Raw genomic sequence first — 56849 nt, 5'->3', positions numbered from 1 at the left:
CGGCGGGGTCACTCCCATGATGGCGCGGCCGGTCTGCGATTTGCCCGATCCGCTCTCTCCGACGATGCCGAGCCGCTCGCGGCCGAGCGAGAAGGAAACGCCGCGCACCGCCTCGATCAGGCCGGTGCGCGTCGGGAAGGTAACGCGCAGGTCGTCGACTTCGAGAAGCGTGCTCATTGGTCACCGCTTCGGGGATCGAGCGCGTCGCGCAGGCCGTCGCCGAGCAGGTTGAAGCCGAGGCTGACGATGAGGATGGCAAAGCCCGGCGCGCCCGCCACCCACCACTGGTCGAGCACGAAGCGGCGGCCCGACGCAATCATCGCGCCCCATTCCGGCAGCGGCGGCTGCGCGCCGAGGCCGAGGAAGCCGAGGCCGGCGGCGGTCAGGATGATGCCGGCCATGTCGAGCGTCACCCTGATGATCAGCGAGGAGATGCAGAGCGGCATGATGTGGCGGAGCACGATGCGGAACGGCGAGGCGCCCATCAGCTGCACCGCCTTGATGTAGTCCGAATTGCGCACCGTGAGCGTTTCGGCGCGCGCAATGCGGGCATAGGGCGGCCACGAGGTGATGGCGATGGCGAGCACGGCGTTTTCGATGCCGGGGCCGAGCGCGGCGACGAAGGCCAGCGCCAGGATCAGCTTCGGAAAGGCGAGAAAGATGTCGGTGATGCGCATCAGGATCGCATCGGTCCAGCCGCCGGCATAGCCGGCGACGGTGCCGACCAGCAAGCCGATGGGCGCGGCGATGATGGCAACCAGAATGACGACGTACAGTGTCCAGCGCGAGCCGAAGATGATGCGCGAATAGATGTCGCGGCCGAGATCGTCGGTGCCGAACCAGTGCGCGGCACTCGGCGCCAGCAGCCGCGAGCCCTTGAGGTCGCCGAATGTCGGCGAATAGGGCGCCAGCACATCGGCGAAGGCCGCGACCACCAGTAGGGCGATGATGATGAGCAGGCCGGCAAACGCCAGCCGGTTGGCGGAGAAGCGCCGCCAGGCCACGTAGGCGCGGCCGAGCCTTGCCTGCACGCGCGACGCCGGCCGCTCGCTGAGCAGCCAGTCGCGGCGGGTTTGAATCGCTTCCGTGCTCATCCTGCCTTCGTCCTCATCCTGCCTTGGTCCTGGGATCGAGCACCCGGTAGAGCAGGTCGGAGAATAGATTGATGGCGATGAAGACCGAGCCAATGATGATGGTGCCGCCGAGCACGGCATTCATGTCGGCGTTCTGCAGCGAGTTGGTGATGTAGAGGCCGATGCCCGGCCACGAAAACACCGTCTCGGTCAGCACCGAGCCTTCGAGCAGCCCGGCATACGACAGAGCGATCACCGTAACCATCGGCACCGCGGCGTTGCGCAGCGCGTGACCCCAGATGATGCGCGTTTCGGACAGGCCCTTGGCTCGTGCCGCGACGATATATTCCTGGGTGAGTTCGTTCAGCATGAAGGAGCGCGTCATGCGGCTGATATAGGCGAGCGAGAAATAACCGAGCAGCGAGGCCGGCAGGATGATGTGGCGGAAGGCATCGGCAAATACGTCCCACCGCCGCTGCCAGAGTGCATCCAGCAGGTAAAAGCCGGTAATCGGCGTGAAGGTGTATTCGTAGACGACATCGAGGCGGCCGGGAAAGGCGACCCATTGCAGCTTGGCGTAGAACAGAACCAGCGCCAGCAGCCCCAGCCAGAAGATCGGCACGGAATAGCCGACAAGGCCGATGATCCGCACGACCTGGTCGATGACGCTGCCGCGCCGCACCGCGGCCAGCACGCCAAGCGGCACGCCGATCACCGAACCGATCAATGTTCCCAGCGTCGCCAGTTCGAGCGTCGCGGGAAAGGCGCGGCGGATATCGGTCATCACCGGATTGGTGGTCAGCACCGAGGTGCCGAAATCACCGTTCAGGGCATGTTTGACATAGATGTAGAACTGCTCGACCAGCGGCAGGTCGAGGCCCATCTCGCGGCGCGTTCGTTCGACGACATTGGCCGGCGCCCGGTCGCCGAGCACCGCCAGCACCGGGTCGATCGGGATGACACGGCCGATGAAGAAGGTCACCGCGAGCAGACCGAGATAGGTCGTTATCGCGATGACCAGGAACCGGGCGATCGATGAGGCCACGGCAACGGCGCGGGCGCCGCCGCGCCCTGCCGTCACTTCGCTTTCAGCCACACTCATACGGCGCGTCCGCCGGCGTCACTCCTTCGAGACGGGGCCGACGAAGTTGGTGTCGAAGCTCGGGCCGAGCGCAAAGCCCTTGAGGTTCTTGCGCAGGCCGGCCACTTCCAGCTGCTGGTGGATGATGACGAAAGGACTGGTGTCGAGGATCTTCTTCTCGAGATCCTGGTACATTGTGGCGCGCTTGGCCGCGTCCTTCTCGAGCAGGGCGGCCTCCGTTTGCTTGGTCAGGTCCGGAATGTCCCAGGCGTTGCGCCAGGCCAGCGTCTTGGTCTTGCCTTCATCCGAATTGTCCGGGTTGCTGGCAAAGGTCTGCGCATTGGAATTCGGGTCGAAATAGTCCTGGCCCCACTGGCCGATATAGATGTCGTGGTTGCGGGCGCGGTATTTGGTCAGCGTCTGCTTGCCGTCGCCGGGGATGATCTCCAGCTTGATGCCGGCCTGTCCCAACGTCTGCTGGATCGATTCCGCCATGCCCGTCGTCGGCTGGCCGGTGCGCACGTCCATGGTGACGCTGAAGCCGTCGGCGAGACCCGCCTTGGCGAGCAGTTCCTTGGCCTTGGCGACGTCGAACTTGAACGGATTTTCGTCCAGCTCGCCGAGTACGCCCTTGGGCAGGAAGGTCTGATGGATCTCGCCGATGCCCTTGAGGATGGTCGTGCTCAAGGCATCGTAGTCGACCAGATATTTGAACGCCTGGCGAACCTCGGGCTTGGCGAGGTTCGCGTTCTTCTGATTGAGGCTGATGTAAAAGACCGTGCCCTTGGGGGCTGAGGTGGTGGTGAGGTCGGCATTCTTGGCAATCGCGTCGAGGTCGTTCGGCTCGAGATTGCGGGCGACGTCGATATCGCCGGCTTCCAGCGCCAGGCGCTGGCCCGAGCTTTCCTTCATGTTGCGATAGATGACACGGGCAAGCTTGGCCTTCTCGCCGTAGTAATTGTCGTTGCGCTCCATAACAACGGCCTCGTTGGCCCGCCATTCGCGCAACTTGAAGGCGCCGGAGCCGGCATAGCCGGTCTTCAGCCAGGCATTGCCGAAGTCATTGTCCCATTTGTAGTCGGCGCTGGGCGTGACCGCGGCGACATGCTCCTTGACCAGCTTGGCGTCGACCACCGAGGCGACCGTCGCCGACAGGCAGTTCAGCACGAAGCTCGGCGCATAGGCCTTGTCGACGGTGAACTGGAACGTCGTATCATCAACGGCCTTCGCCTTCTCGGTGACATTGCCGCCATCGATGCCGAACTGGCCGATGATGAAGGCCGGGCTCTTGTCGAGCTTGATGGCGCGCTCGAACGAATAGGCGACGTCCGCCGCCGTGATCGGATTGCCGGAGGCGAATTTGAGGCCGGGCTTGAGCTTGAACGTGTAGGTCAGGCCGTCGTCGGAGACGCTCCAGCTTTCCGCGAGATCGCCCTTGACCTTGGAGGTGTCGCTGAGGTCGAGGCGCACCAGAAGATCGTAGGTGTTGCCGGTGATTTCGGCGGTCGACAATTCGAATGCCTCGCCCGGATCCATGGAGATGATGTCGTCGATGGCGAAACCTTCGACCAGCGTGTCGGCGGGCGTGACCGCGAAGGCAGGCGCAGCGGCCAGAAGCAGCGCGGACATGGCCGCGCCCGCGAGCAAGAAGCGGGAGCGTAGAGCAAACTTTTCCATCATCATTTTAACTGTTCCCTGTTTTTGTTGACCTGAGTTCCCGGCTCAGGGTTGTGGCATTTTCTTGCCGCGTCGAACGGTGATCCCCGGACCATTGTCTTGGCAATTTTTGTGCAGTTCCGGCTCACCATATCCGGCGGTTTCGAGCGCGGCAACGAGCATTTGCAGAACGGTCGATTGGGCCAGACCGGCGGTGCGAAAACCCGGCTATTTCAGCGCGGTAACCAGGTCGGCGTCGGGAAAGCAGGTAGCGGAACGGCCGTTTCTGGCCTGCCATTTGCCGATCGAGCGGCGCGTCTTGAAGCCGGGCAGGCCGTCGGCGCTGCCGACATCATAACCCTTTGCCTCCAGCGCCCGCTGCAGGGCGGCGATGTCGGAGCGGTAGAGCCCGCCGACCGCGCCCCAATTGCCCGAGAAATTGCTGTCGCCATGGGCGATGCGATCGGCGCCATGGCCGATGAACAGGGCATAGAGATCGCTGGTGTTGTACTGCTTCAGCACGTAGAAATTGGGGGTCACGATGAAGGCCGGGCCGCTGCGCCCGGCCGGCATCAAAAGAAAACCTTCTGCCTTCAGTTCACTCGCCGGGAATGGTTTACCCGACACACGCCTGATACCCATATCAGCCCATTGCGAAATCTTCTTGCCCTGGTCGGGACCTTCGAGCGAGCACGAGACGCTGTCCGGTATCGTCACCTCGAAGCCCCAGCCGCGGCCCCTGACCCAGCCATAATGCACGAGATAATTGGCGATCGACGCCAGTATGTCGGGCCTCGAATTCCAGATGTCGGTGCGGCCGTCGCCATCGAAATCGACGGCATGCTTCAGAAACGACGTCGGCATGAACTGCGGCTGACCGAGCGCACCGGCCCAGGACGATTTTATCGCGCCGACCGGGGCAAGCCCGCGCTCGACGATCTCGAGCGCCGCCAGCAGCTCGGTGCGGAAGAATTCTTTCTTCGTCGACATGAACGCCTTGGTGCCCAGCACCTCGAAGGCGTCGTAGGGCAGCTTTGCCGCACCGAAGCCGCTCTCACGGCCCCAGATCGCCAGCAGCACTTCGCCGGGCACGCCATAGCGCTTCTCGATCGCCGCAAGGGTCCTAGCGTTGGCCGCCTCGCGGGTGCGGCCGCCGGCGGTGACCGCGCGAACTATCTTTTCGGCGAAATAGGCGCCCGGCGAACCGAACTCGGCCTGATGCTGCTTCCGCGGCGTCGTCGCCTTCTCGCCCGGCAGCACCAGGTCGGGCAGCTTGAGGTTCGGCTTGACGCCGTCGAAGGCGGCATCGAAGGTTTTCCTGGAGATGCCTTTGGCATTGGCTTCGGGCCAGAGGTCGTTGCCAAGCCAGGCGCGGAACTGGTCGTCGATTTTTGCCGCGGAGACGGGGGTGGCGAGGAGGAAGGCGGCAAGTGCGGCGAGAAGAAACGCGACGGCTATTTTGTGAAAGCAGCGATCCGTCCCACCCCCCTCTGTCCTGCCGGACATCTCCCCCGCAAGGGGGGAGATTGGCTGTCGCCTCTGCTTCCGCCAATTTTCGACGTTGAAAGATTGGCGGCGAGATTGACGCTGCCGATCTCCCCCCTTGCGGGGGAGATGTCCGGCAGGACAGAGGGGGGTGTGACAGAGTGCCCGCCTTAAAAAATGCGCAGCAGCCATCATCCGCACTCTCCCCGCCACTCGCCTCAAAACGCCGTCCGCGAGCGCAGTGCGGCGGCCAGCGTGCCTTCGTCGAGATAATCGAGCTCGCCGCCGACCGGAACGCCATGCGCCAGCCGCGTCACCTTGATGTCGAAGCCGGAAAGCTGGTCGGTGAGGTAGTGCGCGGTGGTTTGGCCCTCGACCGTGGCGTTGACGGCGAGGATCACTTCCTTGACTTCGCCGCCGGCGACGCGATCGACCAGCGAACGGATGTTGAGCTCATCAGGACCAATGCCGTCGAGCGGCGACAGCGTACCGCCGAGCACATGGTAGCGCACGTTCATGGCGGTCGCCCGCTCCAGCGCCCAAAGGTCGGCCACGTCCTCGACGACGATGAGCGTGGTGGGGTCGCGGCGCGGGTCGGTGCAGATCATGCAGGGATCGGAGGTGTCGACATTGCCGCAGGTCGAGCAGATGCGCACCTTGTCGACCGCCTCGCCCATGGCGGCGGCGAGCGGCGCCAGCAGCTGCTCCTTCTTCTTGATGAGGTGGAGCGCGGCGCGCCGTGCCGAACGCGGGCCGAGCCCCGGCACCTTGGCCAGCAGCTGGATCAGGCGTTCGATCTCGGGACCGGCGATTCGCTTCGACATCGCACCGGTTTAGACCATGATCCCGAAAAGTGGAAACCGGTTTTCGGAAAAGATCATGGTCAAACAAGACGATAGAGTCCCATTCCGATCTATCGGAATGGATCAGGCTCTAGGATTTTTCAACGGGTTTTGGAACACTGCTGAGGCGCGGGATGTTCGATGCGCAAAGAGGCAATCGCTTTAGGTTTGTGCCGCCCCTCATTGCCCTGCCGGGCATTTCTCCCCGTATAGTGACGGGGAGAAAGGGCCGACCGTGACCCTCGGCACCCTTTTTTGCGACGCCGGAAATTGGCGAAATCCTTGGCCACAGCGTCCTTCTCCCGTCACTATACGGGGAGAAGATGGCGGCAGCCAGATGAGCGGCGGCGCCGACGTTGACCGTCTCAGTTTTCTTCCAGCGGCCGGGTCTGGCCGGCGATCATCGCGCCGATGGCGTCGGTGTTCTCGGGCGTCGCCTCGAACGACATTGTCGGCTCTGCCGGCGCTGCCTCGAAGGAGGTGACAGGCCGTGCGCTCGCGGTCCCACCGAAACGGGCCGCATCGGGCTCCTGCATTGGTTCTTGCAGCGCCACCAGCACCGGCTTCTCCTGGGTGGGCTTCTCTGGGGCCGCCCTCTCCGGGGTCGCCATCCCGGCAGTCGCCCTTGTCTGCTTTGCCGGCTGCGATGCGGCGGCGGTCACATAGGTCGCCTTGGCGAATGTCGGCTTGGCGTCGCGTGCCGGCTCGGCCGAGGCGACAAGTATGGCCTGAGCGGCAGGCGCTTGCGACTTGGCCTGGGCCACGGCGACCACCGGCTCGTCCGGCAGCGGCTGCCAGTTGCGACCGCGCTTTTCGTAAAAGGCGTTGCCGCCGGCAACCATGGTGTAGTGCATGTTCTTGTAGGGGAAGCGCAGGCCGGCGGTGTGGAAGAACATCGTGTTCTTCAGCTTGGCTTTGCGCTCGCCCTTGAGCACCGCCGCGGCGGCTTCCTCGACATCGGGCATCGCCTTCGAATTCATCGGCCGCGTCATGACGCCCGGCGCGAATTGGCCGCGCTCGCCAACGACCTGGCAGATGGTGTTGCCATGCTTGCCGGACCGCAGCCGGTTCATCACCACCGTGCCGACCGCAATCATGCCGTCACGGCTCGACCGGTTGGACTCGAAGAACATTGCCCGCTCCAGGCACTCCTTTTCCTTCGGCGTGGAATTGTAGGAGCGCGAGCTCAGGAAACCCGGCGTAATGGCATCGGTCAGGCTGGACATGCCGTGCGAGGCGGTCTGACTGCAAGCGGCCAAAAACAGCGGCGAGATAACGACGCCGAGCCGCAACGGCGTCTTCCATCGGGTAGAGATCAACAGGCGTCCCCTCATTCTGCTGCCAGCCCGCCCCTGGTTGCGGCAAGAATGAGACACTTTCAGGCAAAAAGATGGCTAAAGCGTTATTAAGTGTGGGGAGTTGCCTAATAGACACAGCTGGCGGAAGAGCAAGCACTGGCTGCTGCACTCTTCGGCCACTGTAACGGCATACCGATTGACTAAAAGCGCGTCGCGTTCGACCGGCTTCAGGCGACGCGCTTTGCGTTCTTGTTTCGATGCATGTCGTTACCGCAAAACCGCTGCACACTTTTGCGCGACATGCATTAGCCTTAGAAGGGCAGTTTCATTCCCGGCGGGATCGGCAGTCCCGCGGTCAGCGCCTTGGTCTTTTCCTGCATGGTTTGCTCGACCTTGGTCCTGGCGTCGTTGTGGGCAGCGAGAAGCAGATCCTCGAGAATCTCGACCTCGTCCTCCTTGAACAGCGACGGGTCGATCTTCAGCGACTTCATCTCGAATTTGCCGGTCAGCGTCACGCTGACCAGGCCGCCGCCGGCCTGTCCGGTGGCTTCCAGCGTGGCGATCTCATCCTGCATGGCCTGGAACTTGGCCTGCATTTCCTTTGCCTTGCCCATCAGGCCGAGAAGATCTTTCATCGCACGGTCCTTTGCAGTTGGTGCCGGTTGTTTCAGGTTTCGTCGTCGTCTGCCGGCGGCTCGACCGGCACTTCGCCCTCGGCCGCATCGGCCTCCGGCGCGTCGGGAATGCGCACGTCGATGATCTTGGCGCCGGGAAAGCGCGCCAGGATGGCGGCGACCGTCGGATCGCTCTTGGCATCGAGGAAGGCATTTTCGCGCTTTGTCGATTCCATCTCGGCCAAGGTCTGGCCGCCCTCTTCCTTCGACAGCGACACCAGCCAGTTGCGGCCGGTCCAGGCGCGCAATTTGGCGGTCAAATCGTTGAGCAGCATCTTCGGCGCATCGTCGGTCAGGCTGACGTCGATACGGCCGGGCTCGATGCGCACCAGGCGCACGCAACGCTTGACCAGCACCTTGAAGGCCATGTCGCGCTGGACGTCGGCAAGGGCAACAATGTCGGCCAGCGATTTCACCGCCACCGGCGGCGCCTCGACCACCGGCTCCGGCGGAGCAACGAAATTGGTCGGCACCGGCTCGGGCTCGACCAGGCGCATCGACTGCGCGCCGCCATTGGCCGTCGGCATCCGCGTCTGCGCCACGGCACCGGCACCACCGCTTGCAGGCCCATGGCTTGCGGGGCCGGGGCTTGCGGGGCCGGGGCTTGCCGGCGCGCCATTCGCGCGCGGCGCGGAGCCGGGCAGCGAAACGCCGCTCTCCAGCGATCTCAGCGCCTCGTCCAGCGTCGGCAGGTCGGCGGCATGCGCCAACCGGATCAGCACCATCTCGGCGGCGCTGACTGGACGGTTGGAAGTCTGCACCTCGGGAATGCCTTTCAAAAGCATCTGCCATGTCCGCGACAGCACCTTGACCGACAGCGTCCTGGCGAAATCGGCGCCGCGCCGGCGCTCGTCCTCGGACAGCGAGGCGTCGTCGACAGCAGCCGGCACGAAGCGCAGACGGGTGACCAGATGGTTGAACTCGGCAAGGTCGGTCAGCACCGCGGCAGGATCGGCGCCGGTATCGTACTGGGCACGGAATTCGACAAGCGCGGCGGCGACGTCGCCCTTCATGACATGTTCGAACAGGTCGACGATGCGGGCACGGTCGGCCAGGCCCAGCATGGCGCGGACCGCTTCGGCGCTGACCGCGCCGCCGCCATGGGCGATCGCCTGGTCGAGGATGGACTGCGCGTCACGCATCGAGCCTTCGGCCGCGCGGGCGATCATCGCCAGTGCATCGTCTTCGACTTCGATGCCCTCCAGACCCGCTATCCTCGCAAGGTCGGCCTTGATCATTGCCGCATCGATGCGCCTGAGGTCGAAACGCTGGCAGCGCGACAGGACGGTGATCGGCACCTTGCGGATTTCGGTGGTGGCGAAGATGAACTTGACGTGCGGCGGCGGCTCTTCCAGCGTCTTCAGCAGGCCGTTGAAGGCCTGGTTGGAAAGCATGTGCACTTCGTCGATGATGTAGACCTTGTAGCGCGCCGATACCGGGGCGTAGCGCACGCGTTCGATGATGTCCCTGATGTCGTCGATGCCGGTATGCGAGGCGGCGTCCATCTCGATGACGTCGACATGGCGGCCTTCCATGATCGCCTGGCAATGCTCGCCGAGCACGGCAAGGTCGACTGAAGGCTGGTCGACGGTCGCTGTTTTATAGTTCAGGGCCCGCGCCAGTATGCGCGCGGTCGTCGTCTTGCCGACGCCGCGCACGCCGGTCAGCATCCAGGCCTGGGCGATGCGGCCGGTGGCAAAGGCATTGGTCAAGGTGCGGACCATCGGCTCCTGGCCGATCAGTTCGGAGAAATTCGACGGTCGGTATTTGCGCGCCAGCACGCGATAGGCGGCAGGCTTGTCCGATTTCCCGGCGTCGTTTCCGGCTTCGCTCATTCGCCCGTTAAGCTCCAAGGGCTGCCACTGGAGGCGGCCGATTCCTGCGCATAGTTTCGCCCGCACGGCTTGGCGCCGTCAATGTCGGGGCAAAAGGCGAAGAGGCGGGAGGCTGGAACAATGACCCGTTCCGGGCTCGTTAGGGCTGCTTCCTTCCGGACCTGACCCGGTTGGCGAGTGGACCGTCCACCACCAACCTCCCGGCCTCCATATCGGCAATCCGGCGATGAAATGCAAGTGCGGATGATAGGGCTCGTGCGCGACGGCGAAAGCTGAAACCAAAAACCCGCCTCGGCGGGCGGGTCGTTGGTGCGAATAATCACCATAGCGACATTAGTAGCATAGCTGCCGGCACAAAGCAAGAACAAAATGTGGCTGCGGTCAAAATTGTCGACCTCGGCGGGGCAGCGCCAACCGTATGCAATGCCCTGGTCCTCGGTTCTTCGCGCACAATCAGCGCCACGACGGCCAATGTTGCTTGCTGCCCCTTGCGGCCCCCCGGTAGCCGCTCTAGCGTCGATAAAGTTCAAAAAACGTCAAAATGCGAGGGAAACGCCGATGCTGCCGGGCCTCAAGGCAGGATTCACGCTTGACGCTCAGCTGGAAGCCGACAGCGAACAGCTGATGTGGCTCGGCCTGTGCGAATTGCGCGTCATGAACGACCGCCGCTGGCCGTGGCTGCTGCTGGTGCCGCAGCGGCCGGGCATCGAGGAAATCCACGACATGACGCCGCTCGACCAGGCGATGCTGACCTTCGAGACCAACATGGTGGCGCTGGCGCTGAAGCGGGTGACCGGCTGCACCAAGATCAACACCGGCGCGCTCGGCAACATCGTGCGGCAGTTGCACGTGCATGTTATCGCGCGCTCGGAAGGCGATCCCGGCTGGCCCGGCCCGGTGTGGGGGCACGGCCTGCGCGAGCCCTACCAGCGCTCCGACATTCGCAAGTTTGCGGAAAAGATCAAGGCAGCGCTATAAGCCTCTCCCGTGTCCATCTTGAACCTTCCTGAGTCCGCATGAGCTTTAGCCTGTTTGACGCGCCCTTGCGCGAGCCGAGCCAGTTCGTCGGCTTCGCCGGCAACATCATCGACCGGCAATCCGAAAACCGCGCCGACGATTCCGTCGAAAAGGCGCTCGCCGATCCGACGACTCGGCTTTTGCTGATGCATGGCGGCCGGCTCTATCTGAAGCTTGCGCAAGACGCATTCGATCCCTGGTTCGGCGTGGCCGAAAGCCGGCCGCTCGAGGCATCGCTCGAAAACGGCGTCCTGCTCGGTTTTTCCGAAAGTGGCCCGGTGCTGGCGGTGCCGGCCGCGGTCGAGCCCGAGCAGCTTCCCGAGACGATCAAGGCGATCGACTATCGCTCGGTCTATATGCAGGGGCTGATCGACGAAGCGGCGGCCGGCGCGCTGGCGCAAGGGGCGGCGCTGCTCGCCTGGCATGCCAGCCATCGCTTCTGCAGCAAATGCGGCACCGAAGCCGAGATGCGGGCCGGCGGCTACAAGCGGCATTGCCCGGCCTGCGGTACGGAGCACTTTCCGCGCACCGACCCGGTGGCGATCATGCTGACGGCGACGCGCGAAAAATGCCTGCTCGGCCGCGGCCGGCATTTCGGGCCCGGCATGTATTCGGCGCTCGCCGGTTTCATCGAGCCGGGCGAGACGATCGAGGCGGCGGTGCGCCGCGAAACGCTGGAGGAAGCCGGCATCCGGCTCGGCCGCGTCGTCTACCACGCCAGCCAGCCCTGGCCGTTTCCCTATTCGCTGATGATCGGCTGCTTCGGCGAACCGCTCAACGACGACATCCACCCCGACCTCAACGAGCTGGAAGACTGCCGCTGGTTCTTTCGCGACGAGGTGCTGTCGATGCTGGCCAGGGAACATCCGGGCGGCCTGGTGACGCCGCCGAAAGGGGCGATCGCCTATAACCTGATCCGCGCCTGGGCCGACAGCGCGTGACACGAAGACATCGCAGGAGCAAAAAATGATCCGTCACACCGTCGTGTTCACGCTAAAACACCCGCCGCACTCGCTTGAGGAAAAAAGGTTCTTCGCCGATGCCACGAGGATCCTCACGGCGATAAAGGGCGTCACGCATTTCGAGCAGTTGCGGCAGGTCAGCCCCAAGAACGAGTACCGCTTCGGCTTCTCGATGGAGTTCGCCGATCAGCGGGCTTACTCCGGCTACAACGATCATCCCGACCACGTCGCCTTCGTCCGCGACCGCTGGATCCCCGAGGTCGAGGCGTTTATGGAGATCGACTACGTGCCGCTCGGCTGGGGCTGAGACGGGGAAGCGGCGCTCCAAAAAATCAATACCCCGCGTCGCGGTCCACCACATTTTCCAGCGCTTCGCCGCGCTCGAAGGCGTCCATCTGGCGCAGCATGATCGGCGCCAGGTGGACCGGATCGGAAGTTGCCGCCGCATGCGGCGTCACGAACACTTTAGGATGGTTCCATAGTGGGCTGGTCTTCGGCAGCGGCTCGACCTCGAACACGTCGAGGCTGGCTTCCTTCAGCGTGCCGTCGTCCAGTGCGCGCAGAATGTCGGCGTCCTTCTGCAGCCTGCCGCGCCCGGCATTGATCAGCACCGAGCCGCCGAGGCCGTTGCGCTTGCGCAGCTCCTTCAGCACGCCGTGGTTGATGATGCCGTGCGTCTGCGGCGTCAGCGGCAGAAGCACCACCAGGATGTCGGTAGCGTTGAGGAACGGGATCAGGCCGGCCTCGCCCGCATAAGTCGAGACACCTTGCATCGGCCGATCGCTGCGCGACCAGCCATTGACCGGAAAGCCGAGCGACAACAGCACCGACGCCGCCGCGCGGCCGAGCGTGCCGAGCCCCATAATGCCGACCGAGATGTCGCTGGCCGGCCGCTGCTGCGGTTCGTGCCAGATCTTCTTCTGCTGCTGGGCGCGGTAGAGCATGCCCTGGCGATGGTGGTCGAGCACCCGCCAGACGACGTATTCGGTCATGTACTGGGTCAGGTTGTCGGCCACCACCTTGACGACCGGAACGTCGGGCAAGGTGGGATCGGCGAAGATGTGGTCGACGCCGGCGCCGATCGAGAAGATGGCGCGCAGATTGGGCAGCGACGACAACAGGTTCGGCCGCTGTTTCCACACCACCGCATAGGTGATCGACGGATCGGCGGCGCCATTCGGCTCGAGCACCACTTCGCGCTCCGCCGACAGCAGTTCGCGCCAGCGCAGCGGATGAATACCGGTGAGGGCAAGCAGGATGCGGCCTTTTTCCATTGCGGATTGTTTTTCCTTTTTACCAACAGCGTTCGCGTCCCGACGTGCAAGGGCGCGGCAGCGTTTTGATTTTGTGCATGATCTCTGGCGAAAATCTACTCGCTAACGATGCCGACCGGCGCCGTTTCGATCTTGAAGGCGGCCGAGATCAACGCCTTTGTATAGTCGGTCCGCGGGTTGCCAAAAATCTGTTCGGAAGGTCCGGCTTCGACGATCCTGCCATTGCGCATGACGATGACTTCATTGGCGAGCGCGCGGATGACCCTCAGATCGTGGCTGATGAAGAGATAGGCGAGGTCGTGCTTGGCCTGCAGGCTGCGCAAGAGGTCGACGACCTGCGCCTGCACGCTCATGTCGAGCGCCGAGGTCGGCTCGTCCAGCATGACGAAGCGCGGGTTGAGCACCATGGCGCGCGCGATGGCGACGCGCTGGCGCTGGCCGCCGGAGAATTCGTGCGGATAGCGGTTGCGCGTCGCCGGATCGAGGCCGACTTCCTGCAGCACGTCGACGACACGCTCGTCGCGCGCATCGGGCGACAGTTTCGGCTCGTGGATCTTCAACCCTTCCTCGATGATCTCGGCGACCGACATGCGCGGGCTGAGCGAGCCGAACGGATCCTGGAAGACGATCTGCAGTTCGCGCCGCAGCGGCCGCATTTCGTTGAAGGATAGCTGATCGATGCCGCGTCCGTTGAACTGGATATTCCCGGTCGACGAGATCATCCTGGCCAGCGCCAGGCCGAGCGTCGTCTTGCCGGAGCCGGATTCGCCGACGACGCCAAGCGTCTGACCGGCCCGCACGGTGACGTCGATGCCGTCGACCGCCTTCACATTGTCGACGGTGCGCCGGAAGAAGCCCTTCTTGATCGGAAACCAGACCTTGACGTCGTTGCCGACCATCACTGGCTTGGCGGCCTGGTTGGCCGCCGGCGGCTTGCCCTTCGGCTCGGCGGCAAGCAGATGCCGGGTGTAGGCGTGCTGCGGATTGGCGAATATCTCCTTGGTCGGGCCGGTCTCGACGATCTTGCCCTTGGTCATCACGCAGACCCGGTCGGCGATCTTCCTGACGATGCCGAGATCGTGGGTGATGAACAGCATCGACATGTTCTTGCGGCTTTTCAGGCCGGCGAGCAATTCGAGGATCTGCGCCTGGACGGTGACGTCGAGCGCCGTCGTCGGCTCGTCGGCGATCAACAGTTCAGGCTCGTTGGCCAGCGCCATGGCGATCATGACGCGCTGGCGCTGGCCGCCGGAAAGCTGGTGCGGATAGGCGTCGAGCCGCTTCTCCGGTTCGCGGATGCCGACCTCGTGCAGAAGTTCCAGCGTGCGCGCCTTGGCGGTGCGATCCCCCAGGCCCTGGTGCAATTTCAGCACCTCGACGATCTGCTGCTCGATCGTGTGCAGCGGGTTGAGCGAAGTCATCGGCTCCTGGAAGATCATGGTGATCTTGTTGCCGCGCACACGGCGCAAGTCTCTCTCGTCCGTGGCCAGCAGGTCGGCGCCGAGGAACAGGATCTTTCCCGAGGGGTGGCTGGCGGTCGGATAGGGCAGCAGCTTCAGCACCGACAGCGCGGTGACCGACTTGCCGGAGCCGGATTCGCCGACCAGCGCCACCGTCTCGCCCTTGGCGAGGTCGAAGGAAATATGGTCGACGGCGATCGACTGGTTGCCGCCTTGCGTGAAGGCGACGCTGAGGTCTTGTATGGAAAGGAGAGGGGCGGTCATGGCTCAACTTCCGCGACAACCCTGTCCAGGGCGGAAATTTCCTGTCGCATGATCGAAATTTTGACTGCCATTTGAGGGGGGACGAGACGATTTGGTGCGATAGAATAGGTCTCTTTCAATCTCGTGTCCGCGGTCTGCTTTCTGCCGTCGTTCAGTGAAATGAGCTGAAGCAGTTTTTTTGCAAGCGCATCGTTGTTTTCAAAGGCATAGATGAAAATGTTGGTGTCGACATAAAGCCGGACTGCAGCCATCAATCCTCCCACTCATCGCGGAGGGCACGAACACGCGCGACAGCCTCGTCGAGGCTTGTTCCCGGCGCGTTGGCCTGAGCATTCCGCATGAGTTCAAGCAATTGTTCGCGGCCAAGAGGCCTGTTGGCCTCCTCTTCCACTGTCACTTTGACCGAGGCGCTCGGAGCTGTGCCCCTTCGCAGTTCATCCGGGAGCTTCGATGCCGGGTAGTGTTCAAGGATGACCCTATTCATAACCCTTTCCTTCCCCGACGTGCGGCTTGACGGACTGAACCGACGCCAACACCGTCATGGGTCCGGGTTCGCTCGATATCGGCCGGAATATAACATGCCGAATGCCAGCCCGCATCGCTCTCATCTGAACGTCTTGCGCGGATCGAAAGCGTCGCGGGTGGCCTCGCCGACGAAGACCAGCAGCGACAGCATCAGCGAGATGACGACGAAGCCGGAAATGCCGAGCCATGGCGCGTTGAGATTGCGCTGTGCCTGCTTCAACAACTCGCCGAGCGAGGCGGAGCCGGGCGGCAGGCCGAAGCCGAGATAGTCGAGCGAGGTCAGCGTCGAAATCGAGCCGCTAAGCAGGAAGGGCAAGAAGGTCAGAGTCGCCACCATGGCATTGGGCAGCAGATGCCGGAACATGATGGTGATATTGGACACGCCGAGCGCGCGCGCCGCATTGACATATTCGAAATTGCGGGCGCGCAGGAATTCGGCCCTTACCACGCCGACCAGTGCCACCCAGGAAAACAGCAGCATCAATCCGAGCAGGATGAAGAAGCCGGGCGGCAGGATGGCGGCGACGATCAAGAGCAGATACAGCACCGGGATCGCCGACCAGATCTCGATGAAGCGCTGGAACAGAAGGTCGGTCCAGCCGCCGAAATAGCCCTGCAGAGCGCCGGCCGCCACGCCGATCAGCGCCGAGCCGGCAGTCAGAACCAGGCCGAACAGCACCGAGATCCTGAAGCCGTAGATGACGCGCGCCAGCACGTCGCGGGCCTGGTCATCGGTGCCCAGCCAGTTCCAGTTGCCGACGTTGCAGTTGGGGTCTGCCTCGCCTTTCGGATACTGGTTGCAGCGCGTCTTCTTGTCGTAGAGCCAGGATGGCTTGGTCGGTGCTGCTTCGGGAATAGCGTTGTTGACGGTCTGATAGGAGTAGCGCACCGGCGGCCAGATCATCCAGCCATTGGCGTTGATCTCGTCCTGGATGACCGGGTCGCGGTAGTCGGTGACCGCATAGAAGCCGCCGAACTTCTCCTCGGGATAGGCGACCAGGACCGGAAACAGGATCTCGCCCTTGTAGGAGGCGATGATCGGCTTGTCGTTGGCGATCAGTTCGGAAACCAGCGACAGCACGAACAGGAACAGGAAAATCCACAACGACCAGTAGCCGCGCCGGTTGGACTTGAAGTTCTGCAGGCGGCGCTGGTTGAGCGGCGACAGAAAGGGCCGCGCGATCCGAGGCGGCGCCGTTTCGGCTGTGGCCTGCGCCATCAGACGTCTCTCCGCTCGAAGTCGATGCGCGGATCGACCCAGGTATAGATCAGATCGGACAGCAGCCCGACGAACAGGCCAAGCAGCGAGAAGATGTAGAGATTGGCGAAGACCACCGGATAATCGCGCTGCACCACCGAGTTGAAGCCGAGCAGGCCGAGGCCGTCGAGCGAAAAGATGTTCTCGATCAGCAGCGAGCCGGTGAAGAAGGCCGAGATGAAGGCGCCGGGAAAACCGGCAATGACGATCAGCATGGCGTTGCGGAAGACGTGGCCGTAGAGCACCTGCCGCTCCGACAGGCCCTTGGCGCGGGCGGTGACCACATATTGTTTGCGGATTTCCTCGAGGAAGGAATTCTTGGTCAAAAGCGTCGTCGTGGCGAAGGCCGACAGCACCAGCGCCGTCAGCGGCAGGGTCATGTGCCAGAAATAGTCGACGATCCTGGCCGGCCACGACAGCTGGTCCCAATTGTCGGAGGTGAGGCCGCGCAGCGGAAACCAGTCCCAGAACGAGCCGCCGGCAAACAGCACCATCAGCAATATGCCGAACAGGAAGCCTGGAATGGCGTAACCGACGATGACGACGCCGCTGGTCCAGACGTCGAAGGTGGAGCCGTCCTTGACCGCCTTGCGGATGCCGAGCGGGATCGAAATCAGATAGGACAAAAGCGTGATCCACAGCCCGATCGAGATCGACACCGGCATCTTTTCCAGGATCAAGTCGAGCACCGAAATGTCGCGGAAGTAGCTGTCGCCGAAATCGAAGCGGAGATAGTTCCACAGCATCATGCCAAAGCGCTCGAGCGGCGGCTTGTCGAAGCCGAACTGCTTCTCCAGCTTCTTGATGAATTCCGGATCGAGCCCTTGCGCGCCGCGGTATTTCGAGCCGACGTCGCCGGCCACATCGAAATTGGCGCCGCCGGCATCACCGCCGCCGCCACCGAGGCGATCGCTGCCGCCCTGGTTGGTCAGCCTGGCAATGACCTGCTCGACCGGCCCGCCAGGCGCGAACTGGATGACGGCGAAGGACACCGCCATGATGCCGAACAAGGTCGGGATCATCAGCAGCATGCGGCGCAGTATATAGGCGCCCATCAGTTTTTACCCTCCTTAGGGAGGACCACTGTGGCTGGGGGTGCCCCCGAGGCAATCGCTTCAGGCCAATTGTCGACGCCGGCGCCGCCTCTCATTGTCCTGCCGGACATTTCTCCCCGTATAGTGACGGGGAGAAAGGGGCTGGCCGTAGTCTCGGCGCTTTTGTTGCCATGTTTGTGGTTGGCGAAATCCTCGATGAAAGCCCCCCTCTCCCCGTCGCTATACGGGGAGAGGATGCCGGCAGGCAGGTGAGGGGCGGCGCCAACGCCCGCAAGAAATTCAGCCTTTGCCAATCTTTGCCGCCTTGTCCCTGTCAAACCACCACAGCGCTTCCATCGCGAAGCCGTAGTCGGGTTTCGTTTCGTCGAAACCGAACATGTCCCAGAAGGCCACGCGGTGATTCGCCGAATACCAACTAGGAATCCAGTCCATGCGCGCGCGCAAGACCCGATCCAGCGAACGCAGCACTGTCGTCAGTTCCTGACGGTTTTTGACGCGGTCTATCGCCTCGACAAGCATGTCGATCGCCGGGTCTGCCGTGCCGGACAGATTGCGCGATCCCTGCAGGTTGGCCGAGCGTGAATGGAAGATGCCGTCCATTCCCTCCCGTGTTGGCGTCGGCGAGAACAGCACCGCCATCGCTATCATGTCGAAATCGAAGCTCGCCTGCCTGGCTTGGTGCTGTGCCGACTCGACCAGGCGGATTGAGGCGTCGAAGCCGATGGCCTTCAAATTCTCCGCCCACGGCCCATAGATGCGCACCAAACCTTCGTCGTCAGCAAGGATTTCTAACCTGAAAGTTTCGCCGGCGGCATTCTGGAAAAATTGACCGGACCGTTTCCATCCCGCGTCAGCCATCAGCTTTTGCGATGCGCGCAGCAATTTCCGGTCACGGCCGCTGCCGTCGGATGGGGGCAGAGCATAGACTTCGCCGAAGACTTCAGGCGCAAGCTTGTCGCGAAGCGGCTCCAGCAGCGTCAGTTCGTCAGGAGACGGTACGCCGGTGGCTTTGAATTCCGATCGTTCGAAATTGGATTGCGAACGATCATAGAGGCCGTAGAACAGCGATTTGTTGGTCCATTCGAAATCGAAGCACAACGCAATTGCGCGGCGCACGCGCATATCCCGAAACCGTTCGCGCCGTTGGTTCATGGCTGTCGCGTACATTAACGGGCGCTTTTCGGAAGGAAACTCGCGTTTAACCACCTTGCCTGCGGTGAGCGCCGGAAAATCGTAGCCGGTAGCCCATACGCGCGACGTTGCCTCTTCGCGGAAATGGACTTCGCCCTTCTTGAAAGCCTCGAAAGCCGCCTGACGGTCGCCATAGAACTCTATGCGCAGCTTGTCGAAATGGAACTGTCCTTTATTGACCGGCAGGCCGCGGCCCCAATAGTCCACGACGCGCTCGAACTCGATTGTCTGTCCCGGACGCACCAACCCGACCTTGTAAGGGCCGGATCCGAGCGGCGCCTTCATGCGGGAGCTGTCAAACGGGGCGATCGCGAAATATGCCTTGGAGAGGATCGGGAACGTTGCGACATCCAGGATGGTACGTTCCGATTGCTTGCCCGAAAAGGTCAATCTCAGCGTTCCAGTATCGGCGGCGACGGCTTGGGTCATCTCACGGAGCGGCAGCGAGAGATCGGGATGGCCCTGATTCTTGAAAAGGGTGAACGTATATGCGGCATCCTCTGCGGTCAGCGGCGAGCCGTCATGCCAGCGCGCCTGCGGGCGCAGGGCGAACTCGAACATGTTGCGGTCCGCCGAGATCGTCACGCTTTCAGCCAGCAGTCCATAGATGGAATCCGGCTCGTCCTGTGCGCCGGTCATGAGCGAATCGAAACACATTTCCATGCGCGGCGGGGCGTCACCCTTGGGCACGAAGCTGTTCAGCGTGTTGAAGGTGTAGGGATTCTGGTTGAACACCCATTGCGAGGGGCCGAAATTAAAGGTGCCGCCCTTGGGCGCGTCGACATTCACATAGTCGAAATGCTTGAAATCCGGCGCGTATTTGAGATCGCCGAAGGCCGACAGGCCGTGCAGTTTCACGCCGGTCGGGGTCGTGGCGAAAGCCCGGCCGGGCAGCCATGCAGCTGCCGCGGCGGCACCGCCCAGGGCGAGGAAGTCGCGACGGGGCAGCACCGTCATCAATTGCCACTCTTGTATTTGGCCGCCAGCGCCTTTTCCTTGACCGGATCGATCCACCAGGAATTCTGGTCGACGCCGCTATAGGCGGGCTGCTTTTCCGGCATACCGAACTTGTTCCAATAGGCGAGCCAGACCACGGCGCGGTAATATTGCGGCACGACGTAGAAGTTCCACAACAGCACCCGGTCGAGCGCATGGGTGGCGGCAACGAGATCGTCGCGGTCGGTGGCATAGATGATCCGGTCGACCAGCGCATCGACGACCGGATTCTTGATGCCGGCGTAATTGCGCGATCCCGGCGAATCGGCGGCCTTGGAGCTCCAGAAATCGCGCTGTTCATTACCGGGAGAGTCCGACTGGCCGAGTATCGAAGTGACCACGTCAAAGTCGAAATGGGTGACGCGGTTGATATACTGGGTCTGATCGATCAGGCGCAGCGTCGCGTCGACGCCGATTTTGCGCAGATTGGCGATGTACGGGCTGGCGATGACCTGGTCGGTGTCGTTCCAGCCGAGGATTTCGAATTTGAACGGTTCGCCGGTCTTGGCGTTGACCATCTTGCCGCCCTTGATCACCCAGCCTGCCTTGGCGAACAGATCGACCGCGGTCTTCAGGTATTTGCGCTCCGCCTGCGGGCTGTCGTAGACCGGCAGCTTGAATTCCTGGGTGAAGACCTCGGGCGGCAGCTTGTCACGGTACTGCTCCAGGATTTCGAGTTCCTTGCCTTGCGGCAGGCCGCTCGACGCCAGTTCCGTGCCCTGGAAATAGCTGCTGGTGCGGGTATTGGAACCGAAGAACAGGGTCCGGTTCATCGTCTCGAAGTCGAACGGGTACATCAAGGCGGCGCGCACCAGGCGATCTTGGAACAGCGGGCGCCTGGTGTTGAGCATGAAGGCCTGCATCGGTTCGGGCGACGCGGTCTTGAATTCCTTCTTGATGACGTCGCCGGCCTGGACTGCCGGGAAATTATAGGCCGTGTTCCAGCGCCTCGAACTGTTCTCCGGCTTGATGTCGTCCAAGCCGCCCTTGGTGAAGGCCTGCCAGGCGGCATTGTCGTCGAGAAAATAGGTGAAACGCTGGCTGTCGGAATTCTCGCGGCCGATCTTCACCGGCAGCTTGGCCGCCCAGTAGTCGGGCACGCGCTGCCAGACGATTTCCGAGCCCGGCTTGAAGCTGGCGATCTTGTAGGCGGCCGAGCCGAGTGGCGGCTCCAACGTCGATTTGGTGACGTCGCGCTTCTTGCCATTGGCGTCGGTACCTTCCCACCAGTGCTTGGGCAATACGACGAGATCGCCGAGAATCTTGGGCAGTTCGCGGTTGCCCTTCTGGTTGAAATGGAACTCGACCTCGCGGTCGGAGATGGCGACCGCGTCGGTGACGTTTTCGAAATAGCGGCTATATTGCGGGCTGTTGGCCTTCAGCACCTGGAACGACCAGATCACGTCGTCGGTGGTGATCGGCTGGCCGTCATGCCACTTCGCCCGCGGATCGAGGCGATAGGTCGCCGAGGAATAGTCGGCCGGATATTTGTAGGCGTCGGCGATCAGCGGATGGCTGGTGCTGCCCTCGTCGGTCGCCTGCTCCATCAGCGTGTCGTAGAGCAGGCCGCCGCCGAACTGCGCGAAGCCGGCAGCCGGCGACCCCTGCACGATGTAGGGATTGAAGCTGTCGAACGTACCAAGCACCACGGAATTCAGCGTGCCGCCCTTGGGTGCATCCGGATTGATGTAATCGTAGTGCTGGAAGTTGTCGCCATATTTGGATTCGCCGATCAGCGACGAGGTCGTGCGCCATTCGTCCGCGAGGGCCGCCTGCAGGCCGCCGGCAAAAGCAGCCAGCATAAGCACCGATTTCAGAAGCGTCCGCGCTCGGCCAACCGTCATGCGTTCTCCTCTTCGCGATATAGCGCCGTCACCATAGCGTCTGGGCCCAATCTAGATCATTTGGCGGCGCTGAAAACCGCAACGGAGCGGCTTTGTCGTCGCATATGCATTTTTCCTAACGAAAAAGCCGGGCTGAACCCGGCTTTTTCAAGGATTATGTCATTACAGTTTTGTTATTTTGCGGGTGCAGCCGGAGCGGCTGGCGCCGCGCCTTCTGCCGGCTTGGCAGGGGCTGCACCTTCGGCCGGCTTGGCGGGCGCGTTTTCGGCCGAGGCGCCGGGCGCCGGCAGCGGCTTCGGATTGTCCGACAGCGTGCGCAGATAGGCGATGACGTTGGCGCGGTCCTCATCCTTCGGCAGGCCGGCGAAGCCCATCGCCGTGCCCTTCACGAACTTCTTCGGCGAGGTGATGAAGTGGTTGAGGTTATCGTAGGTCCACTTCTCGCTGCCGCCCTTGGAGAACTCCTTCATGCCGGCAGAATAGGCAAAGCCCTCATGCTCGGCGACCGGACGGTCGATGATGTCCCACAGATCGGGGCCCACCTTGTTGGGGCCGCCCTTTTCGCCGGAATGACAGGCCTGGCATTTCTTGAAGACGGCGGCGCCCGCTTCGGCGTTGGCGGTGGTCAGCAGCTCGGCGATCGGCTTGGCCTCCGCGGCGGGAGCGGCCGGGCCGCCTTCGGCAGGCTCGGTCGCCTCGATGGCAAAGCCGGGCTTTTCCGGCGCCGGCGAGGCAAACAGCGCGTCGGACACGATGCCAACGGAAAAGACAATGAAAACCGTGCCGAGGAAAGCGGCGAGCAGCTTGTTGACTTCGTTGGAATCCATACGCCCCAGGCTCCCTTTTCCGGCGGACCGATCCGTCCACTCCGTCCGTCGGTATCGTGAACCACCCTGCGAGGCGGTCAAATCGCGCGGAAACTAGGTCTTTTGCTCCGGCGTTGCAACACCTATAAGGGCGCTGCCAGTGAGACCTTTTGCCACTTTTGTCCTCCTCTTTTTCGAGCCCCTGCCCGCCTCATGTCCACCCTCATCCTGATCCCGGCCCGCATGGCCTCGACCCGCCTGCCGGGCAAGCCGCTGGCCAACATCGCCGGCACTCCGATGATCGTCCACGTCGCCCGCCGTGCTGCCGAGGCCGGCCTCGGCCGGGTCGTCGTCGCCACCGATACGCAAAGCGTTGCGGAGGCGGTGCGCGCGCATGATTTCGAGGCGGTGATGACGCGGGCGGACCACGAAACCGGCTCCGACCGCATCTTCGAAGCGCTGACCATTCTCGACCCTGGCAACAGCGTCGAGACCATCGTCAATGTGCAGGGCGATCTGCCGACCATCGAGCCCCTTGTTATCGGCGCCGCGCTTAAGCCTTTCGAGAACGCAGCGGTCGACATCGCCACGCTCTGCGTCGAGATCGTCCGCGACGAGGAAAAGACCAATCCGAACGTCGTCAAGCTGGTCGGCTCGCCACTCTCGGCGACGCGGCTCAGGGCGCTCTATTTCACCCGCGCCACCGCCCCCTGGGGCGAAGGCCCGCTCTACCATCATATCGGCCTCTATGCCTATCGCCGCGCCGCACTCGAACGCTTCGTTGCGCTGAGGCCGTCGCCGCTGGAGCGCCGCGAGCGGCTGGAGCAGTTGCGGGCGCTCGAGGCCGGCATGCGCATTGATGCGGAGATCGTGCAGTCGGTGCCGCTTGGCGTCGATACGCCGGACGATCTCGAACGCGCCAGGGCGCTCCTTTCCAACTAAGAAATTCTTCCCCCAATTCCCGAGACTCTGCGCATGCCTGAAAAGACCAACAAAATATCCTTCCAGGGCGAGCCGGGCGCCAATTCCGACACCGCCTGCCGCAACATGTTCCCGTCGATGGAGCCGTTGCCGTGCCCGACCTTTGAGGACGCCTTCAACGCCGTCGAGACCGGCAAGGCCGATCTGGCGATGATCCCGATCGAGAACACCATTGCCGGCCGCGTCGCCGACATCCATCACCTCTTGCCGGAATCGAAGCTGCACATCATCGGCGAATATTTCCTGCCGATCCACTTCCAGCTCATGGTGCTGCCCGGCGTCAGGCGCGACGAGATCCGGACCGTGCACAGCCACATCCACGCGCTCGGCCAATGCCGCAAATACATCCGCAAGAACGGCTGGAAGGCGACGGTTGCCGGCGACACGGCGGGCGCCGCCAAGATGGTCGCCGCGATGAAGGACCGCACCATGGCCGCGCTGGCGCCGGCGCTGGCCTCGACGCTCTACGGGCTCGACATCATCGAGGAGAATGTCGAGGACACCGACAGCAACGTCACCCGTTTCGTCGTGCTGACCAAGAACAAGCAATGGGCCGAACGCCCCTCGGCCGACGCCAAGATGATGACGACCTTCATCTTCCGCGTCCGCAACGTGCCTGCCGCGCTCTACAAGGCGATGGGCGGCTTCGCCACCAACGGCATCAACATGACCAAGCTGGAAAGCTACCAGCTCGGCGCGTTTACGGCGACGCTGTTCTACGCCGACATAGAGGGCCATCCCGACGACCCGCTGGTGAAGCTGGCGCTCGACGAGCTCGCCTTCTTCTCGCGCGAAATGCGCATTCTCGGCGTCTACCCCGCCAGTGCCTCGCGCGAGCAATGGAAGGTGGCGGATTAGGGTCCGGTCAGGTCAGGCTGAGCTTGTTCTGCTTGGCCGGCTTGCCGCATTCGCGGCGGCTGATCGACCGGTTCATGGCGTCGATCTTGCCGCTTGCCTGGTCGGCGTCACGTTTGGCTTTTGAGCGCATGTCCGGCGTGAACGGGCCGAAGCCCGTCGCCGGGTTGGAGAAGGACGGCTTGGCGTCCACCGGCAAATGATATTGCTGCGCCAGGCCGTTTCGTTGCGCCAGCAATTGGTCGCAAGGCACCTTGTCATATAGCAGCGAGGACTGGACGTTTTCGTCCTGCCGTTCGGACATCGAATTGCCGACGCAGCCGGCCATCGCCAGGCAAGATGCCAAGACCATCATGTTCCAGCGCATGAACGTGCTCCTTGTCTTTCGCAGCTGCCACTCTCCTGTGCAGCGGCAGGAGTCTTAGCCAGATTTTACGCTGCCGGAAAGCAAGCTTGCCAGTACGGCAAGCCCTTCGACCGGTTCGCGGCGATCCTGCCGGATAATCGTTGCCTGCAGCGACAGGACCGAAAAGCCGTTGGCGTCCAGAACCCGCTCTACATAGCTTTGCGAATGCGCATAGCGGCGCGACGGCTGCAAGGCGAAATCGCCGCTGCCAGATAGGTCGCCGCCGGAGAGCGTCTCGACGGAGAACGCAAACAGACCGCCGCCGGCAAGCATTCCGGCAATCTTGGTCACCACCTTGTCGAGTGCGCCGAGATAGATGAACACATCTGCCGCCGTCACCAGATCGGCTTTCGGGCCTGAATAGCAAAAATCCTGCAGGTCCGTCTTGACGAGCAGATCGTAGACGCCTTTGGCGCGCGCCTGCCTCAGCATGCCGGCCGAGATGTCGTAACCCTCCAGCCGATCGGCGATCGGCCGCAGTCTCTGGCCCATGAGGCCGGTGCCGCAGCCGAGATCGAGCACCAGCGAAAACCGGCCCGGCCGTGCTGCCCGGATGGCTCGGTCGAGACATTCGGGCAGACGATAGCCTAGCCTGTCGACCAGCTCACCCTCGAAGCTTCCGGCATAGTGGTCGTACAGCGTCTCGACAAAGGCGCTGGGCGGCGCCTGGGCGGCCGCTGCCTTGCCGATCAATTGCAGCTTGAGCACCGCGCCGAGCCTGTCCGCCGGGTCCAGCCGCAGTGCCGTCGTCCAGGCCTGCGCGGCGAGATCGGGCGCGCCCGCCGCCTCCTGCATCTCACCGAGGCGGAACCAGCCGGCCGGCCATTGCGGCGCCAGTTCGAGCGCGCCGAGCAGCAATTCCGACGCTGCCGCATGATCGCCGGACGCATGGAGCATTTCGGCATAGTCGGCGCGGCGGTCGGCGGTCGGATCGCCGGACGAAGTCTGGAGCGGTTTCATGGCGATCAGGTTCCGCCGGTGTTTTGCGGCCGGCCTGCGCTCTATGCTGGAGTCAGCAGTGACTTACAACAGGCTTCCCGCGCCGGAATTAGCGCCTATCTTGGGGCCATGCGCGCCAGCGACCTGCTTCATCCCCGGCCGGAAGGGCTGTATTGCCCGCCCGGCGATTTCTTCATCGACCCGGTGCGGCCGGTCAACCGGGCGCTGATCACACATGGCCATTCCGACCATGCCCGCCCCGGCCACCGCTCGGTGATGGCGACGCAGCAGACGCTCGACATCATGGGGCTGCGCTACGGCGAAGATTTTGCCGGAACGACGCAAGCCGCCGTGCTCGGCGAGACGATCACGCTCGACGGCGTCACCGTCAGCTTTCACCCGGCTGGCCATGTGCTGGGCTCGGCGCAGATCAAGGTCGCGCATCAGGGCACATGCATCGTCGCGTCCGGCGACTATAAGCGCCAGAAGGACGCGACCTGCGAGCCGTTCGAGCCACTCAAATGCGACGTCTTCATCACCGAGGCGACGTTCGGCCTGCCGGTGTTCCGCCATCCGCCCGATAGCGAAGAGATCGCCCGGTTGCTGAAATCGACCGAGCAGTTTCCCGAACGCACGCATCTGGTCGGCGCCTATGCGCTTGGCAAGGCGCAGCGCGTCCTGCGCCTGCTGCGCGATGCCGGCTACGAAAAGCCGATCTACATCCATGGCGCGCTGGCCAAGCTCAGCGAGTATTTCCAGAGCCAGGACATCGATCTCGGCACACTGGAACCGGCGACCGTCGAGAGCGGCGCGAAAAGCGACTTTGCCGGCGCCATCGTCGTCGGCCCGCCATCCGCGTTCGCCGATCGCTGGGCGCGGCGTTTTCCCGATCCGATGTCGTGCTTCGCCTCAGGCTGGATGCGCATCCGCCAGCGCGCCAAACAGGGCGGCGTCGAGCTGCCGCTGATCATCTCCGATCACTCCGACTGGGACGAGCTGACAGCGACGATCAAGGAGACCGGCGCCGAGGAAATCTGGGTGACGCATGGCCGCGAGGAGGCGCTGGTGCGCTGGTGCGAACTCGAAGGCATCGCCGCCAGGCCGCTGCATCTGGTTGGCTATGAGGACGAGGGCGATTGATGGTGGAAATCGCCGGTATGGCGTTCTGTCGCGCCCCCCTCTGGCCTGCCGGCCATCTCCCCCACGAGGGGGGAGATCGGCAGCTTTGGCGCCGCGCTCGTTCCCTCAACGCTGGAGATTGGCGAAACCAGTGGCGACATCCAATCTCCCCCCTCGTGGGGGAGATGTCCGGCAGGACAGAGGGGGGCGCGAAGGATCGCAAGCTTCCCCCCTTGGCGCTCCTCCCATGAACCGCTTCGCCGAGCTTCTCGACCGGCTGGTGCTGACGCCGTCGCGCAACGGCAAGCTGACGCTTTTGACCGATTATTTCCGCAGCGTCGAGGATCCTGACCGCGGGCTGGCGCTGGCGGCCATCACCGGCGATCTGTCCATCGCCGCGGTCAAGCCGGCGATGCTGCGCACGCTGGTCGTCGAGCGCATGGATCCGGTGCTGTTCGGCTATTCCTACGACTATGTCGGCGACCTGGCCGAGACCGTGTCGCTGGTCTGGCCGCAAGCGCCGGTCGACATTGCGAACCACGAGCCGACGCTGGCCGAAGTGGTGGCGAAGCTGCAGGCGGCGAGCCGTTCGGACGGGCCTCAGGTGCTGGCCCGGCTGCTCGACAGCGCCAGCACTTCGGCGCGCTTTGCCATCATAAAGCTGGTCACCGGCGGCCTGCGCATCGGCGTCTCGGCGCGGCTGGCCAAGCAGGCGCTCGCTGATTTCGGCAGGGTCGAAATCGCCGAAATCGAGGAACTCTGGCACGGCCTGACGCCGCCCTATATCGCGCTGTTCGCCTGGCTGGAGGGTAAAGCGGAAAAACCCAGGAAGACGGCGCTGGCGCTGTTCAGGCCGGTGATGCTGTCGAATGCCGTCGGTGACGGCGACCTCGAAAAGCTCGACCCGGCCGACTACGCGGCCGAATGGAAATGGGACGGCATCCGCGTCCAGGCGGTTTGCGAAGGCGGCATTCGCCGGCTCTATTCGCGCACCGGTGACGATGTCTCCGGCGCCTTTCCCGATCTTGCTGAGGCGATGGATTTTTCCGGCGCCCTCGACGGCGAGCTTTTGGTCGGAGACCCCAGGCAGGCGACGGGCACGTTCTCGGACCTGCAGCAGCGGCTGAACCGCAAGAGCGTGTCACCCAAGATCCAGCAGCAATACCCGGCCTTCATGCGCTGCTACGATGCGCTGCAGATCGGCGACGAGGATGTGCGCGGACTTCCCTTCCGCGAACGGCGCGGCCGGCTCGAGGCCTTTGTGAGGACACTCGATCCGAGCCGCTTCGATCTGTCGCCGCTGGTCGAATTCACCAACTGGCAGGCGCTGGAGGAATTGCGCCGCAAGCCGCTGCATCCGGTCATCGAAGGCGTCATGCTGAAGCGCTGGGATTCGCCTTATGTGGCCGGGCGGCCGAAGGGCCCCTGGTTCAAATGGAAGCGCGATCCGCACACGGTCGACGCCGTACTGATGTATGCCCAGCGCGGCCACGGCAAGCGCTCGAGCTTCTATTCCGATTATACATTCGGCGTCTGGTCCGGGCCGGAAGGATCGGAAGAGCTGGTGCCGGTGGGAAAAGCCTATTTCGGCTTCACCGACGAAGAACTGAGGCAGATCGACAAATATGTCCGCGACAACACGATCGAGCGCTTTGGCCCGGTGCGCTCAGTGCGTGCCGACCGCAGACAAGGCCTCGTACTGGAGGTGGCATTCGAAGGGCTCAACCGCTCGACGCGGCACAAATCGGGCGTCGCCATGCGCTTCCCCCGCATTTCACGATTGCGCTGGGACAAGCCGGCGGCCGAAGCCGACCGCATCGAGACGCTGCAGGCGCTGCTCGACAGTTAACTTAAGGAAGGACTGAAACGCGGATCTCGTAGATGTCGACCGACTTGCCCTGCTTGTCGAAGTCGGAATTGATGGCGATGGTGCCGGCAGCGCCCGGACGCTTGTCGGGAAGGCGCACGTCGAACAGATATTCATTGCGCTCGCGACCGACCGCATAGCGCTTGCGGCCACAGTCGCCGAGTTCGCCGAAATTGCAGTCGACGGAAATCTGCGTCTCCTGCCCCTCCTCGGAGCGTGCGATGATGTCGAATGTGGCATGCTTGCCGGCGATCCTCTCCAGCACGCCTTGCCCGACGTCGAAGCTGATGGCCGAGCCGGATGCGCCCGAGCGGATGCGCAGGAAGGAACCGCTTTCGTCCTGGACAACGTCGGCCTTGGCGTCCGACGGCGCATTGACCTGCGTCGGGTCGCCCGGCGAAAACACGTTGATCCAGTCGCGCGCCTGGTCCTCCTCGCCCTGCTTTGGCGGCGAAGCGGTGTCATCCGGCGTGAAATCGTCGCCGTCGACCGTTGGCGGCACTTCCGGCGGCGCCGTGTCGAGTTCGGTTGCCGATTTGAAGACGCCGGTCTGGTTGGCGAAATAAAGGCCGATGCCGGCGGCTGCGAGCAGCGTCACACCGAGGAAGATCGCGGTCAAAGGCAGGCGCCGCCGCCTCGCCCGCCGGTCGTCGCGGTCGGGCGTCACTTCCGCATCGTCGGTTTCGACGTCGGCTTCGGTCGGAGCCGAGGCCCCCATGTCGATCACCGGCACTTCGGCAACAGGTGCATCGGGCATGATGTCGGGGACGACCGGCAGGACGCGCGACCGGGGCGCATCGGATTCGGGCGGCTGCGCCGGACCGTCAACGACGACATCGGACGACGGCACGGGCTCGGCTTCGGTTTCGGTTTCAGCTGGAGGCTCCACCGCCGGTGCTGTCTCCAAACTGTCGGTCGGCGCGGCGACATCGGGAACCGCCGGCAGGAATTCCGATTCGATTTCGGTGATCTTGGCCTGGACCGCCTTGCGGCGCTTGATGGCGACCTCCACGGTGACGTTTGGATTGGCCTGCAGGGCACGGTCGAGTGCCGCGAAAGCCGATCGATAGACCCGCTCGCGAAACGCCCGGTCGTCGGCATTGCCTTTCTCGAAGGCATTGCGGATCGCTTTTTCGATCGCGTCCAAGCAAATTCCCTCTGCAATTTCATTCACATTGTCATGATCGTTAGCCGCAGGCGACCAATCAATCAACAAGCGAGCGGCCGCATTCTGCCTTGCCGAGGGGTGCAAAGCTCATTTCGGCGGTTTTCGGTAAAGGAATCAACATTTTTCGCTGCTTTTCCGGTCACGACGCCAACGTGGCGGTCGCGCGGCCTGCTGGTGCGGCATCGCGCGACCTAGGCGGATCGGCGCGGCTGCTGCCCTTGCGCCCGGCCTCGGACCGATACGAATTGCCAAGCCTCGTCCTTGAATTCGCTGCTGCCATCTTGAATTCAACGCTACCATCTTGAATTAAACGCTGGTTGCGTCTATCACCCAGCCGATCTTGGAAGCACGGCTTCCCGGGCCGCTTTAGCTCAGTTGGTAGAGCACATCATTCGTAATGATGGGGTCAGGTGTTCGAGTCACCTAAGCGGCACCAAACGATTTACCCGCGCGCCTCCTTCAACCAGCGCTCAGCCGAGTGGAAAGGCCGACGCCGCCGAGACGAGGGCGAGCATTGCCAGCACGACCCCCGCCGCCCGGCAGATGACCCGATGATGCCGCATCGCGGCAGCGCGCACGACCGGACGCGAAAGGGCGACGGCCAGAAATCCGTACCAGCCAATGTCGATGATGGCGACGATGGCCGCGACCTGTTCGAATTCCGGATCGGCAGCATCAGCCCCATGAAGGTGACGGCAAAGAAAGTGGCGGTTTCAGGCGAGAGAATGCTGATGAGAAACCCGCCGGCAAACAATCCGGCCTGTCGTCTCTGAGGCTCGTCGCCGACGGCCGGCGGCGCCGTTCTGGCGATGCGCAGGGCCATCCAGCCAAGGACCGCCGCACCAGCGATCTTGACCGCCGGCACCGACAGCGACCCGGAAAGATGAACGGCGCCCAATGCCACCAGGACCGCCAGCACGGCGGTTCCGGCGCCGATCCCGGCCACGAGCGGAACCGTCCTGCCAAAGCCGTGCAGGGAGGCAAGGCTGCCGGTCGCGAGCCCGATCGGGCCTGGCGTGATCATGATCACCGTATATGCCGCCAGGAATTGCAGCATGGCCGTCGACGGCAGAAGCGAATTTGACATTGCAGCCTCCCGTTTGTGGCGTCGATCACAGAGCGGCGAGGAATTCCGTCGCGCCCCAGCCGCCGGACGCCGGCGGCGGTTCCCCGCACCGCCGCCGTTGCCCGCCTTCTCCCCCGGATCGTGAAGGCGTCGTGGTGTTGGGAGGTCCATCCACGCTGCGAGCAGAAGCCTACGCGGAGCGGCGGGCATGCAAATCGGTACCGCCACCCATTTTTAGGCGGTCGATTTCCCAGTTTTCGCGGAGATTTCGCTGCGGGAACTACCCAGAGCCTGTTCCATCCCGACAGAATCAGCTGGAATCATGGTCCCGTCTGGTGCGGTTCCAACGGATGGGTGCCGGTCAGGAGCCACGGCTCGCCGCGCAGCCGCAGGAGGATTTCCATGCGGTTTGCGGCGTTGAGCTTGCCGAGCAGCGAGGAGACGTGATGCTCGATCGTGCGGGGCGAGCGCGACAAATGTCGCGCGACTTCCTTGTTGCTGATGCCCTGGGCGATCAGGGCGAGCACCTGCTGCTCGTGCTGTGTCAGGCCGAGTGGATGGCGACGGGCCGCCGCATAGGGTCCGCGCTGCACCTTCGGCAGCAGGCCTGACAGGCCCTGACGCTGCGCGAGCTTGCGCGCCAGCGCTGCGGCCGCGGGCGCGTCGATCTCGTCCAGCATCGCCACGGCGCGAGCGAGCGCCGTTCCGGCATCCGCCCCACGAACCTGCATAAGGGCAAGTGCTGCCTCGTAGGGCAGCGAGAAACGCGTCCACTCCGCCGCGGCGGCCTGCGGGTCGCCGACAAGCTCGGCGGACCAGGGCGACGGTATGGGCGCCGATAGCGCCGGCAGCGATCCGGGCATTCCGCATCGACGCCACCAGACCGACAATTCGCCAAGGTCCCTGGGGCGGAAATTGTCGAGGTTCATGGCCGCCAGCTCGGTAAGCTGCGCGTGGCCGGCGCCGATATCCTCGGCAAGCCAGGCCGCCTCCGTCAGCGCCAGGCGAACCGGGACGATACGCTGCGGCTCGCCGGTCGTCTGCCCCTCCGCAAGGGCCCGCTGCAAAAGGTCGACGCCGTCGGTCTCGCCCAGCCTTACGCGGACCGTGCCAAGCACGGTGAGCGCCGGCAAGTGCATCACCATCGGCAGGCGCTCCACATTCATGACGCCCTGAGCGATGGTTGCGGCCTCGCGAAACCGGCCCTGTTCCATGCAAAGCTGCGCCTGCCGGCCGAGCAGGTATTGCGCCGCCGAATCGAGGTCGTGCCTGGTGCAGAATGCGATGCCTTCGGCCAGCAGCCGCTCCGCCAGCTCGAAGTCCTTGGCCACCACCGCGCATTCCGCAAAGTTCGTATAGGCCCGCGCCGCATGGTCGTGGAGCCCGTGCTCGAGCGCCAGGGCAAGGCTTTCCTCCAGCCGCTCACGGCCGCCGGGACGGTCGGCGAACATGAGCGCGGTGCCGACATTGTTGAGGGCGTGAACGCGCGTCTCGACCTCACCCAGCCGATCGGCCAGGCTGATCGCGCGCTCGCCCCATTCGATCGCCTCGTCGAAACGATAGTGCAGCATGTGGAGCTGCGAGCGTGTGCTGTAGGCCATTGCCACTTCGGGACCCGGCGGCAGCCTTTCCACTTCATGCACGGCCTGGTCCGCATACTCTTCCGCCTGCGGGCCTTCGCCGCGCCGCCAGTGCAGCCGCGACAGCCAGCGCAAATTGAGCCCTATCTTGTCGACCCGGTCCAGCTGCCGCCAGATGGCGATGGCGCGATGCCGGGCCTCGATGATGGCATCATAGACAAGCAGTGCCAGGCCGGCCTCGTAGGCCCAGTCCTCGTGCAACTGCGCGGCCAGTTCCGGCGGGGCTTGGTCGACATATCTGAGTGCGGTCGCCAGATGCGAGGCCGCCTCCCGGTGCGCGCCCAGGCGGGCGGCCTGCCGGGCGGCGAGCGGCGCGAGTTCGAGCACGCGTTCGCCATTGTCGGCGCCGCCGGCGTGATGGACGCGGCGCGAAAGCAGAGCGCTTGCCTGCGACGCCGGAACTTCAGAGAGTGCCGCTTCGACCTTGGAATGGAGCGAGCGTTGCAGAGAGAGGGAGAGCCGGTCGAGCGTCGCCTCCCTGGCAAGCTCGTGGCGAAATGTCAGCGCGCCCTGATCGTCCCGCCGCAGCAATCCACGGTCGACGCATCGATCCACCAGCGCTTCGGTCTCGTCCCCGAGAAGGGCCCGGATCAGCCACGGCTCAACGCTGCCCGGCATGATGCTCATGACCTCCAGCACGTCGCGCTCTCCAGGCGTCAGGCGCGACAGGCGGGACCACACCGCGTCGCGTATGGAATCGGGCACGCGCGCCGATTCGGTCTCGCTGCTGGACAGGAGCTCGGTAACGAAGAAGGGATTGCCCTCAGTAATGCGGTAAAGCCCGTCGGCGGAACGGCCGGCCTGTTCGGCCAGCATCGTAACCGCCTGGGGAGACAGCGGTTTAAGCGTCACGCGGCGTACGGAGGCGGCGGGAAGATCGCCGAGCACGTGGGTCAGCGGGTGATCGGCGTTCAAGTCCTCTCTGCGCATGCTGAGCACCAGCATGGTGCGGAGCAGGGAGACGCGGCGACCGAGATATCTTACGAGGTCGAGCGTCGCATTATCCGCCCAATGCATGTCCTCGAAGATGAGCACGGTCGTGCCCTTGGCGCGCTGCAGCGCGTTCAGCAATGCCGGGAAAAGCCGCTCCGGGGCTGCGGTCTCCTCAAGCAGCGCTGCCACGCGCGGGTCGAGCAAGTGCGCCATGTCCTGGAGAGGGCCCAATGGACGCGGCGTGAAGAGCGCCTCGCACCAGCCCCACAGCACCCGGCAGTCCCGGTCGGCGTTTTCCGCGAATTCGCGCAGCAGAGAGGTCTTGCCTAGGCCCGCCTCGCCATGCACCAGCACGGTCCCACCATGTCCGGCAGCAGCTCTCTCGGCCGCGGCCAACAAAGCTCCAAGTGGGTCCTCTCGCTCAAGCAGCATCAAACCCGCGCCTCCAGAATATTGAAGGTACAACAGTAGGCAATGAGTGCAACACGCTCATTTCACATGACCTCACATGACCGCGGCGATTTGGCAAATCACCCCTGGGAAGCGGGCGTTATTTTGTCCCGGAGCCGATATGTTTGCTGCTGCCATAGGCATGAAGACTACAAAACAGGCAGACAACCAAGGCGGCGACAAGACCTAGCGAAGCGGGCTGGATAGCCTCACGTCCGTGATGATAGCGTGAAAGAAACGCGTTCCATCGATCCAGCCCAAAGCCTATCTCATCGTCGGCCGTTCCGGCCTGACGTTCAACAGGGGGTGAAAATCATGGAAGAGGAAGACGATGTCCTAAGCGACCTGAGCTATGTCGCCGAAAATTTCGATGATGTGGCAAAGGAAACGATCGTCCTGGTGCTGGAGGCTGCGATCGCCGAGATCATTGGCCTCAGAATTGCCCTGCAGACTGCCGCGTCGAAGGCGACATGGGCAACAGACTGAGTTGCAGCCGGGGTTGAACGAGCGCCTCAGCTCGGCGAGGTGTCACCCAGCGACGCCACGGTTTTCAGCGCGCCGTCAAGCATGTCGCCCTTCTCGTCCTTCAGCGCGGCTTCGCGCAGGCGCCTGATCCAGTCGGCGGCGTCCGGGCGGCCCTTGACCACGTCGAGCGCCGACAGCACGCGGTCGAACTTCGACTGCGCGCGGGCATGGGTATCGCTGTAGCCTTTGATCAGCCGGCGGCAGTTGAGGATCTCCGTGCCAAGCGCGTAGTCCTGGCCGACTTGGCCGAGCGCCAGCGCATACCAGCGCTCGAGATGGGCGGTCTCGACCTTGTGGCGCAGCAGGCGGCGGCGCCAGCGGCGCAGGCCGCCGATGAACCACAATGCGGCAAAGCCGGCAAAACTGTCGGTGCGGATGTGGCGGCCGCGGTTGATGCGGCGGTCGAGGAATGCGGCGAGCTTCGGCCGGCTTTCGATATAGCTGCCGAGCCCGGCCGGCAGCGTGCCGCAGAATTCCTCAATGCGCGGATGGAAATATTCGGTCACCTGCAGGACCGAGCCGTCCTTGACGCCGACCTCGCGGCGTACGCGTCGGTCGCGGCTCGAGCGCGTCTTCAGGTCGGCGACGCGGATCATGTCGTCGTAGCACATCGCATTGGCCAAATGCTTTGCCGCGGCGATCGACAGCGCGTAGTCATGTTCGGCATTGTCCAGGACGACGGCCCGGTCTAGCCGGTCGAGATACTCGCCGCCATAGGCGATGTCCTGATAGTCGACAACCTTTTTCAGACCGCGAAGCGCCATGTCGTGCAGTGGCACAGGCAGCGCAGCGACGCGCGCCGCCAATTGTTGCCAGCCCTTCAACAGCCTTTCCGGGCCGCTGACTTCTGTCGCCGCGCCCGAGCCGGTTTCAGCGGCCGCCGGCTGTTCAGTCTTGTCGCCCGAAGGCGCACTCGCGATGCCGCGCGCCCGATCGTAGGCGGCGCCGAAGGCGGCGAGGCTGGCCTTCACACCGCGGCCGCCGGCACTGACCGCCTGCTCATAGCTCTCGCGTGTGAACGGCAAGGCATCGGAGCCGGCCAGCGCGCCGAGCAGGCTGGCCGAGATCATCGAGCCGTTGTCGGCGGCGATCTTCTCCATGTCGAAGGCGATGAAGCGCTTGGCCGCGGCTTCCGCCGTGGCATGCACCTTGGAGGACGAGGCGCGGCCGTCGCCAGGCTCGATCTTCTCCGAGACCGCGGCGATGCGGTGCGACGAGGCGATCAGCGTTGTGCGCTCCGGCGTGACGAAGCCGCGGATGATGGCGCGGCCGGCCTCCATCAGTTCGGCGGCGATCAATATATCGACGTCGCCCTGCGACGGCGACAGCGCGAAGACCGGCAGGCGGCCGGTGTCGCGGCACATTTCGACATAGTAGATGGTGGCGCCGGTGCGCTGGGCGACACCGGCAACCGAGGTTGACTGCGCGACATAGCCGTTGCGCTCGGCGACGTCGGTGATCCAGTCGGCCAGCACGCCGCCGCCCTGGCCGCCGACCGCCAGCACGGCAAGCTTGATGACGCGCTCGTCGTCCGGCGCGCCGGCCTTGGAACGGGCTGATGGGACAGCGTCAAGCATCGGCGAATGTCAGGCGCCGGCTTTCACGGCGCCGCTGCAAGAGGCCGATCATGGCGCGGCGCGCCGCTTGCAGGAAACGGTCCCGGCGGCTCGGATTGTGCACCACGTCGGCGCGGTAAAAGGACGGGCAGAGCACCGCCGCGTCGGCAACCTCGCCGCAATTGCCACAGCCGACGCAGCTCTCGTCGATATGCGCCACCGGATCGTCGCGCAGCGGGTCGTCCAGCGACTTCACCGATAGCGACGGGCAGCCGGAAAGCCGCATACAGGCGTGATCGCCAGTGCAGATATCCTCGTCGACGCCGAATTTCGGCTTGACCGTCCGCTTACCGCCCTTGATCGCCTTGTCGACCAGAGGCTTTTCGCGGCGCTGCCGGTTGAGCATGCATTCGGACGAGGCGACGATGACTTTTGGGCCCTTTTCGTCCGTCGTCAGCGCTTCGCGCAGCGCGTCTTGCATCTTGGTTACGTCGTAGGTGCGGTCGATGTGGCGCAGCCATTTGACGCCCATCCCCTTCACCGCCTCGGTAATCGGATGCTTGGTCGACTTCGTCTTGTTGCCGGCGCGGGACGACAGGATGTCCTGCCCTCCGGTCGCGGCCGAATAGAAATTGTCGACGATGACGATGACGCCGTCATTCTTGTTGAACACCGCATTGCCGATCGATGAGGTCAGGCCGTTGTGCCAGAAGCCGCCATCGCCGACGAAGGAGATCGAGCGGCGCCTGGCATCGGGCGCATTGAACGCCGAGGCGGAAGCCGGCCCCAATCCGTAGCCCATGGTGGTGGCGCCCAGCTCGAAAGGCGGCATGATCGAGAACAGGTGGCAGCCTATGTCGGAGGCGATGTGGTGCTTGCCCAGTTCCTGCTCGACCAGCTTGGTGGCGGCGAAGATCGGCCGTTCCGGGCAGCCGACGCAGAAGCCGGGCGGACGGCCCGGGACGACATTGATCAGGTCGGCCGTATCGAGCCCGTCGCCGATCTTGTTCGGCGCGCGGACCTCGCTTGGCAGCAGATGCGGGATGGTGGCGCGCAGGAATGATCCGATGCCGTCGAGCATCACCTGGCCGGTGTATTCGCCGGCCATCGGCAGATGTTCCTTGCCGACGAGCTTGGTGCCGCGCCCGGCCTTGTGCAGCATCGCGGCAAAGGCTTGCTCGATGTAATTGGGCTGGCCTTCCTCGACGACGAGGACGGCGTCCTTGCCTTCGCAGAAGGACAGGAACTCGTCATCGACCAGCGGGTAGACGGCGTTCAGCACATAGAGCGGCACGTCGGTGTCGCCATAGGTGTCGGCGAGGCCGAGCCGCTGCAGCGCCCGGATGACGGAATTGTACATGCCGCCCTGCATGACGATGCCGACCGCGCCGTGCTCCGGGCCGAAGAACTCGTTGATCTTGTTGGTGCGGATGAAATCCACCGCTGCCGGCCAGCGCTTCTGCACCTTCTCCTTCTCATGCAGGAAGGACGCGGGCGGTAGCACGATGCGGCCGGTGTCGCGGCGCGGCGCGTCGAGCGCATCGGCCACCGTCATCGCCGGGCGCTTGTTGTCCTTGGCGATGAAATGGCCGTGCACATGGCAGCAGCGGATACGGACCTGCAGCATGACCGGCGTGTTGGATATTTCCGACAGCTCGAAGCCGTCCTCTACCGCCTTGACGATCGACGGCAGGTTCGGCCGCGGGTCGAGCAACCAGACCTGGCTTTTCATGGCAAAGGCGTGGCTGCGTTCCTGCATGATCGAGGAGCCTTCGCCGTAATCCTCGCCGACGATGATCAGTGCGCCGCCGGTGACGCCGCCGGACGCCAGGTTGGCCAGCGCGTCAGACGCGACATTGGTGCCGACCGTCGACTTGAAGGTCGCCGCGCCGCGGATCGGATAGTGCACCGATGCCGCCAGCATGGCGGTGGCGGTGGCTTCCGAGGCGCTTGCCTCGAAATGCACGCCAAGCTCGCCCAGGATATCCTGCGCGTCGGCCAGCACGTCCATCAAATGGCTGATCGGCGCGCCCTGATAGCCGCCGACATAACCGACGCCGCATTGCAGCAGCGCCTTGGTGATGGCGAGGATGCCCTCGCCGGAAAACTCCTCGCCGGCACCGAGCCTGAGCTTTTCGACTTCCTTGGCAAAAGATCGTTCGGCCATTTTGAGCTCCTTCCGTTGCCGCCAGGAATCTGGCGGCGCGTAAGATCAGATGTCGTGCTTGCGAATGTTCTTCAGCATCTTCTGCAGTGTCGCGATCAGCGCCGCGTATTCGGCATCGTCGATGTCGTCGAACATGACCTCGAACGCGTCATGCATGGCCGGCCAGGCGCGCGCGAATTCGGCGCGGCCATCGTCGGTCAGGAACACGTGGCGGATACGGCTGTCGGTGACCCCCTGCTCGCGCCGGACAAACCCTTGCCCCTCCAGCGTGTCGAGCGTCCGGCTCAAGGTCGACTGCTCGATGACAGTATAGACCGACAGATCGTTGACGGTGACGCCCTCGGTGACCGACAACACGGCCAGCGTCCTCACCTGCGGAATGGTCAGGCCCTGCTTGCGGAAATTATCTCGCAAGGTGGCATTGTAGCGGCCCATGATGCGGTTCATCAGATAGGGCGCGAATTGCTGCAGGCCGATTTGGCCCAGTGTCGAGATGCGCTGGCGCACAACCTTCTGTTCCATCACAGCCTCCCCGCCAGGAGGAAGCCGGAGCCGCCACCCAAGCCAGCCCCCGGATGGGTCGAGGCGCCGATATGATAGAGGCCCTTGACGCCGGTATCGTGATTGCGGCTCGTCTTGAACGGCCGCCACAGAAACGACTGGTCGATAGCCGAGGAGCCGCCATACGGATCGCCGCCGACCAAGTTGATGTTCATCGCTTCCAGATCGGCGGGCGAATAAGCGCGGCGTGCGATGACGCTCTCCTTGAATCCTTCGATATGACTGGCAAGGATGGCTTCGGCGCGGTCGGCATAGGTTTCGCGCAGCGCCTCGGTCCAGCGGCCGTCCGCAGGTGTCTGCAGTTTGCCGGCGGCATCGCCCTTGATATGCCGTGGCGCCTCGGGCAGTTGCAACCACAGGATCGCCTTGCCATCCGGACAGCGCGAAGGATCGAGCGCATGCGGCTGGCCGACGCAGATGGTCGGCACCTCCGGTAGCATGCCGCGCACCGCCTCGTTGCAGGCCTTCGACACGCCGTCGAGCCCGGGTGTCAGATGCAGCAGCGCGACCTTGTCCAGGCCCTCGCCGCGCCATGCCGGCGGTCTGTCCAAGGCATAGTGGATCTGGAAATTGCCCTTGCCGTAGCGGTATTTTTGCGCTGCTTCGGCGTCGTCCTTTGCAGCATCCCTGCCGAGCAGCCGGTCGTAAAGCTGGGTCGGCGTGACCGAGCAGATCACGCTCTTCTTGGCGGTCACGATCTCGCCGGAAGCCAGCCGCACGCCGGTTGCACGGCCTCCGCTCTGGACGATGGCCGCGACGTCGGCGCCGGTGCGGATTTCGCCGCCACGTTCCCTGATCAGGGCTTCGAAGGCGGACAGCAGGTTCCTGGCACCGCCCTTGACGATCGGCGCGCCGGCCGCCTCAAGCGCGAAGGCGATGACCTTGGCGATCTGTCCCGAAAACGCATCTTCGGGCCCGAGGCCGGCATGCAGCACCCAGGGCGCCCACAGCGCGCGCATGGTTTCCGACTGGTAGGCGCTTTCCAGCCAGCCGCGCGCCGGCACCAGCGCGTCGCCGACAAAGGCGGCAAGGCCACGCGGGCCGCGCCGCCATGCCTCGCCCGCCAGCAGCTTTGCCGTCGGGTAAGACCACAGGCTGCCGCCGAGCAGCCCGAACAGGAGGCCGGCATTGCGCTCGATCTCGCCGACATCGCTGCCGTGCCGGTCGCCGTCGCCCGCGGCAAGCGCATTGGCCGCCGCGACATTGGCGGCGCGATCGGTGCGCAGGATGGCATGGCTGCCATCCGGACGCAGCACGCCGGTCGGCGTGGAGGTGTTGCAGAACTCCAGCCCGTGCCGCGCCAGATCCTTGCCCAGCGCCGCATAGGCCGGCGAGGTGATGAACAGAACGAAGGTCGTCGCCATCACGTCGTGGATGAAGCCGGGCGCGGTGATTTCTTCTGTGCGCATGCAGCCGCCGATGCGGTCGTTGCGCTCGAGCACCAGCACCTTCGCCCCCTTGCCGCCAAGCATCGCGGCGCAGACCAGCGCGTTGATGCCGCTGCCGACGATGATGTGATCAGGAGCGCTCATCGATGCGTGCTCCCGGTGAGCGGAAGGTGGAATTCATTTGCGCGGGTTGGCGTTCCTTCGCGCCCCCCTCTGTCCTGCCGGACATCTCCCCCACTTGGGGGGAGATCGGCTGTCACCGCGGCCTTCGCCACTCTCCAACGTCGCAGGAATGAGCGGGGCGCCGAAACTGCCAATCTCCCCCTTAGAGGGGGAGATGTCCGGCAGGACAGAGGGGGGCGCCGTAGAGCGGCAGCTTTGCAACGCTGCCGCTCCCAACCCGTCACCACAGCATTGCCTGCGCACATGATCTTCTCCCGAAGACCGCCAGTTGCCCTATTGTCTCGGCACCAGCGCCAGGGCGCGGATCGGGCTGCCGGTACCGTGCTCGATCTTGAGCGGCGCCGCGATCAGGATCGCGCCCTTCGGCGGCAGCCGGTCGAGGTTGCAAAGGCTGGCGAGGCCGTAGCGATTGGCCTTGTGCATCAGGCTGTGCGCCGGGAATGGCGGCTCCATGCCGCCGGCCTTGCCGGCATCGGTGCCGATCGTCTCGCTGCCCCAGCCCTTGATGTCCTTGCCGATCAGATACTGGATGGCTTCCGCGGTCGGGCCGGGCGTGTGAGGACCGGTCTCATTGGCGTTGAGGAACTCGGCTTCCGAGCCGTTGCGCTTATACCAGTCGGTGCGCATCACCACCCACTCGCCCGCGTTGATAACGCCATGTTCGGCTTCCCATGCCTTGATGTGATCGACGGTGAGCAGGAAATCGTGATCGGCGGCCGCTTCCTTCGAACAGTCGATGACATTGACGGGTCCGACAAAATTCTGCGCCGGAATGGTGTCGGTGGCGCCGTCCGGATAATCCTTACCGGTGATCCAGTGATTGGGCGCATCAAAATGCGTGCCTGAATGCTCGCCGAGTTTGAGCCAGTTCCACGCCCACCAAGGTCCGTTCTTGTCATAGGCGGAGATGGCGTGGATCTCGATCTTCGGCGTGTCTACCGCCAGTTCCGGCGGCAGCTTGATCAGCGGTGTGTCCGGCCCGAGCGGCGCCGTCAGGTCGACCACCTGGATGGCGCCTGAAAGAAGCTGGCCGGCGACTTCGCCGAGGAGTTGTTGCGTATCCATGGTCTCTGTTCCCTCTTTCTCGATGGTGCTGAAGGCTCTCGCGGCCCTTAATATCCTACTAGACGAAAACATATGCATCTGCAATTATCTTTAAGCATAAGGAAATGGGTTGGGTGGGATGTGAGCGAGTTCGACGCCATATTTGTCGGGGCAGGCCACAACAGTCTGGCATGCGCCGCGCATCTGGCGCTCAAAGGCTGGAAAACAGCGGTTTTCGAACGCAACGCAACGATCGGCGGCGCCGTCCAGACGCGCGAATTCACGTTGCCGGGCTTCCGGCACGATTTCGGCGCGATGAATCTGAGCCTTTTTGCCGGCTCCGCCTTTCACAAGAAATATGCAAATGAATTGAAAACCCACGGGCTGGAATTCGTGCCGGTGTCCGACTGTTTTGCCAGCGCGTTCCCCGACGGCCGCTGGTTCGGTGTCAGCAGCGATCTGGAAACGACCGCTGCACGAATGGCCGCCTTCTCCGCAATCGACGTCGCCACATGGCGCCGCTTGGTTGCGGCATTCCCGGCCGAGGCCGAGCATCTGTTCCGGCTGCTGGGCTCGCCGATGAGCGGTCGAGCGCTCGCCGGCACTGCCTGGAACCTGTGGCGCAAGAAGGGTTTTGCCGGCGCGCTCGATACCGGGCGGCTGCTGCTTTCCTCACCCCGCGCGTGGCTCGAGGAGATTTTCCAGTCGCCGCATGTCAGGGCGACGCTCGCCACCTGGGGCATGCATCTCGACTTCGCCCCCGACATCGCCGGCGGCGCGGTGTTTCCTTACCTCGAATCCATGGCCAACCAGTGCTTCGGCATGGTGCTCGGCAAGGGCGGCGCCGACACCATCATCCACGCTTTGTCGGGGATGCTCACGGCTGCCGGCGGCAAGATCGTCACTGGGGCTGACGTCGCCGAAATCACGGTGTCCGCCGGCAAGGCGACCGGCGTGCGGCTCGCTTCCGGCGAGATCCACACCGCCACCAAGGCTGTTATCGCCGGTGTCGCGCCCAAGGCGCTGATCGGGAAGCTGTTGCCTGACGGTTCGGGCGACGCCGGTTTCGACACGGCCATGAAAAACTTTCGCCACGCGCCGGGGACGATGATGATCCATCTGGCGCTCGACGATCTGCCGGATTGGCGCGCCGGCGCCGAGCTTCGGCAGTTCGCCTATGTGCATCTGTCGCCGTCGCTCGATGCCATGTCGCGGACCTATCAGCAGGCGATGTCAGGCATGCTGCCGGACGAACCGGTGCTGGTCGTCGGTCAGCCGACGGCGGTCGACACATCGCGCGCGCCCGACGGCAAGCATGTGCTGTGGGTGCAGGTGCGCATGCTGCCGGCCGAGATTGTGAGCGATGCGGCGGGCACGATCGCGGCGGCTCACTGGGACGAGGCTAGGGAGCACTACGCCGAGCGCGTCCTCGACATTATCGAGCGCTATGCGCCCGGCCTTCGCCGGAAGATCCTCGGCCGCGCCGTGTTCTCGCCCATCGACCTCGAACGCGAGAACCCCAACCTTGTCGGCGGCGACCAGATCTGCGGCAGCCATCATCTGGCGCAGAATTTCCTGTTCCGGCCGGCGCGCGGCTACGCCGGCTGGAACACGCCGGTCGGCAATCTGCATCTGACCGGGGCGGCAACATGGCCGGGCGCCGGCACTGGTGCGGGCTCGGGCTTCATGCTCGCACAACAACTTGGCGGGAGGTAAAGCCGTAATTTTCAACTAGGGTGAAGGAGGACAAGGCGCGGTTGCCCAAGGAGCCTGAACCCACCGATTGACAACGACACCGCGCATAAAAGCAACAGGGGAACGACCATGACAATCAACAGACGAGAATTGCTCGGATATGGCGCGGCCGCGCTTGGCGCTACGGCGCTCGGCCTGCCGCAAATCGCCAAGGCTGCCGGCGAACTGACCATCGCCTACAATGTCAACCTGCCGTCCTGGAACCCGACCACCGGGCCTTCGGCAGTCAACCCGACCATCCAGGGCCTTTACCAATCGGTGTTCGACCAGTTCATCCCGCAGAAGCCGGACCTTTCCTTCGCGCCCGGCCTGCTCACCGAATGGGGCTGGAACGAAGATCGCAGCAAGATCACGATGACGGTGCGCGAGGGCGTCACCTGGCATGACGGCTCGCCATTTACGGCCGAAGACGTGGTCTGGTCGCTGCAGCGGGCGGGCGATGAAAAGACCGGCAACCCGATCCAGTTCGTCTGGAAGAACGTCAACAATTTCAAGATCGACGGCAACAAGATCACCGGCGATGTCGTGCAATTCGACCCAGTGTATTTCAAATGGATGTCGTTCCTGACCGGCTACATCATGCCGAAGGCCTATTACGAAAAGGTCGGCGCCGAAGGCTTCGAGAAAGCTCCGATCGGCACCGGGCCCTATATGGTCGACAAATTCGAGCGCAACGCCTTCCTGCGTCTCAAGGCCAACCCGAACTACTGGGGCGGCAAGCCGGCCTTCGAAAACGTGACCATCAAGTTCGTCACCGATGCGGCGAGCCGCGTCGCCGAGATCGAGTCCGGTTCCTCGCAGGTTACGCTCGAAATCCCCTATGAGGAATATGACCGCCTGATCGCCAAGGACGGGCTTGCCGGCTCGTGCAAGAACGTTTCCGACATCGGCATGATCTTTTTCAACGACATCGACGTGATGCTGGACAAGAACGTGCGCCAGGCGGCGGTGATGGCGGTCGACAAGAAGCTGCTGGTCGACCGGCTGCTGCGCGGCTACGGACAGCCCATCGATACGCTGGAGACGCCGGAATACGCCGCCTACGATCCGTCGATCAAGGTCGAGCACAATCCGGAAAAGGCCAAGGAATTGCTGGCCGCATCCGGCTATTCGCCGGAAAAGCCGGTCAAGTTCACGATCCAGACGACCAAGGGCTTCAAGCCCAAGGATTACGAGATGATCCAGGCGATCGTCGGCATGTGGCGCAAGGTCGGCATCGAGGCGACGATCGAGGTCTACGAAATCGCCAAGCACTACGAGCTGCGCGCCGCCGACAAGCTGGCGCCGGCAGCCTTCTACAATTGGGGCAACGCCATCGGCGACCCCACCACTTCGACCGGCTTTGCCATGTATGGCCCGAGCCCGCATTCGGTGTGGGACAGCCAGGACTTGATCGACATGATCAACCCGCTATGGGGCGAGAAGGACGAGGCCAAGCGCATCGCCGGCTGGAAGGCCGTCGACAAATACATCGCCGAGCAGGCCTATGTGCTGCCGCTGATCCAGTATGCGCAGCCGATCGTGCATGCCAAGGGCGTCAATGTCGTGCAGCATGTGTCGGGCGCGCTGTTGCCGGCGCTGATGAGCCCGGCCTGAGATCGGCCCGGGACTAACGCGCGCCGTCTGCAACGACGGCGCGCCTTTTCCGCCAGGCATACAGGCGACCATGCTGCTGCAAAGATTCCTGATCCGTCTTCTGACGATGGCGATCACGCTGTTCGGCGTGGCCGTCGTCGTCTTTATCGTCATCCGCGTCGCCCCCGGCGATCCGATCGCGATGATGCTGCCGCCCGGCGCCACCGATGCCGACATCGCGCGGCTGCGCGCTCTGTACGGGCTGGACAAGACGATCGTCCAGCAATTCTTCATCTGGCTGTCCGGCGTAGTCAGAGGCGATTTCGGCACGTCGATCTCACTGCGGCAGGATGTGCTGGGGCTGGTCTTCAATCGCCTCCCGGCGACGCTGGAGCTCGCCTCCGTCGCGCTTGTGATGGCGGTGGCGATCGGCGGCACGATGGCGATCCTCGGCGCGCGCGAGCGCGGCACCGCGGTCGAGGCCGGCATCGACATTGCCAGTGGTGCGGCGCTCTCAATTCCCGATTTCCTGTGGGGTCTGGTGCTGATCTTGTTGTTCGGCGTGCTGGTGCCGGTGTTCGACATTTCCGGCCGAGTGTCGCCGCAACTCGACCTGCCCTTCGCCACGCAATTCTATCTGTTCGAAAGCATCGTGCGACTGCGCTTCGACCTGACCAGGGACCTGCTGGCACACATGCTGATGCCGGCGATCGCGCTGGCGCTGCCGCTGGCCGCGATCATCTCGCAGCTGCTGAAACAGTCGCTGAAGGAAGTGCTCGACCTCGACTATGTCGTGCTGGCGCGGGTAAAGGGCTTTTCGGAAACGCAGGTCATCCTGCGCGAGGCGTTGAAGAACGCGGCGCTGCCGACGCTCACTCTGGTCGGCGTGCAGTTTACCTTCCTGATCGGCGGCACGGTCATCGTCGAACGGCTGTTTTCCTATGAAGGTCTCGGCAATATGGCGATCGATGCCGTCATCAATCGCGACCTGCCGATGATCCAGGGCATCGTGCTGGTGTTCGCACTGCTGTTCGTGCTGATCAATCTTGCCGTCGACATGATGTATGCGCTGCTCAATCCGAGGCTGCGCCATGGATGAGGCCCGCATTTCGAGACATGGCTCGCGGGCACGCCTGTGGCTGGCCGGCGGCTGGCTGCTGATTGCGCTGCTGGCCGCAATTTTCGCGCCGCTGGTCGCACCGCAGGACCCGCTGGCGCAGGATTTGATGCTGGAGCGCCTGCCGCCGTTCTGGCTGAGCGGTGCCGAGCCCGGCTACTGGCTCGGCACCGACAGCCTCGGCCGCGATCTCCTGTCACGGCTGATCTTCGGTGCGCGCATCGCCTTCATCGTCGCCTTCGCGGCGGCCTTTGCCGCCTGCCTGGTCGGCTCGACGCTCGGCCTGATCGCCGGCTATTTCGGCGGCTGGGCCGACCGCATCATCTCGCGTATCGTCGATGTCTGGATGGCGTTTCCGCCGGTGCTGTTTGCCATCCTTCTGGTCGCTGTGCTCGGCACCGGCTTGAGCTCGGTCATCATCGCCATCGCCGTCATCGACTGGACGCGCTTCTGCCGGGTGATCCGCGCCGAGACCATGGGTCAGTCGCGCATGGACTATGTCGAGAACGCCCGCATCGCCGGCTATGGCCGCATCGGCATCATGCTGCGCGAGGTGCTGCCCAATGTGGTGCCCTCGATCGTGGCACTCCTGTCGCTCGAAATGGGCATCGCCGTCATCGTCGAGGCGATCCTGTCCTTCGTCAATCTGTCGATCTCGACCGACGATCCGACCTGGGGCGGCATTATCGCCGAGGGCCGCCTGTCGATCCATCAGGCCTGGTGGGTGCTGGTGTTCCCGCTGGTCACCCTGATCCTGACGGTGCTGTCGTTCAGCCAGTTCGGCGAAGGTCTCAGGGCACGTTTCGATCCGGTGCTGCGATGAACGCGCCTGCGAAACCCTGCCTGGACATACGCAACCTTAGCGCGGTGCTGCCTAATGGCTTGCGCGTGCTGCGCTCGGTGTCGCTCGCCGTCGAGCCCGGAGAAGTCCGCGCGCTGGTCGGCGAGAGCGGCGCCGGCAAGACAATGATCGGCAAGGCCGTGCTCGGCGTGCTGCCACCGAGCGTGCGCATCGTCGAAGGCAATATGCTGCTCGAAGGCGAGGATCTGGGCCGGCTGGCACCCAAGGCAAGGCGCACCCTGATCGGCGCGCGCACGGCGCTGATCCCGCAAGACCCGCTGACGGCGCTCAATCCGTCACGGCGCATCGGCCCGCAAATGACCGACCGGCTGGTGCGCATCCTCGGCTGGAGCGGTGAGAAGGCCGATGCACGCATCCGCCAATTGCTGGACGAGGTGCAGATCCGCGACCCCGAGCGCGTGCTCAAATGCTATCCGCACGAGCTGTCCGGCGGCATGCGGCAGCGCGTGCTAATCGCCGCGGCGTTTGCAGCCGAACCAAGGCTGATCGTCGCCGACGAGCCGACGACCGCGCTCGACGTGACCGTGCAGAAACAGATCTTGCGGCTGATCGCGCAATTACAGCGCGAGCACGGCACGGCGATCCTGTTCGTTACTCACGATCTCGGTGTGGTTGCCAAGATCAGCCAGAAAGTTTCGGTGCTCTATGCTGGCAAGGTGGTGGAAGAGGCCGATACCGCAGCGCTGTTCGCCGCACCCCAGCACCCTTATACGCTGGCGCTGATGGCGGCGACGCCGCGCTACACCGATCCGTTCGCCTCGCTGAAGCCGGTCGACGACAAGGTGCTGGCCGGGCTGGCCGCGGAGATCGCCGCCGCCGACCAGGCATGGAGGCGACCGCATGGTTGAGCCGCTGTTTTCCGTGCGCGGGTTGAAGGTTGCGTTGCCCGACATGACGCGCAAACCGCTGATCGGCCGGGCGCCGCTGGCCGAGATCCTGAAAGGCCTGGATTTCGACCTGCCAAGGGGATCGGTGACCGGCATCGTCGGCGAATCCGGCTCCGGCAAATCGACGCTCGGCCGTGCCTTGGTGCGCCTGCTGGAGCCCAGTGCCGGCAACGTCATGTTCGACGGCCGCGACATCACACATCTGCCTGAGGCCGAGCTCCGGCCGCTGCGCCGCAATCTGCAGATGATCTTCCAGGATCCGATGTCGTCGCTCAACCCGCGCCGCACCATCTTCAGCATCATTGCAGCACCCCTCAAGCAGAACGGGCTTGGCGACAATCTCAAGGCACGCGTCGCGGAGGCGCTGCAGCGCGTCGGCCTGCCGCAGAGCTTTGCCGGCCGCTACCGTCACGAAGTGTCGGGCGGCCAGCGCCAGCGCGTCGGCATTGCCCGCGCACTGGCGCTGTCGCCGAAATTCGTGCTGGCCGACGAAATCGTCTCCGGCCTCGACGTGTCGACCCAGGCGCAGATCCTGACGTTGCTGGAAAAACTCGCCGCCGAAATGGGCCTGACCGTTGCCTTTATCAGCCACGATCTGTCGGTGATCCGGAGGCTCTGCCGACAAGTGATCGTCATGCGCGAAGGCGCGATCGTCGAAGCCAGCGCGACGGATACTTTGTTCGAGCACCCGCGGCAGGCCTACACGCGCGACCTCCTCGCCGCCATTCCGCTGCCCGAGATCGATGACGCCTGGCTGCTTCCCGCCCCAAAGGCGCCGGCATGAAGCACAATCCTATTCGCACGCCGAAGAGCGGGCCTCGGGCGTGCGCCCGGCAAAATGTCCCGCTATGGAGGATGACTGATATGAAGAATGCGATCCGATATGCGACGCTTGCAGCCACCGTGCTGGGAAGCATCGGCACCGCTTGCGCCAGTTCCATACCCGGCATGCGTGGCCACGACCACACCGGCGTCACCGTCCCCGACATGCAGCAGGCGGTCGATTTCTTCACCGAAGTGGTTGGCTGCAAGAAGGCGATGTCGTTCGGCCCGTTCGCCGACGACAAGGGCACATTCATGCAGGATCTGCTGGGCGTCGATCCCAAGGCGGTGATCGAGGAGATCACCCTGGTCCGCTGCGGACACGGGTCGAACATCGAGCTGTTCAAATACACCGCGCCGGACCAGAAGGACCTGACGCCTCGCAACAGCGACATAGGCGGCTTCCATATCGCCTTCTATGTCGACGACATCGCCGCCGCAAAAGCCTATCTTGACGGCAAGGGCGTCAAGACGCGAATGGGACCGCTGCCGGTTACCGAAGGCCCCGCCGCCGGCCAGGCCATCCTTTACTTCCAGGCCCCTTGGGGCTTGCAGTTGGAAGCGATCAGCTATCCCAATGGCATGGCCTATGAAAAGGATGCAGAAACGGTGCTGTGGAGTCCGAAGAACCCGGAAAAATAGCCCGGGAGTCCCTGGCCTGCGGAGCCGACTGCCGGCAAGGCGAGTTATCCGGGCGGATTGTTTCAATCTTGAAACTTCAAGCTTGAATTAATTTTCCTCAGGCGTAAACTCGACAAACAGAAGCGAAGAGGAGATCGCACGATGAAAGTTGCGGTTCTCGGCGGCGGACCAGCCGGCCTCTACTTTGCCATCTCGATGAAGCTCCGGGATGCGGCGCATGAGGTGACGGTGTTCGAGCGCAACCGTGCCGACGATACGTTCGGCTGGGGCGTCGTGCTGTCGGCCGAAACGCTGGAGAACCTGACCAGGAACGACCCGGTCAGCGCCGTCTGGATCCGCAAGCATTTTGCCTATTGGGACGATATCGCCGTTATCCATGACGGCGTGCGCACGGTCTCGACCGGTCACGGCTTTTGCGGCATCGGCCGCAAGCGGCTGCTCACGCTGCTGCAGCGGCGGGCGCGCGAACTCGGCGTCAAGCTGGTCTTCGAGACCGACATCGCCGATCCCAAGCCATATATGGAGACGCACGATCTGGTCGTCGCCGCCGATGGGCTGAACTCGAAAGCGCGGGGCGCCTTCGTCGACGTGTTCAAGCCCGATATCGATGTCCGCAAATGCAAGTTCGTCTGGCTCGGCACCCGTCAGAAATTCGACGACGCCTTCACCTTCATCTTCGAGAAAACCGAACATGGCTGGGTCTGGGCGCATGCCTACCAGTTCGACAGCGATACCGCGACCTTCATCGTCGAATGCAGCGAGCAGACCTGGCAACGCTTCGGCTTCGGCGCGATGTCTCAGCAGGAATCGATTGCCGTCTGCGAGCGCATCTTTGCCCGCCATCTCGGCGGCCACGCGCTGATGACCAATGCCAATCATATCCGCGGCTCGGCCTGGATCAATTTCCCGCGCGTCTTGTGCGAACGCTGGTCCTACAAGAACCTGGCGCTGATGGGCGACGCGGCGGCGAGCGCGCATTTCTCGATCGGGTCCGGCACCAAGCTGGCGCTGGAAAGCGCGGTGGCGCTGGCCGATTATGTCGAGTCCGAGCCGGACCTCGAGGCAGCCTTCCGCAAATATGAGGACGCCCGCCGCACCGAAGTGCTGAAGCTGCAGTCGGCGGCACGCAATTCGCTCGAATGGTTCGAGGAGGTCGAGCGCTATCTCGGCCTCGATCCGGTGCAGTTCAATTATTCGCTGCTGACACGTTCGCAGCGCATCAGTCACGAGAATTTGCGGCTGCGCGATGCCGAATGGCTGGCCGGCGCCGAGGAATGGTTCCAACGTCAGGCCGGTGCCGGCGGCAACAGTCTGCGTCGCGCGCCGATGTTTGCGCCGTTCCGGCTGCGCGACATGGCGCTGCAGAACCGTATCGTCGTCTCGCCGATGGCGCAGTACAAGGCGGTCGACGGCTGTCCGACCGACTGGCATTTCGCCCACTATGCCGAACGGGCCAAGGGCGGTGCCGCTCTCCTCTACATCGAGATGACCTGTGTCAGCCCGGAAGGCCGCATCACGCCAGGCTGCCCCGGTTTCTATGCGCCCGAGCATGAGGTCGCCTGGAAGCGGCTGGTCGAGTTCGTCCATGCCGAAACCGAAGCCAAAATCTGTGCGCAGATCGGCCATTCCGGCGCCAAGGGATCGACCCGGCTCGGCTGGCAGGGAACCGACGTGCCGCTGACCTCGGGCAATTGGCCCGTCATGGCGGCATCTTCCGTGCCGTGGTCGCCGCAGAACCAGGTGCCGAAGGCGATGGACCGCGCCGACATGGATACGGTGCGCGAGCAGTTCGTCGCTTCGGCCGAGATGGCGGCGCGCTGCGGCTTCGACATGCTCGAAATCCACGCCGCGCACGGCTATCTCCTGTCCTCCTTCATCACACCCTTGACCAACCGGCGCACCGACTCCTATGGCGGCTCGTTGGAAAACCGCATGCGCTATCCCTTGGAAATCTTTCATGCGGTGCGCGCCGTATGGCCGGCTGAAAAGCCGATCTCGATGCGCATCTCCGCCAATGACTGGCTCGGCATCGAGGGCGTGACGCCGGCCGATGCGGTCGAGATCGCGCGGCAGCTGCATGAAGCCGGAGTCGACATCTGCGACGTGTCGGCCGGCCAGACTTCGGCCGTGGCAAGACCGGTCTATGGCCGCATGTTCCAGACGCCATTTTCCGACCGCATCCGCAACGAAGTCGGCATGGCGACCATGGCGGTCGGCAATATCTACGAGCCGGACCATGTCAACTCGATCCTGATGGCCGGCCGCGCCGACCTCGTCGCACTGGCAAGGCCGCATCTTGCCGATCCCTATTGGACGCTGCATGCGGCGGTCACGCTTGGCGATCGCGGCGTCAAATGGCCGGATCCCTATCTGCCCGGCCGCGACCAACTCTACCGGCTGGCCGAGCGCGAAGCGGCGGCGGGGTTGAAAGTATGAGTTCCGCCGCAGCGATTTCAGGGCGACATGCGCTGGTCACCGGCGGCGGCTCCGGCGTCGGCCGGGCGATCGCGCTGGCGCTGGCCGGCGCAGGCATCGATGTGACCATCTGTGGCCGGCGCGTGGAGCCGCTTGCCGAGGTCGCCGCTCAGAACAAGCGCATCTTCGCCATTGCCGCCGACGTCACCGACGAGGCATCGATGGCGTCGCTCTACGAGGACGCGGAAGCGGCACGCGGACCGTTAGACGTCGTCGTTGCCAATGCCGGCATGTCCGGCAGCGCCTCGGCGCAGCGGACCTCGCTGGCAGACTGGCAGCGCACGCTCGACGTCAACTTGACCGGTGTGTTCCTGACGGTGAAGCCGGCGCTGGCCGGCATGGCCGCGCGCAAGACGGGCCGTATCATCTTCATCGCTTCCACCGCCGGACTGAAAGGCTATCCCTATGTTGCAGCTTATGTCGCAGCCAAGCATGGCGTCGTCGGTCTGATGCGGGCACTCGCCGTCGAGACCGCGAAGTCCGGCGTGACCGTAAATGCGGTGTGCCCGGGTTTCGTCGAAACCGAAATGCTGGAAGGCGCCGTTCGGCGCATCGTCGAAACGACCGGCCGCTCGGCCGAGCAGGCGCGGACAAGCCTTGCCGAGACCAACCCGCAAGGCCGCTTCATCCAGCCAGAGGAAATTGCAGCCGCCGTGCTCTATCTGTGTAGCGACGCCGCCGGGTCGATCACCGGACAAACGATTTCGATCTCCGGAGGTGAGACATGGTAGCCGGTCCCCTGCCCGCCCCGTCCGGACCCGGCAAGGACCGCCTGCGGCTGTGGATACGCTTGCTGCGCGCCTCGCGCACCATCGAGGCCGAGCTGCGCGAACGCTTGCGGCAAGAATTCAACACAACGCTGCCACGCTTCGACGTGATGGCCGCGCTCTACAGGGCGCCCGAGGGCATGCTGATGAGCGACCTGTCGCGCTTCCTGCTAGTGTCCAACGGCAATGTCACGGGCATCATCGACCGGCTGGTCTCGGAAGGGCTGGTGATGCGAGCCCGACGCAATGGCGACCGCCGCACCTCGATGGTACGGCTGACGGAAGAGGGATCGAAGACTTTCGGCGTGATCGCCGCCGCGCATGAAAAATGGGTCGGCGAATTGCTGGGCAATGTGAGCGAGGACGAGGCGCGCCGGCTGACCGGCATGCTGACCTCCTTCCGCAGCAATTGGGAGGGACGGGAATGGCAAAGATAGCCGGCCGCAAGCCGAAGCATTTCCTCTGGCAGGTCGAAGGCAAAATCGCAAAGATCCGGCTTGACCGGCCGGAGCGCAAGAACCCGCTGACCTTCGACAGCTATGCCGAATTGCGCGACACTTTTCGCGATCTCGTCTATGCCGACGACGTCGATGCGGTGGTGTTCCTTCCCAATGGCGGCAATTTCTGCTCGGGCGGCGATGTCCACGAAATCATCGGCCCACTGGTCAAGATGGACATGAAGGCGCTGCTCGCCTTCACTCGCATGACCGGCGATTTCGTCAAGGCGATGCTGAATTGCGGCAAGCCGATTATTGCGGCGGTCGACGGCGTGGCGGTCGGCGCCGGCGCGATTATCGCCATGGCCTCCGACATCCGCATCGCCACGCCACAGGCAAAAACGGCTTTCCTGTTCAGCCGCGTCGGCCTTGCCGGCTGCGACATGGGCGCCTGCGCGATCCTGCCGCGCATCATTGGCCAGGGTCGCGCCGCCGAACTGCTCTATACCGGCCGCACGATGAGCGCCGAGGAAGGCGAGCGCTGGGGCTTCTACAATCGGCTGGTCGATGCCGCAACGCTCGAGGCCGACGCGCTCGACATGGCCGCGCGCATCGTTTCCGGCCCAACCTTCGCCCATGGCATGACCAAGACGCAGCTGAACCAGGAGTGGTCGATGGGCTTCGACCAGGCTATCGAAGCGGAAGCGCAGGCGCAGGCGATCTGCATGCAGACCCGCGATTTCGAACGGGCCTACAAGGCTTTCGTCGCCAAGGAGAAGCCGGTGTTCGAGGGGGATTGAGGATGATCGCTTCCATGGGCACGCTGGCAAGACAGCACCCCCCTCTGGCCTGCCGGCCATCTCCCCCTCAAGGGGGGAGATTGGATGTCAGGCCCGCTTTCGCCAATCTCCAACATCGCCGGGAGAGCAGTGGCAGCGAAGCCGCCAATCTCCCCCCTAGAGGGGGAGATGTCCGGCAGGACAGAGGGGGGCGCCGTGGAGCGCCAGGGCCGGAGAACTGTGGAGGCAGAAATGCCTGACCGTTCCTTCCTCACCTGGCCGTTTTTCGAGGACCATCACCGCGAGTTGGCAGAGCGGCTGGAGGCATGGTGCGCCAAGAACCTGCCGGTCGCGCATGACGATGTCGACGCAGCCTGCCGCGAGCTGGTGGCCAAGCTCGGCCGGGATGGCTGGCTGAAACCGACAGCGCTCGACACCGAAAACCCTGCAGCACTCGACGTGCGCACATTGTGCCTCACGCGCGAAACGCTGGCCAGGCATGACGGGCTGGCCGATTTCGCCTTCGCCATGCAAGGGCTCGGCACCGGCGCGCTCAGCCTGTTCGGCACGCCAGACCAGCAGCACTGGCTGGGGAAGACACGGGCCGGCAAGGCGATTTCGGCTTTCGCACTGTCGGAGGCGCGTTCGGGCTCGGACGTTGCCAATATGGAAATGACGGCCACGCGTGACGGCGATAGCTATATCCTATCCGGCGAAAAAACCTGGATCTCCAACGGCGGTATCGCTGACTTTTATGTTGTCTTTGTCCGTACTGGCGAAGCGCCCGGTGCCAAGGGGCTTTCGGCGTTCATCGTGCCGACCGAGACAAAGGGCCTGACCATCGCCGAGCGGCTGGAGGTGATCGCGCCGCACCCGCTCGCCCGGCTGTCTTTCGACAATGCCCGCGTTCCAGCCTCGGCGCTGATCGGCAAACCCGGTGATGGTTTTCGCATCGCCATGTCGGTGCTCGACGTGTTCCGTTCGACGGTCGGGGCAGCTGCGCTCGGCTTTGCCCGGCGCGCGCTGGACGAAAGCATCAAAAGAGTGGCCGAGCGCAGGCTGTTCGGTGCAGCGATGGCCGAGCTGCAGATGGTGCAGGGCCACATCGCCGAGATGGCGCTGGATGTCGATGCCGCCGCCTTGTTGGTCTACCGCGCCGCCTGGACCAAGGACATGGGCGCGGCTCGGGTTACCCGCGAAGCCGCCATGGCCAAGCTGTTCGCTACCGACAAGGCGCAGGAGGTGATCGACAGGGCTGTGCAGCTGCATGGCGGCGACGGCGTCCGCAGGGGCCATATCGTCGAAAGACTGTATCGCGAGATCCGGGCACTGCGCATCTACGAGGGAGCGTCGGACGTGCAGAAGGTGGTGATTGCACGGCAAGTGATGGGAGCGGCCTGAGACCGGAGTTTGGGTGGAAGAATTGATTGTCTTTGAGTTTTGAGCGACCGGATTTGAGCATTGGGAGGCTTTGATATGCACACCATCCTGCAGCCGGAAGGCTGGGCGAAACCCGTCGGCTACGCCAATGGCGTCGCCGCGCGTGGGCAGCTTGTCTTCGTCGGCGGGCAGGTCGGCTGGAACGGGCAGGGCCGCTTCGAGACCGACGATCTTGTCGGCCAGGTGAAGCAGACGCTGGCCAATATTGTCGCCGTGCTCGCCGAGGCCGGCGCCAAGCCGCAGCATATCACCTCGATGACCTGGTACTTTACCGACAAGGCGGAATATTTGGCCAATCTCAAGGGGATCGGCGAGGTCTATCGCGAGGTGATCGGCCGGCATTTTCCGGCGATGGCCGCCATGCAGGTGATGGCGTTGGTCGAGGATCGCGCCAAGGTTGAGATCCAGGCCACGGCGGTTATTCCGGACTGATGGCAACACGCGGCAATTTTTTAAGCTTAAAACTTTCGCCTTGAAAAGCGCGGTACTTTGGATAGCATCCGATGTCTTACGACTGCCGTGCCGGGAGGGCTTTCCGGCAGTCCGGTTACTTGGCGTATCAAAACCGTGCGGGGCCAAACCCGTCCGATCACAACCAGAGGGAACGAAAATGAACTTCACCCGTCGCAACCTGCTTCTTGTTGCTGCCGCCATCGGCATCGCCGGCGGCCCGGCCTATGCCGAAGGCACGCTGAATGTCGGCGCCTATCCGACCAATCCGCCTTTTGAATACAAGAACGAGAGCGGTACATTCGAGGGTTTCGAAGTCGACATCATCAACGAAGCGGCAAAGCGTATCGGCATGACCACTGACATCGCCGACCTCGGTTTCCAGGCGCTGTTCGCCGCCACCACCTCGAAGCGCATCGACGTCGCCATTTCGTCGATCACCATCACGCCGGAGCGGCTGAAGTCGCAGTCGTTCACGCAACCCTACTATGATTCCGACATGGGCATCGCCGCGAAGGCCGATAGCCCAATCAAGGCCGAGGCCGACCTCAAGGGCAAGATCGTCGGCGTGCTGTCCGGCTCGACCGGCGAAACCTGGGTCAAGGCGCACCAGGAAGCGGACGGGTTCAGTGACGTCAAGGGCTACGACACGCAGCAGAATTTGCTGCTCGATCTCAGCTCCGGCCGCGTCGATGCGGCGGTCAGCGATATTCCGGGCCTGGAATATTCTTTCACCAGGATGAAGGATCTCGCCGTAAAAGAGCGCATCAAGACCGGCGAGCAGTACGGCCTGATGATGACCAAGGACCACCCGTTGCTCGGCAAGCTGAACGACGCGCTGACCGCGATGAAGACGGATGGCACGCTGGCCGCGATCCACAAGAAATGGTTCGGCAGCGACGCACCGGCCGATTCCTCGACCGTCAAGGAAATGCCTATGCCGAAGGCCTGAGCGGCAGTTCGCGCTTAAATGTCGTGCCGGCTTTCGATGCCGGCACGATTTCGGATTTCGGGCTCGGGCTCGAGCGTCGCGGGACGCCAAACGTTTCGGGAATGCTGCGATGTCGCTGCTGGACACCTTCTTCAACGCCGACGTCATGATCTCCAGCCTGCCGGCACTGCTGCGCGGCTTCCTGAACACGCTGCTGCTCGGAATCATGAGCATCGGCATCGGTATTCCCGTCGGCCTCGCGATCAGCCTGGTGCGGCTCTATGCGCCAAAGCCGCTTCGGCTGCTGGCTGTCGGCTACATCGACATTTTCCGGGCGATGCCGGTGCTGGTCGTGCTGATCCTGATCTACTATGCGCTGCCGTTTCTCGGCATACGCCTGTCGTCTTGGACTTCCGCGGTGATGGCGTTCGCCATCATCATGGCGGCCTATTCGGCCGAGGTGTTC

Annotated in this window: 51 protein-coding genes, 1 tRNA gene and 1 other RNA gene (2 of these 53 cut by a window edge); 24 read left to right on the top strand and 29 right to left on the bottom strand. The window is 63.8% G+C overall.

Annotation, left to right across the window (positions count from 1 at the left end):
• From NKH05_RS17330 to ffs, 10 genes are all read right to left on the bottom strand, one after another.
• Positions 1 to 177, bottom strand: the 5' portion of a protein-coding gene (locus tag NKH05_RS17330; protein WP_352483250.1) for an ABC transporter ATP-binding protein. Its footprint begins 657 nt before the window's first position; 177 of the gene's 834 nt are visible here — the first part of the coding sequence; it begins with the start codon at positions 175 to 177; the stop codon falls past the left edge of the window.
• Positions 174 to 1094 (bottom strand): nickel transporter permease, encoded by a 921-nt coding sequence (gene nikC / locus NKH05_RS17325; RefSeq protein ID WP_292653972.1) that lies wholly within the window; start codon positions 1092 to 1094, stop codon positions 174 to 176. Before nikC ends, NKH05_RS17330 begins: the two co-directional genes overlap by 4 nt.
• 13 nt (positions 1095 to 1107) lie before the next feature.
• A complete protein-coding gene (locus tag NKH05_RS17320; RefSeq protein WP_352856734.1) occupies positions 1108 to 2175 on the bottom strand; it encodes an ABC transporter permease in 1068 nt (355 codons plus the stop codon).
• Positions 2176 to 2193: 18 nt separating this feature from the next.
• Entirely contained in the window at positions 2194 to 3837 is a 1644-nt protein-coding gene (locus NKH05_RS17315) for an ABC transporter substrate-binding protein (protein ID WP_353025800.1), read from the bottom strand.
• Between the two features lie 201 nt (positions 3838 to 4038).
• On the bottom strand, positions 4039 to 5316 hold the full coding sequence (locus NKH05_RS17310) for a lytic murein transglycosylase (RefSeq protein ID WP_353005293.1): 1278 nt from the start codon (positions 5314 to 5316) through the stop codon (positions 4039 to 4041).
• A 197-nt stretch (positions 5317 to 5513) separates the two neighbouring features.
• On the bottom strand, positions 5514 to 6119 hold the full coding sequence (gene recR, locus NKH05_RS17305; RefSeq protein WP_352493754.1) for a recombination mediator RecR: 606 nt from the start codon (positions 6117 to 6119) through the stop codon (positions 5514 to 5516).
• Positions 6120 to 6502: 383 nt separating this feature from the next.
• The gene (locus tag NKH05_RS17300) at positions 6503 to 7456 is read right to left on the bottom strand and encodes a cell wall hydrolase (protein ID WP_353025799.1); all 954 of its coding nucleotides are present in this window, start codon (positions 7454 to 7456) and stop codon (positions 6503 to 6505) included.
• Between the two features lie 290 nt (positions 7457 to 7746).
• Positions 7747 to 8070, bottom strand: coding sequence for a YbaB/EbfC family nucleoid-associated protein (locus tag NKH05_RS17295; RefSeq protein WP_023719593.1), 324 nt, complete (start codon positions 8068 to 8070; stop codon positions 7747 to 7749).
• A 32-nt stretch (positions 8071 to 8102) separates the two neighbouring features.
• Positions 8103 to 9944 (bottom strand): DNA polymerase III subunit gamma/tau, encoded by a 1842-nt coding sequence (locus NKH05_RS17290; protein ID WP_353025798.1) that lies wholly within the window; start codon positions 9942 to 9944, stop codon positions 8103 to 8105.
• Between the two features lie 104 nt (positions 9945 to 10048).
• Positions 10049 to 10145, bottom strand: an RNA gene (gene ffs / locus NKH05_RS17285) — signal recognition particle sRNA small type.
• Positions 10146 to 10502: 357 nt separating this feature from the next.
• Here ffs and NKH05_RS17280 point away from each other — a divergent pair.
• The 3 genes from NKH05_RS17280 to NKH05_RS17270 are packed head-to-tail and all read left to right on the top strand — an operon-like array spanning position 10503 to position 12230.
• On the top strand, positions 10503 to 10922 hold the full coding sequence (locus tag NKH05_RS17280; protein WP_023717834.1) for an HIT family protein: 420 nt from the start codon (positions 10503 to 10505) through the stop codon (positions 10920 to 10922).
• Between the two features lie 38 nt (positions 10923 to 10960).
• The gene (gene nudC, locus NKH05_RS17275) at positions 10961 to 11902 is read left to right on the top strand and encodes an NAD(+) diphosphatase (RefSeq protein WP_023717835.1); all 942 of its coding nucleotides are present in this window, start codon (positions 10961 to 10963) and stop codon (positions 11900 to 11902) included.
• A 25-nt stretch (positions 11903 to 11927) separates the two neighbouring features.
• Positions 11928 to 12230, top strand: a complete 303-nt coding sequence (locus NKH05_RS17270) for a Dabb family protein (protein ID WP_353025797.1) — start codon at positions 11928 to 11930, stop codon at positions 12228 to 12230.
• 25 nt (positions 12231 to 12255) lie between these two features.
• Here the strand turns inward: NKH05_RS17270 and NKH05_RS17265 are convergent, their stop codons facing one another.
• From NKH05_RS17265 to NKH05_RS17225, 9 genes are all read right to left on the bottom strand, one after another.
• Positions 12256 to 13197: a 2-hydroxyacid dehydrogenase gene (locus NKH05_RS17265; protein ID WP_023717837.1), complete on the bottom strand. Its 942-nt coding sequence runs from the start codon at positions 13195 to 13197 to the stop codon at positions 12256 to 12258.
• A gap of 95 nt (positions 13198 to 13292) precedes the next feature.
• Positions 13293 to 14921: an ABC transporter ATP-binding protein gene (locus NKH05_RS17260; protein ID WP_023717838.1), complete on the bottom strand. Its 1629-nt coding sequence runs from the start codon at positions 14919 to 14921 to the stop codon at positions 13293 to 13295.
• A complete protein-coding gene (locus NKH05_RS17255; RefSeq protein ID WP_023717839.1) occupies positions 14918 to 15172 on the bottom strand; it encodes a hypothetical protein in 255 nt (84 codons plus the stop codon). Before NKH05_RS17255 ends, NKH05_RS17260 begins: the two co-directional genes overlap by 4 nt.
• The gene (locus tag NKH05_RS17250) at positions 15172 to 15405 is read right to left on the bottom strand and encodes a hypothetical protein (RefSeq protein WP_023717840.1); all 234 of its coding nucleotides are present in this window, start codon (positions 15403 to 15405) and stop codon (positions 15172 to 15174) included. Before NKH05_RS17250 ends, NKH05_RS17255 begins: the two co-directional genes overlap by 1 nt.
• A gap of 120 nt (positions 15406 to 15525) precedes the next feature.
• Positions 15526 to 16665, bottom strand: a complete 1140-nt coding sequence (locus tag NKH05_RS17245; RefSeq protein ID WP_352640535.1) for an ABC transporter permease — start codon at positions 16663 to 16665, stop codon at positions 15526 to 15528.
• Positions 16665 to 17759, bottom strand: a complete 1095-nt coding sequence (locus tag NKH05_RS17240; protein WP_023717841.1) for a microcin C ABC transporter permease YejB — start codon at positions 17757 to 17759, stop codon at positions 16665 to 16667. The genes NKH05_RS17245 and NKH05_RS17240 overlap by 1 nt, the downstream gene beginning before the upstream one ends.
• A 279-nt stretch (positions 17760 to 18038) precedes the next feature.
• On the bottom strand, positions 18039 to 19907 hold the full coding sequence (locus NKH05_RS17235; RefSeq protein ID WP_352590819.1) for an extracellular solute-binding protein: 1869 nt from the start codon (positions 19905 to 19907) through the stop codon (positions 18039 to 18041).
• Complete coding sequence (locus tag NKH05_RS17230) at positions 19907 to 21790, bottom strand: extracellular solute-binding protein (RefSeq protein ID WP_352716756.1); 1884 nt, start codon at positions 21788 to 21790, stop codon at positions 19907 to 19909. Before NKH05_RS17230 ends, NKH05_RS17235 begins: the two co-directional genes overlap by 1 nt.
• Positions 21791 to 21963: 173 nt before the next feature.
• Positions 21964 to 22617 carry a c-type cytochrome gene (locus NKH05_RS17225; RefSeq protein ID WP_352483264.1) on the bottom strand — a complete coding sequence of 218 codons (654 nt, stop codon included), beginning with the start codon at positions 22615 to 22617 and terminating at the stop codon, positions 21964 to 21966.
• 192 nt (positions 22618 to 22809) lie between these two features.
• Here NKH05_RS17225 and NKH05_RS17220 point away from each other — a divergent pair, with 192 nt between their 5' ends.
• Complete coding sequence (locus NKH05_RS17220) at positions 22810 to 23538, top strand: 3-deoxy-manno-octulosonate cytidylyltransferase (protein ID WP_023717846.1); 729 nt, start codon at positions 22810 to 22812, stop codon at positions 23536 to 23538.
• A 33-nt stretch (positions 23539 to 23571) separates the two neighbouring features.
• Positions 23572 to 24435 (top strand): prephenate dehydratase, encoded by an 864-nt coding sequence (locus tag NKH05_RS17215; protein WP_352483265.1) that lies wholly within the window; start codon positions 23572 to 23574, stop codon positions 24433 to 24435.
• A gap of 7 nt (positions 24436 to 24442) precedes the next feature.
• Here NKH05_RS17215 and NKH05_RS17210 read toward each other — a convergent pair whose 3' ends face one another.
• Together NKH05_RS17210 and NKH05_RS17205 are read right to left on the bottom strand one after the other, a co-directional pair.
• Positions 24443 to 24799, bottom strand: coding sequence for a hypothetical protein (locus tag NKH05_RS17210; RefSeq protein ID WP_352908621.1), 357 nt, complete (start codon positions 24797 to 24799; stop codon positions 24443 to 24445).
• Positions 24800 to 24853: 54 nt separating this feature from the next.
• Positions 24854 to 25798 carry a class I SAM-dependent methyltransferase gene (locus NKH05_RS17205; RefSeq protein ID WP_352483267.1) on the bottom strand — a complete coding sequence of 315 codons (945 nt, stop codon included), beginning with the start codon at positions 25796 to 25798 and terminating at the stop codon, positions 24854 to 24856.
• Between the two features lie 108 nt (positions 25799 to 25906).
• Here NKH05_RS17205 and NKH05_RS17200 point away from each other — a divergent pair, with 108 nt between their 5' ends.
• Both NKH05_RS17200 and NKH05_RS17195 read left to right on the top strand, forming a co-directional pair.
• Positions 25907 to 26917, top strand: coding sequence for a ligase-associated DNA damage response exonuclease (locus tag NKH05_RS17200; protein WP_353025795.1), 1011 nt, complete (start codon positions 25907 to 25909; stop codon positions 26915 to 26917).
• A gap of 226 nt (positions 26918 to 27143) precedes the next feature.
• Positions 27144 to 28745, top strand: a complete 1602-nt coding sequence (locus tag NKH05_RS17195) for a cisplatin damage response ATP-dependent DNA ligase (protein WP_352548794.1) — start codon at positions 27144 to 27146, stop codon at positions 28743 to 28745.
• Between the two features lies 1 nt (position 28746).
• Here the strand turns inward: NKH05_RS17195 and NKH05_RS17190 are convergent, their stop codons facing one another.
• Positions 28747 to 29910, bottom strand: coding sequence for a hypothetical protein (locus NKH05_RS17190; RefSeq protein WP_352483270.1), 1164 nt, complete (start codon positions 29908 to 29910; stop codon positions 28747 to 28749).
• A gap of 381 nt (positions 29911 to 30291) precedes the next feature.
• Between NKH05_RS17190 and NKH05_RS17185 the strand changes: the two genes are divergently transcribed.
• A tRNA-Thr gene (locus tag NKH05_RS17185) sits at positions 30292 to 30367 on the top strand.
• 6 nt (positions 30368 to 30373) lie between these two features.
• Here the strand turns inward: NKH05_RS17185 and NKH05_RS17180 are convergent.
• Positions 30374 to 31018 (bottom strand): LysE family translocator, encoded by a 645-nt coding sequence (locus NKH05_RS17180; protein ID WP_353025794.1) that lies wholly within the window; start codon positions 31016 to 31018, stop codon positions 30374 to 30376.
• Positions 31019 to 31317: 299 nt separating this feature from the next.
• Positions 31318 to 34002 (bottom strand): ATP-binding protein, encoded by a 2685-nt coding sequence (locus tag NKH05_RS17175; protein WP_353025793.1) that lies wholly within the window; start codon positions 34000 to 34002, stop codon positions 31318 to 31320.
• A gap of 333 nt (positions 34003 to 34335) precedes the next feature.
• Between NKH05_RS17175 and NKH05_RS17170 the strand changes: the two genes are divergently transcribed.
• The gene (locus tag NKH05_RS17170; protein ID WP_023717857.1) at positions 34336 to 34506 is read left to right on the top strand and encodes a hypothetical protein; all 171 of its coding nucleotides are present in this window, start codon (positions 34336 to 34338) and stop codon (positions 34504 to 34506) included.
• Positions 34507 to 34532: 26 nt separating this feature from the next.
• On the opposite strand, the gene NKH05_RS17165 is transcribed toward NKH05_RS17170, so the two are convergent.
• From NKH05_RS17165 to NKH05_RS17145, 5 genes are all read right to left on the bottom strand, one after another.
• Positions 34533 to 36122, bottom strand: coding sequence for an indolepyruvate oxidoreductase subunit beta family protein (locus NKH05_RS17165; RefSeq protein WP_352590803.1), 1590 nt, complete (start codon positions 36120 to 36122; stop codon positions 34533 to 34535).
• Positions 36115 to 38268 (bottom strand): thiamine pyrophosphate-dependent enzyme, encoded by a 2154-nt coding sequence (locus tag NKH05_RS17160; protein ID WP_352590801.1) that lies wholly within the window; start codon positions 38266 to 38268, stop codon positions 36115 to 36117. The genes NKH05_RS17165 and NKH05_RS17160 overlap by 8 nt, the downstream gene beginning before the upstream one ends.
• A gap of 45 nt (positions 38269 to 38313) precedes the next feature.
• A complete protein-coding gene (locus NKH05_RS17155) occupies positions 38314 to 38790 on the bottom strand; it encodes a MarR family winged helix-turn-helix transcriptional regulator (RefSeq protein ID WP_352483276.1) in 477 nt (158 codons plus the stop codon).
• Positions 38790 to 40361 carry a phytoene desaturase family protein gene (locus NKH05_RS17150; RefSeq protein WP_352483277.1) on the bottom strand — a complete coding sequence of 524 codons (1572 nt, stop codon included), beginning with the start codon at positions 40359 to 40361 and terminating at the stop codon, positions 38790 to 38792. The genes NKH05_RS17155 and NKH05_RS17150 overlap by 1 nt, the downstream gene beginning before the upstream one ends.
• 312 nt (positions 40362 to 40673) lie before the next feature.
• Positions 40674 to 41465, bottom strand: a complete 792-nt coding sequence (locus NKH05_RS17145; protein WP_352791874.1) for a cyclase family protein — start codon at positions 41463 to 41465, stop codon at positions 40674 to 40676.
• A gap of 120 nt (positions 41466 to 41585) precedes the next feature.
• Here NKH05_RS17145 and NKH05_RS17140 point away from each other — a divergent pair, with 120 nt between their 5' ends.
• The 15 genes from NKH05_RS17140 to NKH05_RS17070 all read left to right on the top strand — a co-directional run.
• On the top strand, positions 41586 to 43160 hold the full coding sequence (locus tag NKH05_RS17140; RefSeq protein ID WP_352791875.1) for a phytoene desaturase family protein: 1575 nt from the start codon (positions 41586 to 41588) through the stop codon (positions 43158 to 43160).
• Positions 43161 to 43268: 108 nt separating this feature from the next.
• A complete protein-coding gene (locus NKH05_RS17135) occupies positions 43269 to 44795 on the top strand; it encodes an ABC transporter substrate-binding protein (RefSeq protein ID WP_353025792.1) in 1527 nt (508 codons plus the stop codon).
• 70 nt (positions 44796 to 44865) lie between these two features.
• The gene (locus NKH05_RS17130) at positions 44866 to 45873 is read left to right on the top strand and encodes an ABC transporter permease (protein ID WP_352791877.1); all 1008 of its coding nucleotides are present in this window, start codon (positions 44866 to 44868) and stop codon (positions 45871 to 45873) included.
• Positions 45866 to 46714, top strand: a complete 849-nt coding sequence (locus NKH05_RS17125) for an ABC transporter permease (RefSeq protein WP_353025791.1) — start codon at positions 45866 to 45868, stop codon at positions 46712 to 46714. Before NKH05_RS17130 ends, NKH05_RS17125 begins: the two co-directional genes overlap by 8 nt.
• Positions 46711 to 47601 carry an ABC transporter ATP-binding protein gene (locus NKH05_RS17120; protein ID WP_031193635.1) on the top strand — a complete coding sequence of 297 codons (891 nt, stop codon included), beginning with the start codon at positions 46711 to 46713 and terminating at the stop codon, positions 47599 to 47601. The genes NKH05_RS17125 and NKH05_RS17120 overlap by 4 nt, the downstream gene beginning before the upstream one ends.
• Positions 47594 to 48424 carry an ATP-binding cassette domain-containing protein gene (locus NKH05_RS17115; RefSeq protein WP_023717868.1) on the top strand — a complete coding sequence of 277 codons (831 nt, stop codon included), beginning with the start codon at positions 47594 to 47596 and terminating at the stop codon, positions 48422 to 48424. The genes NKH05_RS17120 and NKH05_RS17115 overlap by 8 nt, the downstream gene beginning before the upstream one ends.
• Before the next feature lie 80 nt (positions 48425 to 48504).
• Positions 48505 to 49104, top strand: a complete 600-nt coding sequence (locus tag NKH05_RS17110) for a VOC family protein (RefSeq protein WP_352483281.1) — start codon at positions 48505 to 48507, stop codon at positions 49102 to 49104.
• 141 nt (positions 49105 to 49245) lie between these two features.
• Positions 49246 to 51540 carry a bifunctional salicylyl-CoA 5-hydroxylase/oxidoreductase gene (locus NKH05_RS17105; RefSeq protein ID WP_352493742.1) on the top strand — a complete coding sequence of 765 codons (2295 nt, stop codon included), beginning with the start codon at positions 49246 to 49248 and terminating at the stop codon, positions 51538 to 51540.
• Positions 51537 to 52310: an SDR family NAD(P)-dependent oxidoreductase gene (locus tag NKH05_RS17100; RefSeq protein ID WP_023717869.1), complete on the top strand. Its 774-nt coding sequence runs from the start codon at positions 51537 to 51539 to the stop codon at positions 52308 to 52310. Before NKH05_RS17105 ends, NKH05_RS17100 begins: the two co-directional genes overlap by 4 nt.
• The gene (locus NKH05_RS17095; protein WP_023717870.1) at positions 52304 to 52783 is read left to right on the top strand and encodes a MarR family winged helix-turn-helix transcriptional regulator; all 480 of its coding nucleotides are present in this window, start codon (positions 52304 to 52306) and stop codon (positions 52781 to 52783) included. Before NKH05_RS17100 ends, NKH05_RS17095 begins: the two co-directional genes overlap by 7 nt.
• Complete coding sequence (locus NKH05_RS17090) at positions 52771 to 53583, top strand: enoyl-CoA hydratase family protein (RefSeq protein WP_353025790.1); 813 nt, start codon at positions 52771 to 52773, stop codon at positions 53581 to 53583. Before NKH05_RS17095 ends, NKH05_RS17090 begins: the two co-directional genes overlap by 13 nt.
• A gap of 231 nt (positions 53584 to 53814) precedes the next feature.
• Positions 53815 to 54963: an acyl-CoA dehydrogenase family protein gene (locus tag NKH05_RS17085; protein ID WP_353025788.1), complete on the top strand. Its 1149-nt coding sequence runs from the start codon at positions 53815 to 53817 to the stop codon at positions 54961 to 54963.
• Between the two features lie 75 nt (positions 54964 to 55038).
• Positions 55039 to 55434 carry a RidA family protein gene (locus NKH05_RS17080; protein ID WP_352483286.1) on the top strand — a complete coding sequence of 132 codons (396 nt, stop codon included), beginning with the start codon at positions 55039 to 55041 and terminating at the stop codon, positions 55432 to 55434.
• A gap of 178 nt (positions 55435 to 55612) precedes the next feature.
• Complete coding sequence (locus NKH05_RS17075) at positions 55613 to 56404, top strand: ABC transporter substrate-binding protein (RefSeq protein ID WP_023717874.1); 792 nt, start codon at positions 55613 to 55615, stop codon at positions 56402 to 56404.
• A gap of 109 nt (positions 56405 to 56513) precedes the next feature.
• A protein-coding gene (locus NKH05_RS17070; protein WP_023717875.1) for an amino acid ABC transporter permease crosses the window boundary here: on the top strand, positions 56514 to 56849 show its start. The gene runs 339 nt beyond the window's last position; the window shows 336 of its 675 coding nt (coding positions 1–336); its start codon is at positions 56514 to 56516; its stop codon lies beyond the right edge, outside the window.

Origin of the sequence: Mesorhizobium sp. M1399 (assembly GCF_040317735.1) — a bacterium.
GTDB lineage: Bacteria > Pseudomonadota > Alphaproteobacteria > Rhizobiales > Rhizobiaceae > Mesorhizobium.
Note: the sequence above shows the minus strand (reverse complement) of the source record. Positions and strands in the feature narration are given on the sequence as shown.

Coding starts and splice junctions, on each gene's coding strand:
- NKH05_RS17090 (WP_353025790.1), top strand. CDS start 52,771: ATGGCAAAGATAGCCGGCCGCAAGCCGAAGCATTTCCTCTGGCAGGTC.
- NKH05_RS17105 (WP_352493742.1), top strand. CDS start 49,246: ATGAAAGTTGCGGTTCTCGGCGGCGGACCAGCCGGCCTCTACTTTGCC.
- NKH05_RS17205 (WP_352483267.1), bottom strand. CDS start 25,798: ATGAAACCGCTCCAGACTTCGTCCGGCGATCCGACCGCCGACCGCCGC.
- NKH05_RS17165 (WP_352590803.1), bottom strand. CDS start 36,122: ATGCTTGACGCTGTCCCATCAGCCCGTTCCAAGGCCGGCGCGCCGGAC.
- NKH05_RS17245 (WP_352640535.1), bottom strand. CDS start 16,665: ATGGCGCAGGCCACAGCCGAAACGGCGCCGCCTCGGATCGCGCGGCCC.
- NKH05_RS17120 (WP_031193635.1), top strand. CDS start 46,711: ATGAACGCGCCTGCGAAACCCTGCCTGGACATACGCAACCTTAGCGCG.
- NKH05_RS17200 (WP_353025795.1), top strand. CDS start 25,907: ATGCGCGCCAGCGACCTGCTTCATCCCCGGCCGGAAGGGCTGTATTGC.
- NKH05_RS17235 (WP_352590819.1), bottom strand. CDS start 19,907: ATGACGGTGCTGCCCCGTCGCGACTTCCTCGCCCTGGGCGGTGCCGCC.
- NKH05_RS17260 (WP_023717838.1), bottom strand. CDS start 14,921: ATGACCGCCCCTCTCCTTTCCATACAAGACCTCAGCGTCGCCTTCACG.
- NKH05_RS17135 (WP_353025792.1), top strand. CDS start 43,269: ATGACAATCAACAGACGAGAATTGCTCGGATATGGCGCGGCCGCGCTT.
- NKH05_RS17230 (WP_352716756.1), bottom strand. CDS start 21,790: ATGACGGTTGGCCGAGCGCGGACGCTTCTGAAATCGGTGCTTATGCTG.
- NKH05_RS17110 (WP_352483281.1), top strand. CDS start 48,505: ATGAAGAATGCGATCCGATATGCGACGCTTGCAGCCACCGTGCTGGGA.
- nudC (WP_023717835.1), top strand. CDS start 10,961: ATGAGCTTTAGCCTGTTTGACGCGCCCTTGCGCGAGCCGAGCCAGTTC.
- NKH05_RS17160 (WP_352590801.1), bottom strand. CDS start 38,268: ATGGCCGAACGATCTTTTGCCAAGGAAGTCGAAAAGCTCAGGCTCGGT.
- NKH05_RS17075 (WP_023717874.1), top strand. CDS start 55,613: ATGAACTTCACCCGTCGCAACCTGCTTCTTGTTGCTGCCGCCATCGGC.
- NKH05_RS17145 (WP_352791874.1), bottom strand. CDS start 41,465: ATGGATACGCAACAACTCCTCGGCGAAGTCGCCGGCCAGCTTCTTTCA.
- NKH05_RS17255 (WP_023717839.1), bottom strand. CDS start 15,172: ATGGCTGCAGTCCGGCTTTATGTCGACACCAACATTTTCATCTATGCC.
- NKH05_RS17150 (WP_352483277.1), bottom strand. CDS start 40,361: ATGAGCGCTCCTGATCACATCATCGTCGGCAGCGGCATCAACGCGCTG.
- NKH05_RS17115 (WP_023717868.1), top strand. CDS start 47,594: ATGGTTGAGCCGCTGTTTTCCGTGCGCGGGTTGAAGGTTGCGTTGCCC.
- NKH05_RS17155 (WP_352483276.1), bottom strand. CDS start 38,790: ATGGAACAGAAGGTTGTGCGCCAGCGCATCTCGACACTGGGCCAAATC.
- NKH05_RS17280 (WP_023717834.1), top strand. CDS start 10,503: ATGCTGCCGGGCCTCAAGGCAGGATTCACGCTTGACGCTCAGCTGGAA.
- recR (WP_352493754.1), bottom strand. CDS start 6,119: ATGTCGAAGCGAATCGCCGGTCCCGAGATCGAACGCCTGATCCAGCTG.
- NKH05_RS17225 (WP_352483264.1), bottom strand. CDS start 22,617: ATGGATTCCAACGAAGTCAACAAGCTGCTCGCCGCTTTCCTCGGCACG.
- NKH05_RS17130 (WP_352791877.1), top strand. CDS start 44,866: ATGCTGCTGCAAAGATTCCTGATCCGTCTTCTGACGATGGCGATCACG.
- NKH05_RS17220 (WP_023717846.1), top strand. CDS start 22,810: ATGTCCACCCTCATCCTGATCCCGGCCCGCATGGCCTCGACCCGCCTG.
- NKH05_RS17215 (WP_352483265.1), top strand. CDS start 23,572: ATGCCTGAAAAGACCAACAAAATATCCTTCCAGGGCGAGCCGGGCGCC.
- NKH05_RS17315 (WP_353025800.1), bottom strand. CDS start 3,837: ATGATGATGGAAAAGTTTGCTCTACGCTCCCGCTTCTTGCTCGCGGGC.
- NKH05_RS17080 (WP_352483286.1), top strand. CDS start 55,039: ATGCACACCATCCTGCAGCCGGAAGGCTGGGCGAAACCCGTCGGCTAC.
- NKH05_RS17170 (WP_023717857.1), top strand. CDS start 34,336: ATGGAAGAGGAAGACGATGTCCTAAGCGACCTGAGCTATGTCGCCGAA.
- NKH05_RS17210 (WP_352908621.1), bottom strand. CDS start 24,799: ATGCGCTGGAACATGATGGTCTTGGCATCTTGCCTGGCGATGGCCGGC.
- nikC (WP_292653972.1), bottom strand. CDS start 1,094: ATGAGCACGGAAGCGATTCAAACCCGCCGCGACTGGCTGCTCAGCGAG.
- NKH05_RS17085 (WP_353025788.1), top strand. CDS start 53,815: ATGCCTGACCGTTCCTTCCTCACCTGGCCGTTTTTCGAGGACCATCAC.
- NKH05_RS17175 (WP_353025793.1), bottom strand. CDS start 34,002: ATGCTGCTTGAGCGAGAGGACCCACTTGGAGCTTTGTTGGCCGCGGCC.
- NKH05_RS17095 (WP_023717870.1), top strand. CDS start 52,304: ATGGTAGCCGGTCCCCTGCCCGCCCCGTCCGGACCCGGCAAGGACCGC.
- NKH05_RS17270 (WP_353025797.1), top strand. CDS start 11,928: ATGATCCGTCACACCGTCGTGTTCACGCTAAAACACCCGCCGCACTCG.
- NKH05_RS17320 (WP_352856734.1), bottom strand. CDS start 2,175: ATGAGTGTGGCTGAAAGCGAAGTGACGGCAGGGCGCGGCGGCGCCCGC.
- NKH05_RS17240 (WP_023717841.1), bottom strand. CDS start 17,759: ATGGGCGCCTATATACTGCGCCGCATGCTGCTGATGATCCCGACCTTG.
- NKH05_RS17310 (WP_353005293.1), bottom strand. CDS start 5,316: ATGTCCGGCAGGACAGAGGGGGGTGGGACGGATCGCTGCTTTCACAAA.
- NKH05_RS17125 (WP_353025791.1), top strand. CDS start 45,866: ATGGATGAGGCCCGCATTTCGAGACATGGCTCGCGGGCACGCCTGTGG.
- NKH05_RS17250 (WP_023717840.1), bottom strand. CDS start 15,405: ATGAATAGGGTCATCCTTGAACACTACCCGGCATCGAAGCTCCCGGAT.
- NKH05_RS17100 (WP_023717869.1), top strand. CDS start 51,537: ATGAGTTCCGCCGCAGCGATTTCAGGGCGACATGCGCTGGTCACCGGC.
- NKH05_RS17295 (WP_023719593.1), bottom strand. CDS start 8,070: ATGAAAGATCTTCTCGGCCTGATGGGCAAGGCAAAGGAAATGCAGGCC.
- NKH05_RS17290 (WP_353025798.1), bottom strand. CDS start 9,944: ATGAGCGAAGCCGGAAACGACGCCGGGAAATCGGACAAGCCTGCCGCC.
- NKH05_RS17195 (WP_352548794.1), top strand. CDS start 27,144: ATGAACCGCTTCGCCGAGCTTCTCGACCGGCTGGTGCTGACGCCGTCG.
- NKH05_RS17265 (WP_023717837.1), bottom strand. CDS start 13,197: ATGGAAAAAGGCCGCATCCTGCTTGCCCTCACCGGTATTCATCCGCTG.
- NKH05_RS17180 (WP_353025794.1), bottom strand. CDS start 31,018: ATGTCAAATTCGCTTCTGCCGTCGACGGCCATGCTGCAATTCCTGGCG.